Genomic DNA, 40,631 nt, shown 5'->3' with positions numbered 1-40,631 from the left:
CATCCAGGCCGGCCTCCTTCACCGGCCAGAATGGTGAATCTGATTTGCACCAGAAAGGGAATCCACTTCCCGACTCCGCCTAAAACAATCCCGCTCTAGCAGCCGAACTAGCCCACAAGATCAGCGCCGCCGCGGCCGAATTCGCATCCGCCGTCGCCGCCACCGCTTCCAGTGCAACCGCCGCCTCGGCCGCCGTGAGCGCCGATGCCGCGGCGGGCACATCTGGAGAGACCACTGCGGCTGGCGCCCAGACTGCGGCCGCAGACGATTCCGCCTCAAGCACCGGCACCGATGATGGCTCGGCTGAAGCAACAGAACTCGATGACGCAACGCAGGCACGCAAGGCCTACCAGAACGTCGTCGAAGACGGAAAGACCGCCACGTCAGGCATCTCTTCCGAAGATCGCAAGACGATGGAAGAGTTCAAGTCGATCCTGCGCGACGTGCGGCAGCTCATGGACAAGGCAATGCGCGAGCTGCGGGAGAAGAACAGCTGGCGCGGGCGGAACGACCAGACAGGCGTCGACAGTGCCGCGCTCGAGGCTCAGGTGCCGGCGTCATCGACACCGACCAGCATCATCGTCTGACGCGGCGCGATTGGCGCGCCCACGTCGCATTCGCGCGTTGCAATCAGCAATGAGCGCTCTATGGTCCAGCAAAACACCACGGCGGACCCCGATGAGATCGAGAGAAATGAAAGCCGAAATGCGCGCCGAGAGGCTCGCGCTCCGCGACGCCATACCGGCCGATACCAGGATCGAGAATAGCCTGGCGATGGCCGACCATGCAGGCGAGGCTATCGCCTTCGCGCCCGGCACCATCATATCAGGCTTTCTGCCAATCCGCTCGGAAGCCGATATCCGGCCGCTGATGGCGCGCCTGCAGGCGCGTGGCGCAAGATTGTGCGTACCCGCCATTCTCGACCGCCAGACGATCGTCTTTCGTGAACTGTTGCGCGAGGCGCCGCTCGTAAGCACGGGCTTCGGCACGTCGGGCCCCGGCCCCGATGCCGCGGTGCTCGACCCCGAGATCATGCTCGTCCCTCTCTCCGCGTTCGACATCCGTGGCCACCGGATCGGCTACGGTGCCGGTCATTATGACCGCGCAATCGACCGTTTGAAGCAAAAAGGCATGCATCCGAAACTGATCGGCATTGCATTCGACTGCCAGGAAGTGGCACATGTGCCCGACGAGCCGCACGATGTAAGCCTGGATGCCATCCTGACAGAAAGCGGCCTACGCTTTTTTGCCTCTTGGATTGGATAGCAATGCGACTGCTTTTTCTGGGTGACATGGTCGGCAAGACGGGACGTACGGCGGTCTGGGATCGCCTGCCCGGCCTGATATCGGACCTGAAGCTCGACTTCGTGATCGTCAACGGCGAGAACGCCGCGGGCGGCTTCGGCATCACCGAGGACATTTTCCTCGAGACGATCAACGCCGGCGCCGATGTCGTCACCACGGGCAATCACGTCTGGGACCAGAAGGAAGCCGTCGCCTTTGCCGGTCGCCATGACCAGTTCCTGCGTCCGGCCAACTATCCGCAGGGAACGCCCGGCCGCGGCTCCGGTCTCTTCTATGCACGTAACGGCGCGCGCGTGCTCGTCGCCAATGTCATGGGCCGCGTCTTCATGCATCCGGAACTGGACGACCCCTTCAAGTCGGCAGAGGCAATCCTGGCCGCCTGCCCGCTCAAAGAGCAGGCCGATGCGATCATCTTCGATTTCCATGCGGAAGCGACGAGTGAAAAGCAGTGCTTCGGCCATTTTGTCGACGGCCGCGCCAGCTTCGTCGTGGGTACCCACACCCACGTCCCGACCGCCGATCATCAGATCCTGAATGGCGGCACGGCGTATCTCTCGGATGCAGGCATGTGCGGCGACTACGACTCGTCGCTTGGCATGGACAAGGAAGAACCGCTGAACCGTTTCATCTCGAAAATGCCGAAGGGCCGCATGGAAGCCGCTACCGGCCCCGCGACGATCTGCGGCGTCGGCGTCGAGATTTCCGACGCGACGGGACTCGCCGAAAAGATCGCGCCGCTGCGCCTCGGCCCGAGGCTGGCAGAGACCATTCCGGAGTTCTGGCGATAGCCTGGGCGCTCGCTGCCATGACATAAAAGTGAGCAGCGGCCCCGGATTTCAGGTGGACCGACATTTCCTCTTGCCCCATGCTCGCCGATAACGCGCTGCGGAGGAAATGGCATGAGGCTGCATTTTCTTCTCCTGGCAATGATGTGCCTTCTGTGCCTTTCAGCTGCAAACGCCGCTGTCGCGCAAGAGCAGCGAAGGGCCGTGAGCCAGTGCCAGGCAGTTGCCGAGGCGATCCCGAAAGCAACCTTCATAAGCTTTGCCGGCTCGACGCCGCCGACGCCCGCAGGCATCACCGAAGAGACGGTGAAGATCACCTATGTCGGCCACTCGACCTTCCTCATCGAAACACCCGGCGGCATCTCGATCGCGACCGACTATAGCGGCTGGTACACACCGCCGCGGTTGCCGACGGTAGTGACGATGAACCGTGCGCACTCCTCCCACTATACGCTGACGCCCGATCCGGGCATTCGATATGTGCTGCACGGCTGGAGCGACGTGCCGGGCGAAAAGCCGAAGATCGACCTCACGGTGGGCGATACCTATATCCGCAACGTCACCACAGATATCCGGGGCAGCTACGGCACCGCGCAACCGGACGCGAACTCGATCTTCATCTTCGAGGTTGCGGGGCTCTGCATCGGTCATCTCGGCCATCTGCACTACGAGCTGACCGAGGCCCACTACACGGAGATCGGCAGGCTGGACATCATCATGGTTCCCGTCGATGGCGGCCTGACCATGGGTGAGGACAGCATGAGCCGGGTGGTCAAGCGCCTCCGGTCGTCGCTCATCCTGCCGATGCATCAGCCGCGGCCTCTGAAAAGCTTTCTGGCGATGTTCGGCCCTGATTTCGACATCACCTACGCACCGACTAACACGATAACGGTCTCGATGCGGACGCTGCCGAAGAAACCCCTGATCTATGTCGCCCAGGGGATGCAGTAAAAGGCCCGGGAGCCGAAAGCTCCGGGCCGGCTTGCACCATTCGATGGCGCTCAAGCAAAATGCAGATGCTGCCTCACGCCGACATCCGGCATCTTCTCGTCGCCGAGATTGGCCTTGGCGATCTCCCAGCCAAACTTGAGCTTGCTGCCGGTCGAGACCCAGATCTCCGCATCGTCGACATGCATCGCCAGCATCGTCAGGTTCGGGTCCTTCTTGCCGTCCTCGTACCAGGCAGCAACGACCGAGTTCCAGTATTCATCGATCTTCGATGGCTCCGCCCGCACCTCGATTTTCCCGGCAAGGCAGGCGTGATAATCGTGATCCTTGCCGACGAGGCAGAAACGCGCCCGTGTGCCGGGCTTGATCGCGCGCGTGAGCTCCGCGTCCGACTTGGTGTAGAACCAGATGATGTTCGTCTTAGGGTCGGCATGGGGCGCCATCGGCTGCATGTGCATGTCCGCACCCTCGACGCCGAGCATGCCCGCATGCACGTCATTTACCTGATCCCAAAGCTGGCGTGCCGGGTGTTCCCGTGCCTCGTTGAAACTGGCCATCGCACTTCCTTCCGTTTCCAGAGTCCGTGGTTTGAAACGTAGGCCTCCCCGCTTTGTTCCGCTGCGCACAATGAGCTGCAACGTTCCGCCGCACCCGGCAACGCGATGCGCCTGGCGCCTCGCGCTGGCCCAAATCCGCGTCGTCGAGGAGCGCCGGAGGGTGGGTCGCAACCCGGCCGACAAACCGCTTTTCCCTTGAACACGCCCCGTTTCGCTCTTATAAGGCGGCCCATTCCTAACAATAAGACGTGAACAGGGGTGCCATGGCTGGCCATTCACAGTTTAAAAACATCATGCATCGCAAGGGCCGTCAGGACGCCGTGCGATCGAAAATGTTCTCCAAGCTCGCGCGCGAAATCACCGTTGCCGCCAAGGCCGGTCTTCCCGACCCGACCATGAACGCACGCCTGCGTCTGGCGATCCAGAACGCCAAGGCTCAGTCCATGCCGAAGGACAACATCGACCGCGCCATCAAGAAGGCAGCCGGTGCCGACGGCGAGAACTACGATGAAGTGCGCTACGAAGGCTACGGCCCGGGCGGCACCGCGATCATCGTCGAAGCGCTGACCGACAACCGCAATCGCACCGCATCCAACGTCCGCTCGATCTTCACGAAGGCCGGCGGCGCGCTCGGCGAAACCGGCTCGGTCTCCTTCTCCTTCGACCATGTCGGCGAGATCACCTACAAGCTGGCGGCTGGCGATGCCGACAAGATGATGGAAGCTGCCATCGAAGCCGGTGCCGATGACGTCGAGACCGACGAGGAAGGTCACTACATCACCTGCGCATTCGAATCCCTCGGCGAAGTCGCCAAGGCGCTCGAAGCGACACTCGGCGAAGCAGAGACCGTCAAGTCGGTCTGGCGTGCCCAGAACAACGTACCGGTCGACGAAGAGCGCGCGCAGTCGCTGATCAAGCTCATCGACAGCCTCGAAGACGACGACGACGTGCAGAACGTTTTCTCGAACTTCGAAGTCTCGGAAGAAGTTCTGGCAAAGCTCTCGGCCTGATCTGATCCAATTTGGTTCATCCTGAAAAGCCGGCCCCGGAAACGCGGCGGGCTTTTCGTTGTCCACAGCCTTCGTCGCCCGGCACTTCACATCCTGCCGCCGGCCGGTAACACGTTCGTTACCCCGAGCCTTCGTTAAGATCTCGCTAACCCTCGCCGACTTGAATGCGTCGCATTCGCTCCAGCCGGTCTGTCTCAAGGCCAGCCTCTCTCACACTCTCGGCGGGGAAAAACACCCATGAAAAGATCAGCTCTCATCCTCTCGTTCACGCTGCTCGGCGCGGCATCGGCCATGGCGCAACCGACCATGGTCAAGCAATTCGGGGACTGGGGCGTCTATTCCTACAAAAAGGGCGGCCAGACGGTTTGCTATGTATTGACCGTCCCGAAGGCGATGGTACCAGCAAGCGTCGACCACGGCCGCAACTTCTTCGTCATCGGCACCGCGCCGAGTTCGGGATACGAGCCGCAGGCGATCATGGGCTACGACCTCAAGCCGGGGTCCCGCGTCAAGGTCGAAATCGGCGACAAGGCCTTTTCCATGTTCACAAAGGGGAAGTCCGCCTGGGTCATCGAAGAAGCGCGTGAGCCGGAGGTGATAAGCGCCCTGCGCTCGGGCAGCAACATGACCGTTCAGGCCCAGTCGCTGCGTGGAACCGCCACCAGCTATACCTACTCTCTGAACGGCGTGACCGCCGCCCTGAAGCGCATGAGCACGTGCAACTGAGGATGGCCACGCCTCATGCCTCAAAGCGGACAACTCTGGCACGGCGCGGCAGGAAGCGACTTCTTGCCCTCTGCTGTCTAGGCCTGGCCCTCACATGCGCCCCGATCGCCGCCAACCCTCTGCAGCTGCAGGCACCCGCTGCTAACGGCCCGAAAGGACGCGAGACCGGCCTTGCCGTGCCACGCTTCGTCTCGCTGCGGTCGAAGGAAGCGCGTATGCGCGTCGGCCCGTCCCTCGACTACGGCACGCTATGGATCTACCGGGTGGCTGGCCTGCCGCTGGAGATAACCGCCGAATATGGCAACTGGCGCCAGGTCAGGGACAGCGACGGCGTCTCCGGATGGATGCATCGCGCGTTGCTCGCCAGCAAGCGCACCGCACTCGTCGGTCCCTGGATCACCACGCCGGTCGCAATCCGTGCGGCACCCGGCACCTCGACGACGATCCTTGCAAGGCTTTCGCCGAGAGTCCGCCTCGCGGTCCACGCCTGCGACGGCGACTGGTGCCATGTGGACGTGACGGAACACCACCTCGAGGGATTCATAAGGCAATCCGCGCTTTGGGGCGTCTATCCGAACGAGACGATCAAGTGACGAGCGGCGTCATTGCGCGCCGCCGCCGAGAAACGCCATTCTGGTAAAGATCGTGTAGTGCGCCTCGGACGCCATCATCGCCACGAACACCAGCACCAGGAGCGGCGGCAGCAGGATCGCGTAGACGAGCGCCAGCCTTTCCCAGGCCATGTGCATGAAGATGGCGACGATCAGTCCGGCCTTGAGCATCATGAACAAGATGATCAGCGACCAGCGCGGATAACCCTGGATGCCGAGATAATCCACCAGGTAGGAGAAGGTGCTGAGCACGAACAGCAATCCCCAGACCACCAGATAGAGCCTGATGGGATGTTGCTGGCCGGAATGGGTTTGCGCCTGTGCCATGATGCCACCTCACCAGAGATAGAAGAACGCGAAGATGAAGACCCAGACGAGATCGACGAAGTGCCAGTAGAGGCCCATGATCTCGACGATCTCGTAGCTGCCCTTGCGGCTCGTGAAGAAACCTCGCCTGCCCGTCTCGAAATCACCGCGCAGCACCTTGCGCGCCGTGATCAGCAGGAAGATCACGCCGAACGTCACATGGGTTCCGTGAAAGCCGGTGATCATAAAGAAGGACGAGCCGAACTGCGCTGCTCCCCATGGATTTGCCCAGGGCCGCACGCCTTCGGTGATCAGCTTCGTCCATTCGAAGGCCTGCATGCCGACGAAGGACGCGCCGAGCGCTGCGGTCAGGAGCATCAGCGCCGCCGTCTTGCCGCGCTCGTGGCGATAGCCGAAATTGACCGCCATCGCCATCGTGCCGCTGCTGCTGATCAGGATGAAGGTCATGATCGCGATCAGGATCAGCGGCACCTCCTGCCCGCCGATATTGAGCGCAAAGACTTCACTCGGATTGGGCCAGGGAACCGGTGTCGACATTCTGGCGGTCATGTAGGCCAGCAGAAAACAGCCGAAGATGAAGGTGTCGCTCAGGAGAAAGATCCACATCATGGCTTTCCCCCAGGAGACGTTCTTGAACGCCCGCTGGTCCGACGAGAAATCGGCGGCAATGCCGCGCAGGCCGGTGCGGGGCAAGAGAGCCCCCTGGTCGGTATCCGTGCGGGTGAGTTCCGTCATCGTCCACCTCCTAGCTAACCAGTTGACGGCAGAGATCGACAAGGTTGTTCGCCCAGCCGGTGAAGAGTGCGAGGAGCACCAGCCAGACGATCAGCATGAAGTGCCAATAGGTGGCGCAGAGCTCCGTGCTCAGGCAAAGCGCTGCCCGCGTAGAGCGGCTGCCCGCTGCCGCCCTGATCCTGACACGGCCGAGAACGGCAAGGCCGCCGAGGATGTGCAGGCCATGCAGGCCGGTCAGCATGTAGAAGAAACTGTTGGCAGGGTTGTCGGCCAGCACATAGCCGGCGGCTGCCATCTGGCGCCATGCCACGAGCTGCCCGATGAGAAACAGGACCGCGGTGGCAAGAGCCGCATCGAGCGCGATCCGTATCGCCTCCTCGCCATCGCGTCTGGCCTCGAACGTTGCCCACTGCATCGCCGCGCAGCTGACGACCAGCACAGCGGTGTTGACCCAAAGAAGCCACGGCACCGGCGGTGACCACCAGTCCGCGCCACCCATGCGGACGAGATAGGCGCTGACCAGCAGCGAAAACAAGGCACCCACGACCGCGAGGAAGATGCCGAGACCGATCTTCGCCACCGGCATCGGCGAGCCCTGACGGGCTGCGACCTCCCCGACGCGCCCCGCCTCGAGCCAGGGCTTCGACATCAGTCGCTGACCACTCATCCACCGACCGATGATGAGCGCAAGCCCGGCCATGAAGACAAGGATCGCGCTCATGCTGGCGCCCTCGTCAAGCCGTCCGGCTGGTTCTGCGGCACGAAATCTTCGGCCGCACCCGGCACGCTGTAGTCATAGGCCCAGCGATAGACGATCGGCAGTTCCTTGCCCCAGTTACCGTGAGCCGGCGGGGTCTGCGGCGTCTGCCACTCCAGCGTCGTCGCCCGCCATGGATTGCCACCCGCCTCGCGCCCATGCCTCAGGCTCCAGGCGACGTTGAACAGGAAGACGAGCTGCGCCGCCCCGACCACCAGCGCCGCAACCGTGATGAACATGTTGAGCGTATGGACCGAGGGCGGGATGAAGACGGTATCGCCAAGCTCGTAATAGCGGCGGGGGACGCCGATCAGCCCGATGTAGTGCATCGGGAAGAAGATGGCGTAGGCACCAAGGAAGGTGATCCAGAAGTGGACCCGCCCCAGCACCTCGTCGAGCATCCGCCCGGTAATCTTCGGATACCAATGGTAGATCGCTCCGAACACCACCATGATCGGCGCAACGCCCATCACCATATGGAAATGCGCGACAACGAACATCGTGTCGGAAAGCGGCACATCGACCACCACATTGCCCAGAAAGAGCCCCGTCAGCCCGCCATTGACGAAGGTGACGATGAAGCCGAGAGCAAACAGCATCGGCAATGTCAGATGGATATCGCCGCGCCACAGCGTCAGCACCCAGTTGTAGACCTTGAGCGCCGTCGGAATGGCGATGATCAGCGTCGTGGTGGCAAAGAAGAAGCCGAAGTTCGGGTTCATCCCACTTACATACATGTGATGCGCCCACACGACGAAGCTGAGCGCGCCGATGATCACGATCGCCCAGACCATCATCCGGTAACCGAAGATGTTCTTGCGCGCGTGCGTGCTGATGAGATCGGAGACGATGCCGAAGGCCGGCAGCGCCACGATATAGACCTCCGGATGGCCGAAAAACCAGAACAGATGCTGGAAGAGGATCGGGCTGCCACCCTGCGACTTCAGCTGCTCGCCCATCTCGACGATGGACGGCATGAAGAAGCTGGTGCCGAGCAACCGGTCGAACAGCATCATGACGGCGGCGACGAAGAGTGCCGGAAAAGCCAGAAGCGCCATGACCGTCGCGGTGAATATCCCCCAGACGGTGAGCGGCATCCGCATCAGCGTCATGCCGCGCGTGCGCCCCTGCAGCACGGTGACGACATAATTCAACCCGCCCATCGTGAAGCCGATGATGAAGATGATCAGCGACGACAGCATCAGGATGATGCCCCAGTCGCGCCCGCCCGGTGTACCGGACAGCAGTGCCTGCGGCGGATAAAGCGTCCAGCCGGCCCCGGTCGGCCCGCCTGGGGCGAAGAAACCGGCGACCAGTACCAGCACCGCCAGCAGATAGAGCCAGTAGCTCAGCATGTTGGCATAGGGAAACACCATGTCGCGGGCGCCGAGCATCAGCGGGATCAGGTAGTTGCCGAAGCCGCCGAGAAAGAGCGCGGTCAGAAGGTAGATCACCATGATCATCCCGTGCATGGTGATGAACTGGTAATAGTGGTCCGCATCGATGAAGGAGAAATAGCCTGGGAATCCGAGCTGCAGACGCATCAGCCAGGAGAGCACCAGCGCCACGAAGCCGATCGAAAAGGCCGTCAGCGAATACTGTATCGCAATGATCTTGGCATCCTGGCTGAAGACGTAGCGCGTCCACCAGCTCTTCGGATGATAGAGCTCCACATCCGGAACTTCTGCAGGTGGTACGAGGCCGCCGGCGGTGCTGGGAATGTCAACCATCGCATACCCTTCCTTCTCACTTCACGCCATGACCACGCGCAGACGTCAGTTGGCTGGCGCCACCGCTGCCATCAGCTGTGAGTATGTTTGCTGCTGCTGGAGCCAGTTCTTGTAGGCCTCCGCGTCGTCGACCACGACCGAGCCGCGCATCTGCGGATGCCCGACGCCGCAAAGCTCGGCGCACAGCACCTCGAATGTTCCCGTCCGCGTCGGCGTGAACCAGAAATAGGTGACCGAGCCCGGTATCATGTCCATCTTGGCGCGGAATTCGGGAACGTAGAAATCGTGCAGTACATCGAGCGATCGCAGGTGGACGCGCACCGACTTGCCAAGCAGCAGGTGCAGATCGCCGCCTGATATGATGATGTCGTCGAGCCCACTCGGATCGCTGGCGATGACGCCGAGCGGATTGTCGGCGGTGACGGCCGTGTTGTCGGCACGCCCGAGCTTTCCATCGACACCAGGTAGCCTGAAATTCCACTGCCACTGCTGGCCGACGACCTCGACCTCGCCGGCGTCAGGCGGCACGGTCACGAACTGCTTCCACACCACCAGCCCCGGCGTCAGCATGGCTGCGACGCCAAGCGCCGTGCCGCCGGCAAGCAACCACTCCAGCCGCTTGTTTTCTGGCTGGTAGGCAGCCGTCCGACCCGGCTTGTGACGGAAGCGAAAGACACAATAAGCCACGAACAGGATCACCGCCACGAACACAAAGCCCGTGATCCAGAAGGTGATGATGAGGGTGTTGTCGATGTAGCTCCAGTTCGACGCTATTGGCGTCCACCACCAAGGGCTCAGGAGGTGGAAAGCCACCGAACCGACGGCAATCAGAACCAGAACCAACACGACGACCATGGGCTCCTCCCGAGCCGCAAACCAGATCGCGGACAAAAATCCGCAACCGTCGCGCGTTTACTTCAGCACTATCTCATAAATATGGGTTGGCGGCAATTATTCGATCGGCGCCGACGGATCGACGTCGCTCGCTCTGGTGAACAGTCGCTATTTCGAGAACTGCTCGAGATAGGCGATCAGATTGGTAATATCCTTGTCGTCCTTGAGGCCGACGAAGGTCATCTTCGTACCCTTCACCTTCAACTTCGGGTCGTGAAGATAGTCCCGCAAGGTCGCCTGGTCCCAAACGAGACCGCCCTTGCCGGCAGCCTGCATGGCGGGTGAATAGGCAAAGTCGGGATGCGTGCCGGCGGTTCGCCCGAACAGATGGTTCAGCGAGGGGCCGACCTTGTTCTTGTCGGTATCGGCGATATGGCACACCGCGCATTTCTTGAAAACGGTCTCCCCTGCTGCAACATCGCCTTCCTGGGCCACAGCCTGGAAGGCGAAAAGACAGACGACCGGTATGCTCATGACAGCAACAAGGCAACGCATAGCAATCCTCCTCTAAAGGTTGCTCAGACAGGGTCGGCCCTCCCGAGCCGGCCTGCTGTCCCATTCGCCCGCCAGCGGCAGGCGATTGGCATGCACTGTCACTAGAAGCTATGCTCCGACTGTACGAAGTCAATTCGTCCAAACAGCGGTGCCGCCGACTGTCGTATTTGCGGCAGACCTTAAGCGGCGGCAGCGCGCCGGAAGTTGCCCAGCCCGGCAAAGAGTTCGACGGACTTCAGCCGCGCCTCGATATCGTGGATCGGCATCGAGATGATCACTTCATCGGCCTGCGTGTCGCGCAGGAATTCCGTCAGCTTGGCCTCGGCGGTCTTCTGCGAGCCGACGACGGCATAGCGGAGCGTATGCTCGACCATCGTCTTTTCCATCGGCGACCAGAAGCTTTCTATGTCGCGGATCGGACGGGGGAATTGCCCGCGGACATTGCGGCGCAGATTGACGAACTGCTGTTGCGCGGAGGTGAAGTGATACTGCGCCTCCTCGTCCGTGTCGGCGACCGATCCCATGGCACCGACCATGGCATAGGGCTTCTCAAGCACGGCGGAGGGCTGGAAGCGGTCGCGGTAGATATCGAGCGCATCGAGCAGCGAATCCGGCGCGAAATGCGAGGCGAACGCATAGGGAAGCCCCAGCATCGCGGCAAGCTGAGCGCTATAGAGGCTGGAGCCGAGCAGCCATATCGGCACGTTGGAATTCATTCCCGGCACAGCCAGGATCGCTTGGTTTTCGACGGGCGCGCCGAGCAGCTGCTGCAGCTCGACGACATCGTTCGGAAAACTCTGTGCTCCGGCGTCAAGATTGCGCCGCAACGCCTGGGCTGTCCGCATGTCTGTTCCCGGCGCACGCCCGAGACCTAGATCGACGCGTCCGGGAAAAAGTGCTTCCAGCGTGCCGAACTGCTCGGCGATCACCAGCGGCGAATGGTTGGGCAACATGATGCCGCCGGAACCGATGCGGATGCGCTTCGTCGCCGCGCCGACGTGACCGATCACCACCGCCGTCGCCGCACTGGCAATGCCCGGCATGCCGTGATGCTCGGCCAGCCAGAACCTGTTGTATCCGAATTCCTCGGCTTTCTGCGCCATCCGCGCCGAAGCATCCAGGGACTGACGGATCGTACCGCCTTCCGGAACAGGGGAGAGATCGAGAATCGAGAAGGGAACCATGGGAGGGCCTGTCGGTAATTGGACTGAATGCCCTATGTAGGTGCTCGCACAGGCCGACCAAAGGGCGTCGGAAGAAAAACGACGGTAGCGGGTCGCCACCGCCGCCATGCCGTGCCTGCAAAGGCGAACGGCTTTTCGAGGATCACTCGCCCGGCGGCCGATGCTCGCGAAGGTGACGCACCGCAACGCCCGCCGGAAGATCGCTACGCCCCATCGTCTTCGGGATACCGACCCGCTGCGCTAGGTAGATGCTGGAATGCCCGCTGAAGAGATAGGAGACGAAACAAGCCACGGCGAGATAGACCGCGTGGGTGGTGCCGAACAATTCCATGCCCATGATGAGGCAAGCGAGCGGCGTGTTGGTGGCGCCCGCGAAAACCGCGACGAAACCGAGTGCCGCGAAGAGATCGACCGGCGCGCCGAGAACGCCCGCCAGGGCGCTTCCGAGCGCTGCACCGATAAAGAACAGCGGCGTCACCTCGCCACCCTTGAAGCCGGAACTCAGGGTCACAACCGTAAACAGCGTTTTCCAGAACCAGCTCCAGTAATCGACATGCCCAGGCTGGAAGAAACCCGGAATGGTCGCATCCCCGGGATTGGGCGACCAGACGCCTAGCCCCAGATATTCGCGCGTGCCAAGCAGATAAACGAGCAACAGCAGCACCGCGCTGGCCAGCACCGGACGCAGCGGCGCATAAGGTATCGCGCTCTTCAGCACAGCCGAAAGCCGATGCGACACCTCCGCGAAGAGATGCGCCATGATCCCGAAGGCGACGGCGGCCATGGTTACCTTGACAAGCAGCAGCGGCTGCAGGTGAAAGCCGACGGCCGCGCTCTCAAGAAAGCTGATGTGATATCGGGTGTGCTCGATGCCCCAGGCATGGCAGGTCCAGTCCGCGACGATCGCCGCCAGCAGCGCGGGCAGCAGGGCCTCATACTGGATGCGACCGATCGTCAGCACCTCGAGTGCGAACACGGCACCCGCAATCGGCGTGCCGAACACAGCGCCGAAACCGGCCGCGATGCCCGCCATCAACAGGATGCGCGTCTCGGCCGGGCTCAGCCTGAACATCCGCCCGAAGGAACTCGCGAGGCTCCCTCCCATTTGCACCGCGGTCCCCTCACGACCCGCCGAGCCGCCGACGAGATGAGTGACGACGGTCGAAACCAGGATGAACGGCGCCATCCGCAACGGCACGCCGCCATCGGGTTCGTGGATCTGGTCGACGATCAGGTTGTTTCCACCCTCAGCAGCACCGCCGAAACGGCCATAGACGAAGACCATCGCGAAACCGGCGACCGGCATGGCATAGATCAGCCAGGGATAATCGAAGCGGAGCGCGGTGGCCTCATCAAGCGCCCAGAGAAACAGCGCAACGAGCGAACCGACCACAATGGCCATCGGCGTGACGACGGCGGCCCATTTCAACAAGGCGCGGACCTGCCGCAGGCGCAGGCCGACAAGCTCGGAGAAACCCATCAGAAGTTTCCTCCGGCGCTCGTATCAAAACGACAAGACAAGGATGACTTAGTTCCAGGCACGACTCTACTCCTTCGCGTCAGCGCGTTGAGTAGGAGTCATCAGCTTCGTCGGGGAAGCGGTTCGACCATTATTGGTCCGGCAGAATCCATTACCGTGTGCATTGGATAGGCGAACAGGCCTTCGGCTGTCAACAGCGTCGGGAAACACAGGCTTCGGGCAGCCCGACCGCCCGCTGCATTCCCGGCGACAATTGCCACACCGTCTTCCGCGTCGGTGGCATAGCGACGGCTGTAACGACAAGCAGCGTCGCGCCGCATCACCGGCCCGCAACCGTTGCGCTGATGTAGTGGGTTAACGTGAGAAACCGCGTCATTCCAAGGGCCTCGGCCAATCGGATGGAAGGCAGGTTCGTGTCCTCCACCTGATAGCGAGCAACAAGTCCCCGGCGTTTCAGTTCAGCAAGTGCCGCTTGAACGACACCGCGAGCCAGACCGCGACCACGCGCCTCGGGAAGCGTATAGACACCACCGATTTCCCATATGTCGCCATCGATTTTAAAGGCGAAACAGCCGGACAGGCACTCGCCGTCGACCTCCGCTGTGGAGGTGAACGCCTCCCCACGCTCCATGAGCGGTTGCAGCCACGCGGCACGATGGCCCTGTGCAGCAAAAAGATGAAAGGGCGCTTCTGCAGTGACCGTTCCGATGCGCGCCGTTTCACCAGTCAGAGAAAAATCCGTCGAGGTGTAGGAGATGAAGGAGGTCCGTCTCTCCATCGGAAACGCCTCTCCAACGATCGCCCTGTCATCGCCGGAGCAAAGCTTGAAGACAAGCACGCGGTCACGCGGCACAAACGGCAGCAGCGAGCGCGTCATCTCCGGTTCATCACTGGCGATGATCGCCGACGCATGCGCATCAGGATAAGTCGCAAGATCATATTCGCTGAACGCGTGGTCGATCAGCAGGAGCGTCGCGACACGATCGCCCGACACAAGCTGATGGACACGCACACCTTCAGGGCGTGAGGTGAGAAACTTCAGCAGCACGACATTGGCGAGCGGCCTGCGTCGCAGCGTCGTCAATATCTGATCTGGATCGGTTTGCGCCGACAGCATTCTCGGCACCTTCGGGGCGGGAGAGTGGAAAAGCCCGCAAATACGGGCTTTTCCTTCGTTGTTCGATCAGCCCTTGCGACGCAGCACATGCACCTCTGCGCTATGCTGGTAGTGGCTCGGCGCCAGGGTAAAGTTTGCAAGCTGCCGGTCCATCTCGACCGCCTCGGTGGCAAGCCGGTGGATCGCTGCGGTGGTCTCTTCGACCATGGCCGCATTCTGCTGCGTCATCGTATCGAGTTCGGCCACGGCGGCGTTGATCTGCCGAAGCGTATCGGCCTCCTCGCGGGTCGATTCCATGATCTCGCTGATCTGGCCGTTGATGGCCTCGACGTGGCTGCCGATCCCGGTCAACGCCTCACCTGCCCGCTCGACCAGGGCAACGCCCGCCTCCACCTCATGAGTGGATTTCTGTAGCAGGTTGGCGATCTCCTTGGCCGCGCTCGACGAGCGCTGCGCCAGTTCGCGCACTTCCATGGCGACGACCGCAAACCCCTTACCTGCCTCGCCGGCACGGGCGGCTTCGACGCCGGCGTTCAGGGCCAGAAGGTTCGTCTGGAAGGCGATGGAATCGATCACGGTGATGATCGAATTGATCTGCCGCGACGATGCCTGAATGGCTTCCATGGCGGCAATCGTGTCCCGCATGATCTGGCCGGACCCGGTCGTCTCACGCTTCGTGTCCCGTGCGATGCGCTCGGCCTGCTCGGCGCGCTCGATCTGAACGCGGACGGATTGGGTGATCGCGTCGATGGCATTCGCGGTCTCGGTGATCGATGCCGCCTGCCGCTCTGTACGGCCCGCCAGTTCGTCGGCGCCGGTGCGCATCTCTTCGGAGCCGCCACGCACAGCCATCGAGTTTCCGCCGATCGCGGTCATCGTTTCGCTGAGTGCGGCGAGCGCCTGGTTAAAGTTGACGCGCAGGCCCTCCAGCTCGTTCGGGAAACGGCGGTCGATCTGATAGGCAAGATCGCCATTCGCCAGATGATGCAGGCCCTCGTCGATCGATTCAACGACGTCCTGCAGGGTTTTCGCTTCCGCTTCGCGCTCCGCCATGTGCTGCTGGCGGTCCCGTTCGGCGCGAGCACGGGTCTCGGTGCTTGCAGCCTCCATCTCCCGGCTCTCGATCAGCGACTGCTTGAAGCGCGCCAGGGCTTTGGCCATGGTGCCGATCTCGTCGCCACGGTTCTGGCTGCCGATGTCGACAGCGAGATTGCCGTCAGCAACCTCGCGCGTGACACCGGCAAGCTTCGCCAGCGGCGAAAACAGCATCTTGGTAATGATACCGGTGGCAATGGCCATGACGATAAGAACGGCAATCGCGATCATCGTCAACAGGCTGGCGATTTCGATCGAGCCGGCATTGATCTCGCTGAGGCGCACGCTCTCCACCACGAGATAGCGCCCGCCCTGATAATCGATGCCCTTGACATAGGCGCGTGCTGCGCCGTCCGCTCGGCTAAAATCGTCGACCGTCATGGCACTGCTGGCCAGCGCATCCTTCACAAAGGTGAAGGGGGCCGTATCCAGCGTGACAAGCTTGCCGCTTGCGTCGACCGCAACGGCGGAGCCATCGTCGGACACGATTGCCGCCTGCGCGGTGCTGCCCGACACGATGCCCTTTGCCAGGATGTTGGTGAAGATGTCGTCACGCACCTTGAAGAGGAAGATCCCCTTCGGCGCCCCGAGCTTGACGATCGGCACCGCGTAAAAGATCGCGGCCTTGCCGGTCGCCGCATCGACGCGAAGTCCGGAGAACGCCGCCGGCGCGGAATCGTCGGTCGCCTTCTTCGCGTTCTCGAGAGCCTTGCTGAAGGCCAGCCCCGCCCCCGTCGCTTTCCAGGCATCCGCCTTCAGATTCTCGGCAAACTCGTCGCCCTTCTTGTAGGAGTAGAGCACATTGCCATCGAGATCGGCGATCAGCAGGTCGCTGAACGGCGTGTTCTCGAGGTCGCGGGCAACCTCGCTTTGCGTCGTCTCATGGTTCGAATAGTAGAAACCGCTCGGCGCATCCGGCTTCAGCAGCTTCTCGCGCTGATCGGCCGGGTTCGGATTGTTGGTAATGAAGACCTTCTTCAGTTCGGCGCGGGCATCGCCCGAGGTCTTCTCGATCGTCTTCCAGCCGCTCTTCAGGCTGGTGATCGACATCTGCAGCGCCTCGATGCGCGCGATGGAATTCGACTGGTTTTCGAGCTGCTGCAACTGTTCCTGCAGCATGTCGCCGCGGAAGATGAGCACGCTCTCCTTGGCCTTCAACGCCTGCTCGCCGGAAATGCGGCTGCTGGCGAAATAGGCAAGACCGTTAATGACCGCGATGGACAGCGCAGTCAGCAGAATAAATGTAGCAATGACCTTGAACGACAGGGACTGGAATCTCTGAGCCATGGAACGACGAACCCCTTCCGGAACGGCACATGACGACCGGACGCGCGAACGTCCGATCGGCAGACCTGAAAACAGAAAACGGGGAGCCTTTGCTTCCGGAGAAGCCGGCTCCTCTCACATTTTATGGACCAAAAGTTGCGCACGGAGTTTAAATTGACGTAAACGGCAACACTCGAAATCAGGCAATGTTTTTGTTTTGTTCACATATCGATGGCAGTTATTTTACAACTGCAATAGGGTGAAGCATGCAAAATACGATTCGCATCATCGGCATTGACCCCGGCCTGCGCCGCACCGGCTGGGGCGTCATCGAAACGCTCGGCAACTCGCTGCGCTTCGTCGCCTCCGGTACGGTTACCTCGGACGGCGACATGGATCTCGCCTCGCGCCTGTGCCAGTTGCATGACGGACTGGCGGAAGTCGTTCACAGCTATCAGCCGGATGAAGCCGCCGTGGAGCAGACCTTCGTCAACAAGGACGCCGTTGCCACCCTGAAACTCGGGCAGGCGCGCGGTATCGCCATGCTGGTCCCTGCCCGCGCCGGGCTGCAGGTCGCGGAATATGCCCCCAATGCGGTCAAGAAATCGGTGATCGGCGTCGGCCATGGCGAAAAGCGGCAGATCCACATGATGCTGAAGATCCTGATGCCGAAGGTCGAGTTCAAGGGTGACGATGCCGCCGACGCGCTTGCCATCGCGATCTGCCATGCCCACAATCGCGGAGGCAACCGTATGCGGCAGGCAGCCCTGGCCGGGTGATCGTCGTGACGGAGGCGGACCGTCCGCCGCTTTTCTTTGCCTTATCAATCCCGAAACCTACCCCTGACGGACCCAATTCATGATCGGCAAGCTCAAAGGCACCATCGACGAAATCGGCGACGACTATGTCCTCGTCGACGTACACGGCGTCTGCTACGTCGCCTTCTGTTCGGCACGCACGCTGTCGCGCCTCGGCTCTGTGGGCGAGGCCTGCATCCTTTTCATTGAAACCTACGTCCGCGAGGACCAGCTCAAGCTCTTCGGCTTCATGACCGCGCTGGAGCGTGAATGGTTCAACCTGCTGCAAAGCGTTCAGGGCGTTGGCGCCAAGGTGGCGCTCGCGGTCCTTTCGACGCTGACGCCGAGCGAGCTTGCAAACGCCATCGCCCTGCAGGACCGCACCGCCGTTTCCCGCGCCCAGGGCGTCGGCCCGAAGGTTGCGGTGCGCATCGTCACCGAACTGAAGAACAAGGCGCCGGCCTTTGCTGGCGAAGCATCTGCCAATATCGGCCTGAAGCAGGAACTGGGCGAAGGTGTTGCCGCCGCACCGGTTGCCGATGCCGTCTCGGCGTTGACGAACCTCGGCTATTCCCGCGACCAGGCCGCCAACGCCGTGGCCGCGGCGATGAAGACCGCCGGCGAAGGCGCCGACAGCGCCAAGCTTATCCGCCTCGGCCTGAAGGAGCTGGCGCGGTGACCGAAGCATCTCCGCAGGGTGCCAAAATGGCCGGCTTGGTGTATTGGTCCACAGTGTTTGAAGATTGGAAAGTGCCAGCATGAGCGACGCCGCGCGCCTGATATCCTCGGAAAAGCGAGGCGAAGACCTGGATGTGACGCTGCGCCCGCAGTCGCTGGACGAGTTCACCGGCCAGGCGGAAGCGCGCGCCAACCTGAAGATCTTCATCGAGGCCGCAAAGAACCGAGGCGAAGCGCTGGACCACGTTCTCTTTGTCGGCCCGCCGGGCCTCGGCAAGACGACGCTGGCCCAGATCATGGCCAAGGAACTCGGCGTCAACTTTCGCTCGACCTCGGGCCCGGTTATCGCCAAGGCCGGCGACCTTGCCGCGCTTCTGACCAATCTCGAAGAGCGCGACGTGCTCTTCATCGATGAAATTCATCGCCTCAGCCCGGCCGTCGAGGAAATCCTCTATCCTGCGATGGAAGACTTCCAGCTTGACCTGATCATTGGCGAAGGACCTGCCGCCCGTTCGGTCAAGATCGACCTTTCGAAGTTCACCCTGGTCGCCGCCACCACACGCCTTGGCCTGCTCACCACGCCGTTGCGCGATCGCTTCGGCATTCCGGTGCGCCTGAGCTTCTACACCGTCGAGGAACTGGAACTGATCGTGCGGCGCGGCGCGCGCCTGATGAACCTGCCGATGACCGACGACGGCGCGCGCGAGATCGCACGACGCGCCCGCGGCACCCCGCGCATTGCCGGTCGTCTGCTGCGCCGTGTTCGCGATTTCGCGGAGGTGGCAAAGGCGGAAGCTGTCACCCGTGAGATCGCGGACGAAGCCCTGACCCGCCTGCTTGTCGACAACATGGGGCTCGACCAGCTGGACAAGCGCTACCTCAACATGATCGCCGTCAATTTCGCCGGCGGACCGGTCGGCATCGAGACCATCGCCGCAGGCCTGTCGGAGCCGCGTGACGCGATCGAGGACATCATCGAGCCCTACATGATCCAGCAGGGCTTCATCCAGCGTACGCCGCGCGGCCGCGTGTTGACCGCAACCGCCTGGAAGCACCTCGGCATGCAGCCGCCCAAGGACCTGGAAGCGGCACAGTTCCGGCTATTTCAGGAAGACGATTGACCCCAGCGGTTAGCGACGGAGCAGCGGAGACAATAGCGATGCCGACCTTCGACCCCTGCCGCTCCCTCCGCAAGCTCGCCTATAACAACGCACTGGCAAACAACCGCCTGCACGCCGCCTGCGCTCGCCTTGAGCCCGGCGAGTTCGAGGCAACCCGCGTGAGTTTTTTCCCCTCGATCAAGGCGACACTCAACCATATCCTCACGGTCGATTGGTTTTACATCGACGCCCTCGAAGGCGGCGCGCTCGGTCCGAAAGCCTGGGAAGTCGAGGAGCCGTACGACAATATCGCGGACCTCGCCCGCGCGCAGGCCGCCGTCGACCAACAGCTCGTTGCCCTGGCGGAAGCGCTAACCCCCGAGAGGATGCTGTCGACCGTCAATCTTCATCGCAGCGGGCGCATCCAGCAGGAGCGCATGGAAGATGTTCTCAGCCATCTCTTCCAGCACCAGACACACCACCGAGGCCAGGTCCACGCCATGCTCGCCGACACCAGCGTTGCTCCGCCGCAGCTGGACGAATTCATCGTCGCTGACGACGCGCGTTTCCGGGGCGACGAAACCGCCGCCCTCGGATGGAGCGAGGAAAGGCTGATTCGCTAGTCCTGCCACCTCAATCCTGCAAGCGCGACTTCAGCCCGTCGATGATCGTCTTGCTGAGAAGCTCGTAGTTCTCGTCGAAGTGATGATCGCCGGGAAGCGTGATGACCTGAACGCCGCTGTCCTTCAGATCCGGGCAAGCCACTTCATCGTCGTCCTCCGTGCCGTAGATACACTGGACGATCTTCGGATCGACCTTCTTCAGGTCGTCCACCGGATCGCCGCCGGCGCCTTCCGTCTTCTGGCCAAGCCAGCCCATGACAGAGATCTGGTAATCGACCGCGTGCGAAAGAGACAGCAGGGACATCTGTGTGACGGCGCTCTTCGGCGCCGCCTTCAGGCGCGAAAAGGCGGCAGGCACAACGTCGGCACCGAAGGAATAACCGACCAGCAGCACATGCTTGACCTTCCATTGCTTGCGGTAGAACTCGATGATCCTGCCGAGGTCATCGGCCGTTTCCTGCGGCTTCCGCTCGGACCAGAAGTAGTGAAGGGAATCGATGCCGACGACCGGGATGCCCTGCTTCTGCAGCGAGGCACCGACCTCCTTGTCGATGTCGCGCCATCCGCCATCACCGGAATAGATAATCGCCATGGTGTCGAAGACCGGCTTGGCATCGAGGATCGTCAGTGGAAGACCGAGCGCGTTGTCGGCGCTGCCGGATGCGGCGATCAGGTCGTCGAGCGTATCGCTGAGCGTGGTCCAGGCGTCATCCTCGGAATCGCGGATGTCGATATTGGAGTGCTCCTTCTTGAGATCCTCAACATGCGCCCGCCCGTCCTTGCTCGCAGCCGAGGTGAAAGACGCAATGATCGGATCCGGCAGGGAGATATCGCTCAAGCCATAAATCATCCGGTCGCCGACCGTCTGCTTCTTCGCCGGCGTGCAGAGCTCCTGCTTCAACGGAATCCCGGCAACGGGATCGACCGCCAGCGTCTGGCCGATGGTCGCATCAGGGGTCTGGGCGGCAATGGCAAGCGCCAGCGCGCCGCCCTCGCCGATCCCGGCGATGATCGGCAAATGATAGGCGCTGTTGCCGGCGGCACGTTGAACCTGCTGGCTCAGCGCCTCGATATCGGAAACGAGGTAGATGCAGCCGTCGTTCTGGCTGACGTCGTACTTCCGCATGGCGTCGATGTAGGAGGGGAAGTCGACGCCGATCACGACGGCGCCCTGGCCCACCAGCCTGTCGGCTTCGGCCTTTTCCTTGTCACCCCAGCCGGCAGCGTCCGAAATCAGCATGACCGCGCTCTTCACATCGCCGGTAGGCAGGAAGATATGCGGCGACGGGATAAGACCGGTTTCGAAGCTCTGCGTCGTTTCGCTTGCCGCTCTGGCAGCAGGTATCGCCAGCGACAGCGCGCAGACGGCTGCAAGAAGGTATCTTTTCATCATTTCCTTACGACCCCTTTCAATCCGCCGCCGATCAGGAGCGTAGCGTCCATCAATGCGATCATCGGATTGCCTCCTCCGGAAACCGCAAGATAACGCGGATGCCATTGAGGGTGAAACTTGGATTTGAAAGCCCGCAGGCCCTTGAAGTTGTAGAAGCGTTCGCCGTGCTCGAAGACGGTGCTGCCAATGCGATCCCATACCGGTGCCGCTTCACGCTTCGACATGCCCGATAGCGGCGCCATGCCGAGGTTGAAATGCGCGAAACCTTCGTTGCGCAGATACTCCATGATTTGGACGAAAAGAAAGTCCATCGAGCCTTTCGGCGCATCCGGCGAAAAACGCATCAGATCGATGGTGCCTTCGTCCTTGGCATCGGTGATCAGGATATTGGCGAAGGCTACGATCTTTCCCTCGCGCTTGAGGATGCCAACCGGCTGGGCCGCGATGTAATCCGGTTCGAAGGCGCCCAGCGAAAAGCCCTTCTCCTTGGCATTGTGATCTTCGAGCCAGGCATTGGAAACGTCCGCAAGCGCCTCCATCAGAGCAGGAACGCCCTCGGCGGGGATCACCTCGAATTCCAGTCCGTCGCGCTGCGCGCGGCTCGCGGTCTGGCGCAGGTTCGCCCACTTGCCGCCCTTCATCTCGAACGTCTTCAGATCCGATACGGCAAGCTCACCCAGCTTGAAGGCGCGCAGCCCGGCATCGGCGCAGTGCGAAAGCAGCGCCGGCGAGATCTGATAGAACACGGCGCGGCATCCGGCGGCGCGTGCGGTCTCCACGAAGCGCCACACAAGTTCCGGGATGGCGCTGCGATCGCCGATCGGATCGAACAATGCGATCCAGGAGCGGCCCTGCCGCCCGTACATGATGAAGGCATCGCCCTTCTCGGAGAACATGATGCTCTTGTCGGCCATGCGTACCAGATTGGCGTCGGCGTAACGCTGTTTCTCGACAATATCGACTGCCCGCTGCAACGCCTCGTCGGACGCCGGCTCCGGCCGCGTTGTTGCAGGGCGCAACAGGCTGAAGATGGCGATTGCCGAGGAAATGATGGTGATGCCAAGCACAGCGCGCAGACCACGCGGCGCCTCACCGGCGAACTCAAACTGCCACCACAGCTCGTTGCTGTATTCGACGTCACGGTAGACGAAGAGCAGGATCACGATCGAGCCGACGCAGACGACGGCAATCGCCGTCAGCCAGGATGCCGTGAGCGTCTGGTTCAGCAGCGATGCATGGCGGCGAAACAGACGACGGCTGGCAAACAGGCCGAAGATCAGGAAGGCAAGGAAGCAGGCTTCGACAAGCGCGATGGCCTTCAGAAGCGAAAGCGCGAGAGCAGCTGCCGCAGAAAGGATCGAAACCCACCAGGCGCCATCCAGCCGCTGGCCAAGACCACGCGCCGCGACCACAAGCGTCAGCCCGAGCAGGCTCGACAGGAAGTGCGCGCCTTCGACGATCGGCAGCGGCAGGTACGTGGACAGGAATTCGAGGTTCGAATCCGGGGTCGGCGTCACACTCGAAAAGATCAGCATGACGCCGAGAAGCAGCGCCAGCGTCGACAGCAGCTGCGGCATCAGACGGATGCCGATCCGCCGCACGCCGGTTGCCACAGGATGATCGGCGAAACGCCGCAGCTCGGTCGCCGAAACTGCCAGAACCGCAATAACGAGCGGCAAGACATGATAGATCAGGCGGTAAAGGACGAGCGAACCAAGCACGGCGTCGATGTTCACCGCGCTGCCGAGCGAAGCGATGATGACTGTCTCGAACACGCCAAGACCGGCGGGAACATGGCTGAGAACGCCGAGACCGACGGCGATGGCATAGATCGCCAGGAACACGGGCCAGCTGATGGCCGTCTGCGGCAGCAGCACGTAGAGAACTGTGGCGGAGGCTGCGATATCGAAAGCGGCAACCAGAAACTGTCGTGACCATGTCGCCGAATCCGGCAGGCGGAGCGACATCTTGCCAAGCTCCAGCACACGCCCGCCACTCCCGAGAATGACGAGCGCGCCAAGGACCGCGACGATCGATCCGCCCACCAGCCGAAGCAGCAGACTGCTGACATTCACCAGCGGCGCGATCTCGTCGGCAATGGCGAGAAGCGCGATGGAGCCCACGCCGGCCAGCCCGAGCCCGAAGGCAACGGTGACGAAAGCGATCACGCGCCCGATCTCTTCCGGCGTCAGGCCAAGGCGCGAATAGGCGCGATAGCGGATGGCACCGCCGCTCAGGGCGCCGAAGCCGGCCGTGTTGCCCACCGCATAGGCGCTGAAGGCGGTCAGCGCCACCTGCGGGAACGGCAGCCTCTTTCCGACATATTCGATCGCGTTCACATCGTAGAACACAAGCGCCAGAAAGCTGAGGGCGGTGAAGAACAACGCCAACAGGATCGAGCTGACCTTCGTATCGGCAAGCGCCTGTACCACGTCATCGTAGCGGACCTCGTTGGTCAGCTGGACGATCGCGTAGCCAACGATACAGAATACGGCCAGCGTCGCGACTGCCGCGAGCTGCGTGCGATATCGCCTGAAGAAACCGCGCAGAGCGGATTCTTCGATATCCTCGATTTCTTCTAAATTGCCGTGCCCCGACATCTCGTTCCGTCGCAATCTTCCATCCAGGCGGGAATCATGTTCCGCGTACGCAACATAATCGGCATGTTGGCAAAGCCATACATGCACGCGCTACCCCAGCGCCGCTTTCGACGTTTGCTTCTAATTTAATTGGGGCAATTTTGGCGCAATCGCCGCCCTAACACATTGCATTTTCGTAAGGTTGGCGATCGCTACCGCTTGATACTACCGAAGTTGGCAGGATTTCACGTTGCGGGCTCCCCACCCGCAGCCTGAACGGCGGTGAGACGCGCCGCAGCGGCATGACCTTCCGCCTCGCGCCCCTCGCTGGAAACCTGCACAGTCGGCACCGCGAACTCGATGCCGTTTTCCTTGAAAGCGTTGCGGATCATGGCAAGCGCGTTGCGCCGGATGACGAACTGCTCGCCCGGCTTGGTCATCATCGCCAACCTGATCTCGATCGCGAAATCACCAAACTGCTCGACACCCTTCATCTTCAGGGTCTCGATGATGTTCGGACCCCAATCCGGATTTTCCAGCAGTTGCTGGCCGATCTGCTTGATCACCTTCTTGGCCTTCACGAGATCAGTGTCGTAGGTCACCTTCAGCGTGATCTTGTCGATGGTCCAGTCGCGGTTGAGATTCTTGACGGCGCCGAGCTCTCCGAAGGGGACGGTCGTCAACGGTCCGCGATGATGCCGGAGCCGGACCGAACGCAGGCTGAAGGCTTCGACCACGCCCTTGTGGCTGCCGCTCTCGATATACTCGCCAATGCGGAAGGCATCGTCCCACAGATAGAACATGCCGCTGATCACATCCTTGACGATCGTCTGCGCCCCGAAGCCGACAGCGACACCGACGACGCCGGCACCCGCGATCAGCGGCCCGATTTCCACGCCGAGGCCGGAAAGCACCATCAGAACGGCGATCACCGCGATGACGACGGCGAGAATATTGCGGAAGATCGGCAACAAGGTCTGCAGCCGCGCCCGCCTCGCCTTCTCTTCGTCGTTGGAGGCGCCGTCCAGCGGCGAGTCCTCCAGGCGACCATTGATATAAGCACGTGCCAGATGCCACAGCAGATCGGCCGCAAGCAATATGACGATGCCGCCGATGGCGCCGCGGGTAATGCGGTCAACCATGGTATCGCCCGCTGCCATCCGGTCGGCGGCAAATCCCAGGATGCGCCCCAGCCAGATCGCCGCAAACGCAATGATGACAGCGCGCACGCCGCGATCGAGAAGAACCGCCGCAATCCGGCGCTTCGCAAGGAACCCGGCCTCGGCCTGGTGCAGCGAACGCACCGCCAGCGTAGCAACCCGCAGCGCACGCGGGAGAAGCACCAGATAGATGCCGATCCACAGAAGCAGGCCGAAGCCCGCGACCCACAGCAGCCAGAGGAAGACGAAATAGATCGTCATCAGCCAGGAAACGGTTACGCTCCGGTGCCCCTCCTCGACGGGGCGCGACCAGACGGCCTCCGTGGCGATCAGCAACAGTCCAATGCCAAGCGTATATGCAGCAAGGTAACGTGACCCGGGCGAAAATCCGAGCGGCAGCATGAGCTGTATGATCACCCAGCCGAAAGCAAAATAGATCGTGAAGATTGCCGTGCGCCGGAACCAGAACAGTGCCGTGGCTCTCGACACCTCACGCGTGCCGTCCGGACGCGGCAACGTGAGGAGCGCGACCAGCAACCGCCCTAGCGAGATTGTAAGGCGCGCCACGATCAGCGCGATGGCGACGGCGATCGCCATCGACTGCGTGATCGGCGGCCAGTTGAAAAGAACCAGCGGCACCAGCGTGGCCACACCGAAGACGAGCGCCGGCACAATGCGATAGGTCAGGTTGGCGGCAGCGTGGTGCGCGACGGTGACGACTTCTCCGTCTTCCCGCTTGATCTTGGGCTTCGGTACCAGCACCCGAAACAGCAGCTCGACGATCGCGCCGGCAAACAGCAGCGTCAGAACCTTGATCGCGGTCAGCCCCCAGCCCGCGGGCTCGACTTCCCGCTCGACGGTTGCCGAGGCTGCCTCGACTTCATGCGGCAGACCCATAGCCGCTTCGGTCACGAGGTCGAAGTGCTCGCGCGCATGGCCCAGGAACTCCGACAGAACCGACATCTGGTCGTTCGTTTGCGGGGTCGCAGCAGGCGCTGTCTTCGTTTGCGCCGCCATCCACTGCTTGACCTGTGGTGTTTCCATAAGTTGCAGCATCTGCCGAACTTCCGCCGGTGGCGGAGCGGCAGGCGCAGCGGAACTTGTCGCCGGCGCCGGCGTCTGTGCCACAGCGCTCCCTGCTGCCATTCCCACAATCAGCAGCACAAGCCTCAGCAACGTGCGCGCACCATTTACCACACCCATCCGCCGACCCCTCCGGTCTGGTTATCCCTCCACACCTTATATCGCCCTGCGGGAAAGAAAAGCCCGCGCGGCGGATGCAGCGCGGGCTTGATAGTCGTTCAAATGGAGTAACTTAGCCCTTGGGCTTCTCTATGTGGCCACCGAAGCCGGCGCGCATCGCCGAGAGCACCTTGTTGGCGAACTCGTCGTTATCGCGAGAGGAGAAGCGACCATAGAGCGCAGCGCTCAGAACCGGTGTCGGCACGCTCTCGTCGATAGCGGCCATGATCGTCCAGCGCCCCTCTCCGGAATCCGAGACGCGGCCCGCATACTGCGCAAGCTGCGGGTCGGCATGCAGCGCATCGGAGGTCAGATCGAGCAACCAGGAGGTGATCACGCTGCCGCGACGCCACACTTCCGCGACATCCTGCAGATTGAAGTCGTAGCGGTAATGTTCGGGATGGGCGAGTGGCGCGGTCTCGGCGTCCGCCTCGTGCGTGGCCGATCCGATATTGGCATGCTTCAGGATGTTCAGCCCCTCGGCATAGGCTGCCATCAGCCCGTATTCGATGCCGTTATGAACCATCTTGACGAAGTGGCCGGCGCCATGGGGGCCGCAATGCAGGTAGCCCTCCTCGGCCGTGCTGTGAGGGTTGGCGGCGCGATTGGCCGAAGGCGGCGTCGAGCCGGCACCCGGCGCGAGCGTCGCGAAGATCGGCGAGAGCGACTCGACAATGGCCTTCTCGCCGCCGATCATCAGGCAATAACCGCGCTCCAGACCGAAAACGCCACCGCTGGTGCCGACGTCGACATAGTGAATGCCCTTGGTGATGAGCTCAGCCCCGCGGCGGATATCGTCGTGATAGTACGAATTGCCGCCATCGATGATGATGTCATCGTCGTGCAACAGCGGCAGAAGCTGCGCGATCACTCTGTCGGTGATGGCGGCCGGCAGCATCAGCCAGATTGCGCGGGGACGCGAAAGCTTGGAGACGAACTCCTCAAGAGAAGCACTGCCGACAGCGCCCCTGCCTACCAGATCGGCGACACTTTCCGGCTTCGCATCGTAGACGACGCATTCATGGCCGCCGCGCATCAAGCGCTGCACCATGTAATTGCCCATACGGCCTAAACCAACCATGCCAAGCTGCATTGTAATTCTCCTGGGAATCTAATCGATATAATTCCCCGAAATTAGCACTCGCACCGGCACAGGCAAGCGAAGTCTCCGTCACATTTGAGTCATGAGATGAAGACGCAATGGCAGCAACGGGACTAGAGCCCCCGTACGGCGCATCAATATTCCGGCGCAGTCGCCTGCTCCCCACGCATTTCGCTCTGGAAAAACCCCTCGCGCAGATTGATCCCATACTCGACGAACGCCTTCATGCAGCAGAGCATTTGCGTCCAGCCTTCGCAGTTGAGATAGGTGCCTCGCCGACCGGCTTCATCGTCGCGCCAGCCGTTTTCGGAGATCGTTACCATCGTGCCGCCATCGTCGAGCGGTTCGAACGTCATTTCGACCAGCGTCTTGTAGCGTATCTTGTCTTCGCCGGTCCCTCCGTCCCAGCGCAGCACGATCTTTCTTTCTGGCACAAGCTCCACGACTTCGACCGGAGCATCCTTCCACCACGTCACTGTCGTGCCCTGCACGAGCGGCGCGCTCGCCCCGCCGATCGTCGTGAAATAGCTCGAAAGCTTCTTTGGATTGACGACCGCGTCGAAGACCTCCGCGACGGGGCGACCGATGCGGCCGCCAATACGAATACCGAGGGACATGACCCTTCCTCCGTCCTGCCGTTGATACCGAGACAATCATGTTATAAAAAAATAACATGTCAAGCGAATCGGAAAACGATCCCGTCTTCAAGGCCCTCGCCCATCACCGGCGTCGCGAGATTCTCGACCTCTTGAAGGAAGGCCCGCGGACGACAGGAATGCTCTGCGAAGCCTTTCCCGCCATGGACCGATGCACCGTCATGCAGCATCTGAGAGTTTTGGAAGAGGCTGACCTCGTGATGGCCCGGCGGGAGGGTCGCGAACGCTGGAACCACCTCAACAGCCTGCCGATCAAGTCCATCTATGACCGATGGATCAGCGCCTATGCCGGACATGCCTTGTCGATACTGGATCGACTGAAGGGAGATCTGGAGGGATAGCGCTAAGGAAGCGCCGGCTGGACAGACACCACGACGCGCCCGCTTGTCACATCCGCGATCGTTTGCGACACCTCCTCCACGATCGCCTGCGGTATCGAAAGCGCCAGGCAGGCGCCGGAATCGACAAACTCTTCATTGGCGATCCGCACACCGGCCGCTGCCGCAAGCCGCGCCTTCACGAGCGCAAGATCGGAAAAGCTCACCTGCACGGTCGTTTCGACCGTCGCCACCAGCTCGACGACACTCGCCGCCTTCAGGCATGCAGCCGCCGTTCCGCCATAGGCACGGATGAGCCCCCCGGTTCCGAGCAGGACGCCTCCGAACCAACGGGTGACGATCACCATCACCTGGTCGAGCGATTGCCCGTCGATCGCCTGCAGAATTGGCTTTCCCGCCGTTCCGCTCGGCTCACCGTCGTCATTGAATCGATAGCTCTGGCCGATACGCCAGGCCCAACAATTGTGATTTGCCCCGGCAGCCGCATGAGCAGCAAGGAAGTCCCGCGCATCCTGCTCGCTCGCGATCGGTCGGGCAACGGCGCGAAACCGGCTCTTCTTGACGATCTGCTCGAGGGTCTCGATGCGTTCCAATGAAAACATGAAGCTGCCATATCGTCGCGACCGACCCGACCGCAAGCGAAACTATTGCGGGCCGGGAACCGCGCCGATCTGCGCGCTACAACGAAAAACGCCCGCTGCAAGGCAACGGGCGTTTTGATCGATGACCTGCTCGCAAGGAGCGAGTGTCCAAATTCTTAGCGGGCAACCGCTTCGCGTGCGACGCGCTGGATGTCCGCGCGGTCGATGCCGAGGTCGTGCAGGTCGCGGTTCGACATACGGCCCAGTTCGCTGACCGTCTGACGATACTTGCGCCAGTTATTGAAAGAGCGTGCTACGTTCATGATGATCCCCTTTCTAGGGCTGTCCGGTGTCTGTAGCGTGTTTGCTGCGTTTGTCTGTTTGTTGAAGTGAATATACGTCGACAGCCCCGGACCGAACAGCGCTAAAGCGTCACGCCACCCATGCACAAAATGCATAACGACCGACACCTCCCCGAACGCTCTGCTGCTTTTTTCGACACGATTGGCGACACTCCAGAGGGATTCTCACTCCGCAATGGGCGGATATGGTTAAGCGACGAGCCGGGATAACGTAGGAATTTAAGGATTTTTAAACGTTTTAACGCGCGAACAACGCTCGATCCACCTGGAATGGGTGGCGCAATCGCCCGCAATTCAGGATCGCATGAAAACGTGCATGAGACGCATACGTCATTTGCAGTTTGAAGGCCTCACCGCCGGCCACCCAATAATGGTCGGTTCTGCCATTGAGAACAGACCGCAAATCGCATTGTCAGCGCCCATTTATTGCGTCAAGACACGCTGCTTTCCCGCGTTGACCCAATCCAGCGAGACACGATCTCGCAACAAGGACATAGACATGAAGAAGACCCTCGCCACGGCATTCCTCACCACGGTCGCAGCGCTTTCGACTGGCTCGGCGCACGCTGCCGGCTTTACCGTAACGCCCATGAAGGATGGCGAGAGTTTCCTTGGCTGCCTGGCCCAGAACACCGAATCCGGCATCGGCTTTCTCGCGGTCGGTGACAAGCTTGCCATGTTCGCCAATACCGACAAGTTCCCGATCGAGAAAGGCCAGCAGGTCAAGGGAAGCTGGTCGGTGGACGACGGCGACGAAGCGGAGTTTTCCTCGACCGCCGACAGCGCGCACACCGCGACGATCGATGTCCCGAACGCCTCCGAAGCGGTGGCCACACTGACCCAGGGCGAGGAACTGAACGTGACCGCAAATGGCGTCGATGCAAGCCTCCCGCTGGCCGGCACCGAACAGGCCTTTACCGATCTGCTCGCATGCATGCAGAAGGAAGGCGCGGAGTAAGCGACCGACCACAGCGAAATCTGTGGCGCGTCTCCGGGCGCGCCTCTCCTCACATCCGAATAGGCCGTATCCATAAAGTGATGGGAAAGTGCGATCCGCGGCAACCGATGGAGGGTTACGATCCTGGGTGCCTACAAACGTAGGTGGGCGCCATATGACCAAGCCCACGAGCCTGGTCAGGGACAGCTCCCTTTGGATCGAGTATGGCCCCAGGGATTGTGGTTCCTGTCGAGAGGCGCAGATCGCAGTCTCTATATAAGGCTGAACTTTGGGGTGCGCCAGAGGCTCCGGCGAGGCGCTCCCCATTTATTATCTAGTTGAGTTCAGAGGGTGCGCGGCCGTTCAGCTTGTCGGTAATGCCGCGGATGTGGCCGGTCACCTCGGCGATCGCCGCGGCAACGCTCTCTTCCGTTCGCGCGGTGGCCGCAAGAACCGTGTCCCGATTGCCGCGAAGCGTTTCGAGCTCCGTCTCCAGGCTGGCGACCCGTCGCGTCAGCTCTGAAATCTCATCCATGATCATGATCCCGGCCATGACGGTGATCCTGAGATCGCCGATTTCGCCGAACTGGCTCTTGAGATGGCCGACATAGCGGTCGAAGCGGGTCGCGAGATCGGTCAGGTGATCCTCCTGCCCCTCCTCGCAGGCCATGCGATAGGCCTTGCCGTCGATCGTTACCGTTACCTGCGCCATCTCACTTGTCCTTGCTAGCGGTCGAGAACCGCGCGGATCGTTTCCATGGCCGTCACCAGCCGCCGCGAAACCTCGCGGTTGACCTCTTCAAGCCGGTTCGCGCGAAATTCCGCCTGATCGAGCTCTTGCGCCAGCTTGGAGCGATCGGCATGAACGCGACGCACCTCGCCTTCGATCTCGCCATGCTCGCGCTGGCTCTCGATGCGCATGTCCACGGCGTTTTCGAGTCCCGAAATCGCCTTGCGCAGCTCGTTAAGCGCTGCCTCGATGGTTGTGCCTGTGGGCGTCATGTCTTTCCGGTTCCCCGCGCAAGACTCGCGAATCGGCGCCAGAAGCCGATCCGATGTTTCAAAAAGGATATGCGGCTCGCCAACTGCCCGTCAATAAAGGCCGCACGACGACAGGCGACCTATCTGTGGATGAAGAAAATCAACACCCGCCTCTCATGGGTTTTAACTTTTGTAAAACTTAACGGTCAAATGTCTAAAATCGATTGGAACGGCCCGGAAACGGCCTGCAATTTATTGACTTGGCTGATCCAACTGCTATGTGTCAGCCGCTTTCATTGATGGTCCAAAGAGGCTTTAGGCCATCCCCCGACACCCGGAACCTGCGGAAAAGCCATGATCTCTCCTGAACAACACGACCGGATGGCCAATGCGATCCGTTTCCTCGCCATGGATGCAGTCGAAAAGGCAAACTCCGGGCACCCCGGCATGCCGATGGGCATGGCCGATGTAGCAACGGTCCTGTTCACAAAATATCTGCGTTTCGACCCGAAGAAACCACACTGGCCAAACCGTGACCGTTTCGTGCTGTCTGCCGGCCACGGCTCGATGCTGCTCTACTCGCTGCTGTATCTGACCGGCTACCCTGACATGACGGTCGAAGACCTGAAGCAGTTCCGCCAGCTCGGCTCGAAGACCGCCGGTCACCCGGAATACGGCCACGCCACCGGTATCGAAACGACGACCGGCCCGCTCGGCCAGGGCATTGCCAACTCCGTCGGCATGGCGATTGCCGAGCGCAAGCTGCGCGAGGAATTCGGCGCCGATCTCCAGGATCACTATACCTATGCCATCTGCGGCGACGGCTGCCTGATGGAAGGCATCAGCCATGAGGCGATCGCTCTCGCGGGTCACCTGAAGCTGAACAAGCTCGTTCTTTTCTGGGACAACAACTCGATCACCATCGATGGCGCCGTGTCGCTCTCCGACTCGACCGACCAGATTGCCCGGTTCAAGTCTGTTCACTGGAACACGATCGAGGTCGACGGTCATGATCAGGCAGCCATCTCGGCCGCGATCGAAGCCGCTCACAAGTCCGACCGCCCGACCTTCATCGCCTGCAAGACGATCATCGGCTTCGGCGCACCGAACAAGCAGGGCACCCACAAGGTCCACGGCAACCCGCTCGGCGCCGACGAAATCGCAGCCACCCGCAAGGCGCTGGACTGGGAATACGAGCCCTTCGTCGTTCCTGCCGACGTTCTCGACGCATGGCGCGCCGCCGGCACCCGCTCGGTCGAAACGGTCAAGGCTTGGGAAGACGGTCTTTCCAAGGCCTCTGCCAAGGCTGAATTCAACCGCCGCTTTGCCGGCGAACTGCCTGCAGGCTTCGACGCCGCCATCAGCGACTACAAGAAGAAGGTCGCCGAAACCAAGCCGACGGTCGCAACCCGCAAGGCATCGGAAGATGCCCTCGAAGTCATCAACGGCATCCTGCCGGAAATGCTCGGCGGTTCTGCCGACCTGACGCCGTCGAACAACACCAAGACCAGCCAGATGGTGTCGATCACCCCGACCGACTTCTCCGGCCGCTACATGCACTGGGGCATCCGCGAGCACGGCATGGCATCTGCCATGAACGGCATCGCACTGCACGGCGGTCTTATTCCTTACGGTGGCGGCTTCCTGATCTTCTCGGATTATTGCCGCCCGCCGATCCGCCTTGCAGCGCTCATGGGCATCCGCGTCGTCCACGTTCTGACGCACGACTCCATCGGCGTCGGCGAAGACGGCCCGACGCACCAGCCGGTCGAACAGGTTGCCAGCCTGCGCGCTGTACCGAACCTGCTGGTCTTCCGCCCGGCTGACGTGACGGAAACGGCTGAGTGCTGGCAGATCGCTGCCAAGACGCAGAACCGCCCGTCCGCTCTCGCCCTGACCCGTCAGAACCTGACGGCTGTGCGCACCGAGTACAACGAGAAGAACCTGTGCGAACAGGGCGCCTACACGCTGGCCGGCAAGGCCGACGCCAAGGTCACGATCTTCGCTTCGGGTTCCGAAGTCGAACTCGCCGTTGCTGCCCGCGCCACGCTGGAAGCCAAGGGCGTCAGCGTCCGCGTCGTATCGGTTCCCTGCACGGAGTTGTTCTTCGAGCAGCCTGAAGCCTACCGCAAGGAAGTCATCGGCAACTCGCCGGTCAAGATCGCCGTTGAAGCCGCCGTTCGCGAAGGCTGGGATGCGTTCATCGGACCGGAAGGCAGCTTTGTCGGCATGAAGAGCTTCGGCGCTTCCGGCCCGGCCAAGGACGTCTTCAAGCATTTCGGCATCACGGCCGACGCCGTGGTTGCTGCTGCAGAAGCCAAGCTTTGATTGATCAAGGAGCGCCTATCGGCGCTCCCCATTCCATAACGCAAGCCCCTACTCATCGGGAGTGAAACACATGACTGTAAAGGTTGCCATCAACGGCTTCGGCCGCATCGGCCGCAACGTCCTCCGTGCGATCGTCGAATCCGGTCGCACCGACATCGAAGTCGTTGCCATCAACGACCTCGGCCCGGTCGAAACCAATGCTCACCTGCTGCGCTATGACTCCATCCACGGCAAGTTCCCGGCAGAGGTCAAGGTCGAAGGCGACACGATCACCGTTGGCGGCGGCAAGCCGATCAAGGTGACGGCCGTCCGCGACCCGGCACAGCTGCCGCACAAGGAACTCGGCGTCGATATCGCGATGGAATGCACCGGCATCTTCACGTCGCGTGACAAGGCTGCTGCCCACCTGACGGCCGGCGCCAAGCGCGTCATCGTTTCGGCTCCTGCCGACGGCGCTGACCTGACCGTCGTTTTCGGCGTCAACCACGACCAGCTCACCAAGGAGCACCTGGTCATCTCCAACGCATCCTGCACGACGAACTGCCTCGTGCCGGTTGTGAAGGTTCTCGATGACGCGGTCGGCATCGACCACGGCTTCATGACCACGATCCACTCCTACACCGGTGACCAGCCGACGCTCGACACCATGCACAAGGACCTGTACCGCGCTCGCGCCGCAGCCCTGTCCATGATCCCGACCTCGACCGGCGCTGCCAAGGCTGTTGGCCTCGTTCTGCCGCACCTGAAGGGCAAGCTCGACGGCACCTCGATCCGCGTTCCGACCCCGAACGTCTCGGTCGTCGACTTCAAGTTCGTTGCCAAGAAGGCCACTTCGGTTGCCGAAATCAACGAAGCCATCAAGTCTGCCGCAAACGGCAAGCTGAAGGGCATCCTCGGCTACACCGACGAGCCGCTGGTTTCCCGCGACTTCAACCATGACAGCCACTCGTCGATCTTCGCGACCGACCAGACCAAGGTCATGGAAGGCAACTTCGTTCGTATCCTCACCTGGTACGACAACGAGTGGGGCTTCTCCAGCCGCATGTCCGACACGGCTGTTGCCTACGCCAAGACCATCTAAGGTCCTCGCGACAAGACTTCGGAAAGCGGCTCGGGAAACCGGGCCGCTTTTCATTTTGGCAATGGCGGACAAACCAACTACCTTTCAATACGCGGCAACACTGCCGCACATGGCCGGATCAAGAGCTGGCGGGTTCGACATGAGAATCCTGATGACGGTGATCGTTTTGATCATGATCGCGAGCGTTCTGAGCATCAGCCTGGTTGGCGGTCGTCGCTCCACGCAGATTGCCAAGGGGCAATCGCTGATGGAGACGACGCGCACGATGGGGCCGCGCTGATCGGCAGCGATATTTGCTGGCGCCGATCTGTCGATCGCCGTAGTGTCGAGACGGGCGCGAACCGCGCAGCAGCGAGAGAGAATTTGATGGATTACTTTACGATTGAAGTCGGCGGACAGGCCGTTGCGTGTTTCCGTTCGGAAAACGTCGACGACGCCACTCATTTCTTCCAAGCGGAAGACTTCCGCGAGGATCTGACGATCCTGCAATCGCAAGGCAAGCCGGTGTGGGATGGCGTCAGCCCCCTCAACCTGCGCAAGGCGACCGCCGAGGAAGCAAACGAAGTGCAGCATGCCTACGAATTCGACGACGATCCGGACAGAACCATCGACGATGAGTTCGTCGTCTTCCTGATTCCGATCTCCGACATGGATGACGGCGAGGACGACGAGGCGTAACAGACCCCGCGCCGAGAGAATTCGGCCCGCCAAAATGGACGCCGGAGCGCCTCATCGCGAGGCGCTTCAACGACCTGCAAGAAAATCTCCAAGAAAGATTCAGCACGGCGCATTCTGCCCTGCTCTCGCCTGATTTGATCCTAAACTTCTCTCAGGCTCACTCTCGAACCGTTCATCCGATTTGCCGTCTGGCAGACCAATCAGCAGCATGACGCCGCAGAAATGCAAGGTTGGCCCATTAGGTCTACCCTTGCGTTGGATTTTGCCGTTAACTGCCGGAGATGAAGCGCAAGAGAGGGCGATTTTAGGCGGCTGCAATATACGGGGGCGGTATTGCAACCTTGATAGGCGGATAAGGGGATCGGCATGGAAGCATTCTACATCGTCGTATTGGTATCGACGACGCTGGTGCTTCTGGCGGCCTTTTCCAGCTTGCTTGCCTTCCGCTTCGGCGCGCCTTTGCTGCTGCTCTTCCTCGCCATTGGCCTATTGGCCGGCACCGACGGTCTCGGCATCCAATTCACCAACAATTACCTGGCCTCCATCCTCGGCTCGATCGCGCTTGCGGTCATCCTTTTTGATTCCGGCTTCGGGACGCCGATACAGGCATTCAAGCTGGCGGCAGTGCCGTCGTTGACGCTTGCCTCGATCGGCGTGTTGATGACCGCCGGGCTTTTCGCCATCGCCGCGATGTGGCTGCTGAATTTCAGCTGGCTTGAAGGAATGCTGCTTGGCTCCATCGTCGCCTCGACCGATGCCGCCGCCGTCTTCTTCCTGCTGCGTATCGGTGGCATCAACATCCGCGACAAGGTGCGCTCGACGCTCGAAGTGGAATCCGGCACCAACGATCCGATGGCGATCTTTCTGACGATCGCGCTCGTCGAGGTTCTGGCATCAGGCGAGCGCTATCACGGCATCAATATCGGGATGCTGGCCATGTTCGTCCAGCAGATGGGCCTGGGCGTGATCCTGGGTCTGCTCGGCGGCATGATGATCGTGCTGATCGTCAGCAAGCTGGAGACCGATCGTGGCCTGACGCCCATCTTCGTTCTGGCGCTCGCCCTGCTCGTCTTCTCGGCGACCGGCGCGGTTGGTGGCAGCGGCTTCCTCGCGGTCTACGTGGCCGGCATCTATGCCGGCAATCGTAAGCTGCCGGGCTATGCTTCGATCAAGCGCTTCCAGGACGGCATGACCTGGCTTGCCCAGATCATCATGTTCCTCGTGCTCGGCCTGCTCGCCACACCGTCCCAGTTCCCGGCCATCGCCATCCCGGCGGTGCTGCTCGCCCTTTTCCTGATCTTCATCGCCCGGCCGCTAGCGATCTGGCTGTCCCTGCTGCCCTTCGACTACACGCAGCAGGAGATCGGCTTCGTCGCATGGGTGGGGCTGCGCGGCGCCGTGTCGATCCTGCTGGCGATCATGCCCATCCTCGGTGGGCTGGAAAACGGGCAGGTCTACTTCAACACCGCCTTCATCATCGTGCTGGTGTCGCTTCTCGTTCAGGGCTGGACGATCAAGCCGGTCGCCAAGAAACTGGGCCTGATCATCCCGCCCCGCATGGGCGCGGTCGACAAGGTCGAGGTCGACCTGCCGGGCGCGGCCAATCACGAACTTCTCTCGTACCGCGTGGTCAAGGACAGCCCCGTTCTGCGCGGCGAGCGCATCCCGCGCTGGGCGACCCCTTCGCTTGTCATTCGCGATGGCAAGTCGATGCGTTACCAGTATGCGGGACGTCTGCGCGAAAACGACCTCGTCTACCTCTTCATCATGCCGTCCTACTCCCGCCTGCTTGACAAGCTCTTCGCCAGCCGCGCCCCGGTGGATGAAGACGATGCCGACTTCTTCGGCGCCTTCGCATTGTCGCCGGCGCGTCCGGCATCGGATCTGGATGCTGCCTATGGCCCGGGGCTTCTCAACGAAAACGAGAAGGGGCTGACCATCGCCGAAATGATGCGCCAGCGGCTTGGCGGCAAGGCCGACTATGCCGACCGCGTGCGCCTCGGCTCGATCATCCTGATCGTTCGCGATCTCGATGACCAGGATCACATCAGCTCTCTCGGCATGTCGCTGGAAGCCGTGGAACCTGCGACAACGCTACCTATCTTTATCAATATGCGCGATATCATGGACCGCGTCCGCGACCGGTTGAAGGGACGAAAGAACAAGGAAGCAGCGGCCGCCGCGGCGGTGCCCAAAGGTGATGAAAACCCACGCTGAACGCCTTGCGTCCACGATCATCCTTGCTATGGTCCCCGCATCTTTTTGGGCAATAACGAACGGATCTTTTCCATGCCTTCCTTCAAGACTCTCGACGACCTTAACGACATTGCCGGAAAGCGCGTTCTCGTTCGCGTCGACCTCAACGTCCCGGTAAAGGACGGCAAAGTCACCGACGTCACGCGCATCGAGCGTGTCGCCCCGACGATCCTTGAACTCTCCAAGAAGGGCGCCAAGGTCATTCTGCTTGCGCATTTCGGCCGCCCGAAGGATGGCCCGTCGCCGGACCTGTCGCTCTCGTTGATCGCTCCGTCGGTCGAGGAAGTTCTCGACCATCCGGTGCTGACGGCGACCGACGCCATCGGTGAAGCGGCTGCAGCCGCAGTCGCCTCGATGAAGAACGGCGACATCCTGCTCCTTGAAAACACCCGCTTCCACAAGGGCGAAGAGAAGAACGATCCCGATTTCGTCAAGGCGCTGGCCGCCAATGGCGACATCTATGTCAACGATGCCTTCTCGGCCGCCCACCGCGCCCATGCTTCGACCGAAGGCCTGGCGCACCACCTTCCGGCCCATGCCGGGCGCACCATGCAGGCTGAGCTTGAGGCGCTCGAAAAGGGCCTCGGCAATCCGGCCCGCCCCGTCGTCGCCATCGTTGGCGGCGCCAAGGTCTCCACCAAGATCGACCTGCTGATGAACCTCGTGAAGAAGGTCGATGCGCTGGTGATCGGCGGCGGCATGGCAAACACTTTCCTGGCCGCCCGCGGCACCAATGTCGGCAAGTCGCTGTGCGAACACGATCTCGCCGACACGGCACGCCAGATCATGATCGAAGCGGCAACGGCCGGCTGCGCCATCGTACTGCCGGAAGACGGTGTCATCGCCCGCGAGTTCAAGGCCGGAGCCGCCAACGAGACGGTCGCGATCGATGCCATCCCTGCAGACGCCATGGTTCTCGACGTCGGCCCGAAGTCGGTGGAAGCCGTCAAGGCATGGATCGAGCGCGCCAACACGCTCGTCTGGAACGGCCCGCTCGGTGCGTTTGAAATCGCACCCTTCGACAAGGCGACTGTTGCGGCTGCCCAGTATGCCGCCGAGCGCACCAAGGCCGGCAAGCTGACGTCGGTTGCCGGTGGCGGCGACACGGTTTCCGCGCTGAACCACGCCGGCGTGGCCGACGATTTCAGCTATGTCTCGACCGCAGGCGGCGCTTTCCTCGAGTGGATGGAAGGCAAAGTACTCCCAGGCGTCGCCGTTCTGAGCAAGGCTAAGTAATCAGCGCAAGCCGATTTAACAAATTTTACATGTAGATAGACCGCGGCGCGAAAGCTCAGCGGTCTTTTGTTGTCACCTTGAGCAAAAGCCCAAACATTCAAACGATTTAAAAAAATTCAAACGTTTCAAACAATTTTGCTGCCGTTTTCCCACCCATAAACTTCTGTTATCGGCGACCTATATTCATCGAAACGCAGTTTTTCGCGATGTGAAGAGTCCTGCCGCTTATCGATCCGCCGATTTGATCGATTGAGCATTGCCGATAGGTTTTGAAACAGAAAAAATCCGTGCGCGCGATGCGCCGGTCTGAGGGAAGGAGTGAACTATGGTGGACGCGAAGATGTTGAACAAGATCAGTTCGGCGCCAGGATTCATTGCAGCGCTGGATCAGAGCGGTGGTTCGACACCCGGAGCGTTACGCCTGTATGGCATTCCCGACACAGAGTACCAGGGTGACGAGGAAATGTTCCGCCTGATGCACGCCATGCGCGTCCGCATCATGAGCGCGCCCGCCTTCACCGGCGAAAAGATCATCGCAGCCATCCTCTTCGAGCGCACCATGGACGGCGACGTCGATGGTCAGCCGGTTCCCTCCTATCTCTGGGAACAGCGCGGCGTCGTGCCGCTTCTCAAGATCGACAAGGGCTTGGCTGCCGAAGAAAACGGTGTCCAGACGATGAAGCCGATGCCCGATCTGGATGCCCTCCTGGCGCGCGGCCGCGACAAGGGAATTTTCGGCACCAAGATGCGCTCGGTGATCGCCAACGCGGACAGAGCAGGCATTGCAGCCGTCGTAAAGCAGCAGTTCGAGGTGGCACGCCAGATCATCGGCAACGGCCTCGTTCCGATCGTCGAGCCTGAAGTCTCCATCAAGAGCCCGACGAAGCAAGAGGCCGAGGCCATTCTTCGCGACGAAATCGCCAAGCAGCTTGACCTGCTTCCGGCCGGCGAAACCGTCATGCTGAAACTGACGATCCCGACGGTCGCCGATTTCTACGCGCCTCTGATCGCCCACAAATCGGTCGTGCGTGTCGTCGCCCTTTCCGGCGGCTACAGCCGCGCCGATGCCTGCGAAAAGCTCAGCCACAACCATGGCATGATCGCAAGCTTCTCGCGCGCACTAACGGAAAACCTGCGCGTTTCGATGAGCGACGCAGAGTTCGAAGCCAGCCTGGCCGAAACGATCGATGAGATCTACGCCGCCAGCGTCAACAAGGCCTGATACGCTGAAGGCGACAGGACCGTTTCGAAGCGGCGCCTGACGCGCTCATCCGTTCATCCTGACATCGTCCTCGGCCTCGTGCCGAGGATTTCTCTACGCGAGCAAAGCCGGACAGGCTGGCGGCCGGCGAGCGACCGCCAAGACATCGGCCCTAGAGCGGGATTGTTTTAAGTCCGTTCGTATCCAGCCTCGCTGAAGTGGTTTTGACACTCCTGCGGGGTGACTGTTTGGAGGATGATTGCGAGTGCGTCGGAGACGGCGTTTCTGGTTCTGGCCTGC

At 61.5% G+C, this 40,631-nt stretch carries 40 protein-coding genes, 1 other RNA gene, 1 pseudogene and 1 riboswitch; of the genes and pseudogenes, 20 read left to right on the top strand and 22 right to left on the bottom strand.

What is annotated here, in order from left to right; translation table 11 throughout:
- Window positions 1–194 precede the first annotated feature (194 nt).
- The 4 genes from A6U87_RS16905 (at window position 195) to A6U87_RS16890 (ending at window position 3,041) form a co-directional block, all read left to right on the top strand.
- Window positions 195–587 (top strand): hypothetical protein, encoded by a 393-nt coding sequence (locus tag A6U87_RS16905; protein ID WP_065692460.1) that lies wholly within the window; start codon window positions 195–197, stop codon window positions 585–587.
- Between the two features lie 91 nt (window positions 588–678).
- Window positions 679–1,266 (top strand): 5-formyltetrahydrofolate cyclo-ligase, encoded by a 588-nt coding sequence (locus A6U87_RS16900; protein WP_065692459.1) that lies wholly within the window; start codon window positions 679–681, stop codon window positions 1,264–1,266.
- A gap of 2 nt (window positions 1,267–1,268) precedes the next feature.
- Window positions 1,269–2,093 (top strand): TIGR00282 family metallophosphoesterase, encoded by an 825-nt coding sequence (locus A6U87_RS16895; protein ID WP_065692458.1) that lies wholly within the window; start codon window positions 1,269–1,271, stop codon window positions 2,091–2,093.
- A gap of 111 nt (window positions 2,094–2,204) precedes the next feature.
- The gene (locus tag A6U87_RS16890; RefSeq protein WP_065692457.1) at window positions 2,205–3,041 is read left to right on the top strand and encodes an MBL fold metallo-hydrolase; all 837 of its coding nucleotides are present in this window, start codon (window positions 2,205–2,207) and stop codon (window positions 3,039–3,041) included.
- A gap of 50 nt (window positions 3,042–3,091) precedes the next feature.
- Here the strand turns inward: A6U87_RS16890 and A6U87_RS16885 are convergent, their stop codons facing one another.
- Window positions 3,092–3,595, bottom strand: a complete 504-nt coding sequence (locus A6U87_RS16885; protein WP_065692456.1) for a pyridoxamine 5'-phosphate oxidase family protein — start codon at window positions 3,593–3,595, stop codon at window positions 3,092–3,094.
- A 263-nt stretch (window positions 3,596–3,858) separates the two neighbouring features.
- On the opposite strand from A6U87_RS16885, the gene A6U87_RS16880 reads away from it, so the two are divergent.
- The 3 genes from A6U87_RS16880 (at window position 3,859) to A6U87_RS16870 (ending at window position 5,924) form a co-directional block, all read left to right on the top strand.
- Window positions 3,859–4,605 carry a YebC/PmpR family DNA-binding transcriptional regulator gene (locus A6U87_RS16880; RefSeq protein WP_065692455.1) on the top strand — a complete coding sequence of 249 codons (747 nt, stop codon included), beginning with the start codon at window positions 3,859–3,861 and terminating at the stop codon, window positions 4,603–4,605.
- 237 nt (window positions 4,606–4,842) lie between these two features.
- Window positions 4,843–5,331, top strand: coding sequence for an invasion associated locus B family protein (locus A6U87_RS16875; RefSeq protein WP_065692454.1), 489 nt, complete (start codon window positions 4,843–4,845; stop codon window positions 5,329–5,331).
- Window positions 5,332–5,333: 2 nt separating this feature from the next.
- Window positions 5,334–5,924: an SH3 domain-containing protein gene (locus tag A6U87_RS16870; RefSeq protein ID WP_065692453.1), complete on the top strand. Its 591-nt coding sequence runs from the start codon at window positions 5,334–5,336 to the stop codon at window positions 5,922–5,924.
- 9 nt (window positions 5,925–5,933) lie between these two features.
- On the opposite strand, the gene A6U87_RS16865 is transcribed toward A6U87_RS16870, so the two are convergent.
- The 10 genes from A6U87_RS16865 to A6U87_RS16820 form a co-directional block, all read right to left on the bottom strand.
- Window positions 5,934–6,269: a cytochrome C oxidase subunit IV family protein gene (locus A6U87_RS16865; RefSeq protein WP_065692452.1), complete on the bottom strand. Its 336-nt coding sequence runs from the start codon at window positions 6,267–6,269 to the stop codon at window positions 5,934–5,936.
- A gap of 9 nt (window positions 6,270–6,278) precedes the next feature.
- Window positions 6,279–7,004 carry a heme-copper oxidase subunit III family protein gene (locus tag A6U87_RS16860; RefSeq protein WP_065692451.1) on the bottom strand — a complete coding sequence of 242 codons (726 nt, stop codon included), beginning with the start codon at window positions 7,002–7,004 and terminating at the stop codon, window positions 6,279–6,281.
- A gap of 10 nt (window positions 7,005–7,014) precedes the next feature.
- The gene (locus A6U87_RS16855) at window positions 7,015–7,725 is read right to left on the bottom strand and encodes a cytochrome c oxidase subunit 3 (RefSeq protein ID WP_065692450.1); all 711 of its coding nucleotides are present in this window, start codon (window positions 7,723–7,725) and stop codon (window positions 7,015–7,017) included.
- Window positions 7,722–9,491, bottom strand: a complete 1,770-nt coding sequence (gene ctaD, locus A6U87_RS16850) for a cytochrome c oxidase subunit I (RefSeq protein WP_065692449.1) — start codon at window positions 9,489–9,491, stop codon at window positions 7,722–7,724. Before ctaD ends, A6U87_RS16855 begins: the two co-directional genes overlap by 4 nt.
- 45 nt (window positions 9,492–9,536) lie before the next feature.
- Complete coding sequence (locus tag A6U87_RS16845) at window positions 9,537–10,346, bottom strand: cytochrome c oxidase subunit II (protein WP_065692448.1); 810 nt, start codon at window positions 10,344–10,346, stop codon at window positions 9,537–9,539.
- A 147-nt stretch (window positions 10,347–10,493) separates the two neighbouring features.
- On the bottom strand, window positions 10,494–10,859 hold the full coding sequence (locus A6U87_RS16840; protein WP_244499521.1) for a cytochrome c family protein: 366 nt from the start codon (window positions 10,857–10,859) through the stop codon (window positions 10,494–10,496).
- Window positions 10,860–11,059: 200 nt separating this feature from the next.
- Window positions 11,060–12,064 carry an LLM class flavin-dependent oxidoreductase gene (locus tag A6U87_RS16835; RefSeq protein ID WP_065692446.1) on the bottom strand — a complete coding sequence of 335 codons (1,005 nt, stop codon included), beginning with the start codon at window positions 12,062–12,064 and terminating at the stop codon, window positions 11,060–11,062.
- A gap of 142 nt (window positions 12,065–12,206) precedes the next feature.
- On the bottom strand, window positions 12,207–13,544 hold the full coding sequence (locus tag A6U87_RS16830) for a voltage-gated chloride channel family protein (RefSeq protein WP_065692445.1): 1,338 nt from the start codon (window positions 13,542–13,544) through the stop codon (window positions 12,207–12,209).
- 85 nt (window positions 13,545–13,629) lie between these two features.
- Window positions 13,630–13,709: riboswitch (Fluoride riboswitch) on the bottom strand.
- A gap of 154 nt (window positions 13,710–13,863) precedes the next feature.
- Entirely contained in the window at window positions 13,864–14,661 is a 798-nt protein-coding gene (locus tag A6U87_RS16825; RefSeq protein ID WP_065692444.1) for a GNAT family N-acetyltransferase, read from the bottom strand.
- Window positions 14,662–14,727: 66 nt separating this feature from the next.
- Window positions 14,728–17,043: a methyl-accepting chemotaxis protein gene (locus tag A6U87_RS16820; protein ID WP_065692443.1), complete on the bottom strand. Its 2,316-nt coding sequence runs from the start codon at window positions 17,041–17,043 to the stop codon at window positions 14,728–14,730.
- Window positions 17,044–17,288: 245 nt separating this feature from the next.
- On the opposite strand from A6U87_RS16820, the gene ruvC reads away from it, so the two are divergent.
- The 4 genes from ruvC (at window position 17,289) to A6U87_RS16800 (ending at window position 20,220) form a co-directional block, all read left to right on the top strand.
- Window positions 17,289–17,801: a crossover junction endodeoxyribonuclease RuvC gene (gene ruvC, locus A6U87_RS16815; protein WP_065692442.1), complete on the top strand. Its 513-nt coding sequence runs from the start codon at window positions 17,289–17,291 to the stop codon at window positions 17,799–17,801.
- A gap of 79 nt (window positions 17,802–17,880) precedes the next feature.
- Window positions 17,881–18,498 (top strand): Holliday junction branch migration protein RuvA, encoded by a 618-nt coding sequence (gene ruvA, locus A6U87_RS16810; protein ID WP_065692441.1) that lies wholly within the window; start codon window positions 17,881–17,883, stop codon window positions 18,496–18,498.
- A gap of 79 nt (window positions 18,499–18,577) precedes the next feature.
- Entirely contained in the window at window positions 18,578–19,618 is a 1,041-nt protein-coding gene (ruvB, locus tag A6U87_RS16805; RefSeq protein ID WP_065692440.1) for a Holliday junction branch migration DNA helicase RuvB, read from the top strand.
- Between the two features lie 38 nt (window positions 19,619–19,656).
- Entirely contained in the window at window positions 19,657–20,220 is a 564-nt protein-coding gene (locus A6U87_RS16800) for a DinB family protein (RefSeq protein WP_065692439.1), read from the top strand.
- Between the two features lie 10 nt (window positions 20,221–20,230).
- On the opposite strand, the gene A6U87_RS16795 is transcribed toward A6U87_RS16800, so the two are convergent.
- The 5 genes from A6U87_RS16795 to A6U87_RS16775 form a co-directional block, all read right to left on the bottom strand.
- Window positions 20,231–21,613 carry a virulence factor family protein gene (locus tag A6U87_RS16795; RefSeq protein WP_065692438.1) on the bottom strand — a complete coding sequence of 461 codons (1,383 nt, stop codon included), beginning with the start codon at window positions 21,611–21,613 and terminating at the stop codon, window positions 20,231–20,233.
- Window positions 21,610–24,213, bottom strand: coding sequence for a bifunctional lysylphosphatidylglycerol flippase/synthetase MprF (gene mprF, locus A6U87_RS16790; protein ID WP_065692437.1), 2,604 nt, complete (start codon window positions 24,211–24,213; stop codon window positions 21,610–21,612). The genes A6U87_RS16795 and mprF overlap by 4 nt, the downstream gene beginning before the upstream one ends.
- A 224-nt stretch (window positions 24,214–24,437) precedes the next feature.
- A complete protein-coding gene (locus A6U87_RS16785; RefSeq protein ID WP_065692436.1) occupies window positions 24,438–26,555 on the bottom strand; it encodes a mechanosensitive ion channel family protein in 2,118 nt (705 codons plus the stop codon).
- 112 nt (window positions 26,556–26,667) lie between these two features.
- Complete coding sequence (gnd, locus tag A6U87_RS16780; protein ID WP_065692435.1) at window positions 26,668–27,687, bottom strand: phosphogluconate dehydrogenase (NAD(+)-dependent, decarboxylating); 1,020 nt, start codon at window positions 27,685–27,687, stop codon at window positions 26,668–26,670.
- A gap of 143 nt (window positions 27,688–27,830) precedes the next feature.
- On the bottom strand, window positions 27,831–28,313 hold the full coding sequence (locus A6U87_RS16775; protein ID WP_065692434.1) for an SRPBCC domain-containing protein: 483 nt from the start codon (window positions 28,311–28,313) through the stop codon (window positions 27,831–27,833).
- A 56-nt stretch (window positions 28,314–28,369) separates the two neighbouring features.
- Here A6U87_RS16775 and A6U87_RS16770 point away from each other — a divergent pair, with 56 nt between their 5' ends.
- Window positions 28,370–28,693 (top strand): helix-turn-helix transcriptional regulator, encoded by a 324-nt coding sequence (locus tag A6U87_RS16770; protein WP_065692433.1) that lies wholly within the window; start codon window positions 28,370–28,372, stop codon window positions 28,691–28,693.
- Window positions 28,694–28,695: 2 nt separating this feature from the next.
- On the opposite strand, the gene A6U87_RS16765 is transcribed toward A6U87_RS16770, so the two are convergent.
- Both A6U87_RS16765 and A6U87_RS16760 read right to left on the bottom strand, forming a co-directional pair.
- Window positions 28,696–29,292, bottom strand: coding sequence for a YigZ family protein (locus A6U87_RS16765; protein WP_065692432.1), 597 nt, complete (start codon window positions 29,290–29,292; stop codon window positions 28,696–28,698).
- Between the two features lie 155 nt (window positions 29,293–29,447).
- Complete coding sequence (locus A6U87_RS16760) at window positions 29,448–29,594, bottom strand: DUF1127 domain-containing protein (protein WP_065692461.1); 147 nt, start codon at window positions 29,592–29,594, stop codon at window positions 29,448–29,450.
- Window positions 29,595–30,132: 538 nt separating this feature from the next.
- Between A6U87_RS16760 and A6U87_RS16755 the strand changes: the two genes are divergently transcribed.
- Window positions 30,133–30,591 carry a hypothetical protein gene (locus A6U87_RS16755; protein WP_065692431.1) on the top strand — a complete coding sequence of 153 codons (459 nt, stop codon included), beginning with the start codon at window positions 30,133–30,135 and terminating at the stop codon, window positions 30,589–30,591.
- 88 nt (window positions 30,592–30,679) lie between these two features.
- Here the strand turns inward: A6U87_RS16755 and ssrS are convergent.
- The 3 genes from ssrS to A6U87_RS16740 form a co-directional block, all read right to left on the bottom strand.
- Window positions 30,680–30,838, bottom strand: a non-coding RNA gene (ssrS, locus tag A6U87_RS16750) — 6S RNA.
- 66 nt (window positions 30,839–30,904) lie between these two features.
- Window positions 30,905–31,282: a cell division protein ZapA gene (locus A6U87_RS16745; RefSeq protein ID WP_065692430.1), complete on the bottom strand. Its 378-nt coding sequence runs from the start codon at window positions 31,280–31,282 to the stop codon at window positions 30,905–30,907.
- A 14-nt stretch (window positions 31,283–31,296) separates the two neighbouring features.
- A complete protein-coding gene (locus A6U87_RS16740; RefSeq protein WP_065692429.1) occupies window positions 31,297–31,572 on the bottom strand; it encodes a DUF4164 domain-containing protein in 276 nt (91 codons plus the stop codon).
- 333 nt (window positions 31,573–31,905) lie between these two features.
- On the opposite strand from A6U87_RS16740, the gene tkt reads away from it, so the two are divergent.
- The 7 genes from tkt (at window position 31,906) to A6U87_RS16705 (ending at window position 40,352) form a co-directional block, all read left to right on the top strand.
- The gene (tkt, locus tag A6U87_RS16735) at window positions 31,906–33,879 is read left to right on the top strand and encodes a transketolase (RefSeq protein ID WP_065692428.1); all 1,974 of its coding nucleotides are present in this window, start codon (window positions 31,906–31,908) and stop codon (window positions 33,877–33,879) included.
- 70 nt (window positions 33,880–33,949) lie between these two features.
- On the top strand, window positions 33,950–34,960 hold the full coding sequence (gene gap / locus A6U87_RS16730; RefSeq protein ID WP_065692427.1) for a type I glyceraldehyde-3-phosphate dehydrogenase: 1,011 nt from the start codon (window positions 33,950–33,952) through the stop codon (window positions 34,958–34,960).
- 151 nt (window positions 34,961–35,111) lie between these two features.
- Entirely contained in the window at window positions 35,112–35,240 is a 129-nt protein-coding gene (locus A6U87_RS30595; protein WP_275078410.1) for a hypothetical protein, read from the top strand.
- A gap of 86 nt (window positions 35,241–35,326) precedes the next feature.
- Window positions 35,327–35,638: a hypothetical protein gene (locus A6U87_RS16720; RefSeq protein WP_065692425.1), complete on the top strand. Its 312-nt coding sequence runs from the start codon at window positions 35,327–35,329 to the stop codon at window positions 35,636–35,638.
- A gap of 366 nt (window positions 35,639–36,004) precedes the next feature.
- Window positions 36,005–37,855, top strand: coding sequence for a potassium/proton antiporter (locus A6U87_RS16715; protein WP_065692424.1), 1,851 nt, complete (start codon window positions 36,005–36,007; stop codon window positions 37,853–37,855).
- A 72-nt stretch (window positions 37,856–37,927) separates the two neighbouring features.
- Window positions 37,928–39,130 (top strand): phosphoglycerate kinase, encoded by a 1,203-nt coding sequence (pgk, locus tag A6U87_RS16710; protein WP_065692423.1) that lies wholly within the window; start codon window positions 37,928–37,930, stop codon window positions 39,128–39,130.
- 325 nt (window positions 39,131–39,455) lie between these two features.
- Window positions 39,456–40,352: a fructose bisphosphate aldolase gene (locus A6U87_RS16705; protein ID WP_065692422.1), complete on the top strand. Its 897-nt coding sequence runs from the start codon at window positions 39,456–39,458 to the stop codon at window positions 40,350–40,352.
- A 167-nt stretch (window positions 40,353–40,519) separates the two neighbouring features.
- On the opposite strand, the pseudogene A6U87_RS30160 reads toward A6U87_RS16705, so the two are convergent.
- Window positions 40,520–40,631 (bottom strand): annotated as a pseudogene (locus A6U87_RS30160) (IS630 family transposase); the annotation flags it as partial.

It is taken from the genome of Rhizobium sp. AC44/96, assembly GCF_001692185.1.
Classification (GTDB): Bacteria; Pseudomonadota; Alphaproteobacteria; order Rhizobiales; family Rhizobiaceae; genus Rhizobium.
Note: the sequence above shows the minus strand (reverse complement) of the source record. Positions and strands in the feature narration are given on the sequence as shown.

Coding starts and splice junctions, on each gene's coding strand:
- A6U87_RS16900 (WP_065692459.1), top strand. CDS start 679: ATGAGATCGAGAGAAATGAAAGCCGAAATGCGCGCCGAGAGGCTCGCG.
- A6U87_RS16895 (WP_065692458.1), top strand. CDS start 1,269: ATGCGACTGCTTTTTCTGGGTGACATGGTCGGCAAGACGGGACGTACG.
- A6U87_RS16890 (WP_065692457.1), top strand. CDS start 2,205: ATGAGGCTGCATTTTCTTCTCCTGGCAATGATGTGCCTTCTGTGCCTT.
- A6U87_RS16885 (WP_065692456.1), bottom strand. CDS start 3,595: ATGGCCAGTTTCAACGAGGCACGGGAACACCCGGCACGCCAGCTTTGG.
- A6U87_RS16880 (WP_065692455.1), top strand. CDS start 3,859: ATGGCTGGCCATTCACAGTTTAAAAACATCATGCATCGCAAGGGCCGT.
- A6U87_RS16875 (WP_065692454.1), top strand. CDS start 4,843: ATGAAAAGATCAGCTCTCATCCTCTCGTTCACGCTGCTCGGCGCGGCA.
- A6U87_RS16870 (WP_065692453.1), top strand. CDS start 5,334: ATGGCCACGCCTCATGCCTCAAAGCGGACAACTCTGGCACGGCGCGGC.
- A6U87_RS16865 (WP_065692452.1), bottom strand. CDS start 6,269: ATGGCACAGGCGCAAACCCATTCCGGCCAGCAACATCCCATCAGGCTC.
- A6U87_RS16860 (WP_065692451.1), bottom strand. CDS start 7,004: ATGACGGAACTCACCCGCACGGATACCGACCAGGGGGCTCTCTTGCCC.
- A6U87_RS16855 (WP_065692450.1), bottom strand. CDS start 7,725: ATGAGCGCGATCCTTGTCTTCATGGCCGGGCTTGCGCTCATCATCGGT.
- ctaD (WP_065692449.1), bottom strand. CDS start 9,491: ATGGTTGACATTCCCAGCACCGCCGGCGGCCTCGTACCACCTGCAGAA.
- A6U87_RS16845 (WP_065692448.1), bottom strand. CDS start 10,346: ATGGTCGTCGTGTTGGTTCTGGTTCTGATTGCCGTCGGTTCGGTGGCT.
- A6U87_RS16840 (WP_244499521.1), bottom strand. CDS start 10,859: ATGAGCATACCGGTCGTCTGTCTTTTCGCCTTCCAGGCTGTGGCCCAG.
- A6U87_RS16835 (WP_065692446.1), bottom strand. CDS start 12,064: ATGGTTCCCTTCTCGATTCTCGATCTCTCCCCTGTTCCGGAAGGCGGT.
- A6U87_RS16830 (WP_065692445.1), bottom strand. CDS start 13,544: ATGGGTTTCTCCGAGCTTGTCGGCCTGCGCCTGCGGCAGGTCCGCGCC.
- A6U87_RS16825 (WP_065692444.1), bottom strand. CDS start 14,661: ATGCTGTCGGCGCAAACCGATCCAGATCAGATATTGACGACGCTGCGA.
- A6U87_RS16820 (WP_065692443.1), bottom strand. CDS start 17,043: ATGGCTCAGAGATTCCAGTCCCTGTCGTTCAAGGTCATTGCTACATTT.
- ruvC (WP_065692442.1), top strand. CDS start 17,289: ATGCAAAATACGATTCGCATCATCGGCATTGACCCCGGCCTGCGCCGC.
- ruvA (WP_065692441.1), top strand. CDS start 17,881: ATGATCGGCAAGCTCAAAGGCACCATCGACGAAATCGGCGACGACTAT.
- ruvB (WP_065692440.1), top strand. CDS start 18,578: ATGAGCGACGCCGCGCGCCTGATATCCTCGGAAAAGCGAGGCGAAGAC.
- A6U87_RS16800 (WP_065692439.1), top strand. CDS start 19,657: ATGCCGACCTTCGACCCCTGCCGCTCCCTCCGCAAGCTCGCCTATAAC.
- A6U87_RS16795 (WP_065692438.1), bottom strand. CDS start 21,613: ATGATGAAAAGATACCTTCTTGCAGCCGTCTGCGCGCTGTCGCTGGCG.
- mprF (WP_065692437.1), bottom strand. CDS start 24,213: ATGTCGGGGCACGGCAATTTAGAAGAAATCGAGGATATCGAAGAATCC.
- A6U87_RS16785 (WP_065692436.1), bottom strand. CDS start 26,555: ATGGGTGTGGTAAATGGTGCGCGCACGTTGCTGAGGCTTGTGCTGCTG.
- gnd (WP_065692435.1), bottom strand. CDS start 27,687: ATGCAGCTTGGCATGGTTGGTTTAGGCCGTATGGGCAATTACATGGTG.
- A6U87_RS16775 (WP_065692434.1), bottom strand. CDS start 28,313: ATGTCCCTCGGTATTCGTATTGGCGGCCGCATCGGTCGCCCCGTCGCG.
- A6U87_RS16770 (WP_065692433.1), top strand. CDS start 28,370: ATGTCAAGCGAATCGGAAAACGATCCCGTCTTCAAGGCCCTCGCCCAT.
- A6U87_RS16765 (WP_065692432.1), bottom strand. CDS start 29,292: ATGTTTTCATTGGAACGCATCGAGACCCTCGAGCAGATCGTCAAGAAG.
- A6U87_RS16760 (WP_065692461.1), bottom strand. CDS start 29,594: ATGAACGTAGCACGCTCTTTCAATAACTGGCGCAAGTATCGTCAGACG.
- A6U87_RS16755 (WP_065692431.1), top strand. CDS start 30,133: ATGAAGAAGACCCTCGCCACGGCATTCCTCACCACGGTCGCAGCGCTT.
- A6U87_RS16745 (WP_065692430.1), bottom strand. CDS start 31,282: ATGGCGCAGGTAACGGTAACGATCGACGGCAAGGCCTATCGCATGGCC.
- A6U87_RS16740 (WP_065692429.1), bottom strand. CDS start 31,572: ATGACGCCCACAGGCACAACCATCGAGGCAGCGCTTAACGAGCTGCGC.
- tkt (WP_065692428.1), top strand. CDS start 31,906: ATGATCTCTCCTGAACAACACGACCGGATGGCCAATGCGATCCGTTTC.
- gap (WP_065692427.1), top strand. CDS start 33,950: ATGACTGTAAAGGTTGCCATCAACGGCTTCGGCCGCATCGGCCGCAAC.
- A6U87_RS30595 (WP_275078410.1), top strand. CDS start 35,112: ATGACGGTGATCGTTTTGATCATGATCGCGAGCGTTCTGAGCATCAGC.
- A6U87_RS16720 (WP_065692425.1), top strand. CDS start 35,327: ATGGATTACTTTACGATTGAAGTCGGCGGACAGGCCGTTGCGTGTTTC.
- A6U87_RS16715 (WP_065692424.1), top strand. CDS start 36,005: ATGGAAGCATTCTACATCGTCGTATTGGTATCGACGACGCTGGTGCTT.
- pgk (WP_065692423.1), top strand. CDS start 37,928: ATGCCTTCCTTCAAGACTCTCGACGACCTTAACGACATTGCCGGAAAG.
- A6U87_RS16705 (WP_065692422.1), top strand. CDS start 39,456: ATGGTGGACGCGAAGATGTTGAACAAGATCAGTTCGGCGCCAGGATTC.